The organism is Gordonia sp. NPDC057258, assembly GCF_042668985.1.
Classification (GTDB): Bacteria; Actinomycetota; Actinomycetes; order Mycobacteriales; family Mycobacteriaceae; genus Gordonia; species Gordonia hongkongensis.
This window is the reverse complement of sequence record NZ_JBHUXZ010000032.1, coordinates 1-57,671: the sequence shown is the minus strand read 5'-3', so window position 1 is coordinate 57,671 and position 57,671 is coordinate 1. Positions and strand designations below refer to the sequence as shown.

Sequence of the window (57,671 nt, the reverse complement as noted above, 5' to 3'; positions counted from 1 at the left end):
CCTGCGCGCCTGCACGATCGCGGGCATCCAGGCGGGCTTCCACGTCATCGGCGACGCCGCGACCGGTGTGGTCGTCGGCGCACTCGCCGAACTCGCCGACGAACTCGGCACGCCCGCGCTCGCACGCTGTGCGCACCGGCTCGAACACGCCGAGATGGTCACCGCCGCCGATGCCGAGGTCCTCGCGCGCTGCGGCGTCATCGCCAGCATGCAACCGTTGTTCGACGCCGAATGGGGCGGTCCCGGCGACCTGTACGACGCCCGTCTCGGGGCGAGCCGCGCGGCCACCCTCAACGACTTCGCGATGCTGGCCAAAACCGGTGTCGCCCTGGCGTTCTCGTCAGACGCGCCGGTGACGGCCATCGACCCGTGGTCGACCATCCGGGCCGCTGTGCACCATCATCAGCCGACCAACGCGATCTCGGCGCGCGGCGCGTTCGCCGCGACGACCCGCGGCGGCTGGCGGGCCGGGGGAGTCAACGACGGTGTCACCGGGACCCTGACGCCCGGGGCCCCGGCGAGTTACGCGGTGTGGGAGGTCGACGAGCTCGTCGTCGCCGGGTCCCACGAGAAGGTCCAGCGCTGGTCGACCGATCCGCGGTCGCGGGTGCCCGCGCTGCCGGACGTCTCACCGGGGGCCGCGCTGCCGCGCTGCGTACGCACCGTGCACCGGGGCCGGACCCTGTACGACCGGGACGCCGGGTGAGTCCCCCGCGGGTCTCCCGATCCCGGATCTCACGGTCCTGGCTCGCACGTACCGGGACCGCCGCCGCCGCGGGTGTCGCGATGTGGGCCGCGTTCCCACCCCGCAACTGGTGGTTCCTCGCGGTCCTCGGCCTCGGCCTGTTGTTCGCCGCACTCTTCGTCGGGTCGCCCCGGGTGCGCACCGGCGCGTGGATCGGCTTCGTCTTCGGGCTGGCGTTTTTCGTGCCGCTGTTGCCGTGGATCGGCGTCTACGTCGGTCCGCTCCCGTGGCTCGCCCTGGCCGCGGTGCTCGCCGTCTATCTCGCGCTGTTCGGCGCGATCGCCACCCTGACGATGCGGCTTCCGGTGCCTCCGGTGTGGTTCACGCTGTCGTGGGTGCTCGTCGAAGCGCTCCGTTCCGCCTTTCCGTTCGGCGGGTTTCCTTGGGGGAGAACCGCATTCAGCCAGGTCGACGGACCGCTGCTGCCGCTGGCCTCGGTGCTCGGCGCGCCGGGATTGTCAGCAGGTGTCGCGCTGTTCGGCTCCGCGGTCGCCTGGCTGCTCGTGATCCTCACCCGGGCGTACCGGCGCACGACGGCCGTCTCCGACCCCGAGCACGCCGACGGCCCGGGGCCGTCCACCGAACGTTCCTCGGGCGTGGTGCGCATCGCGACCGCCGCGGTGGCCATCGCGCTGCTCGCACCGATCGCGGCCATTGCGGCGACCCCCGCCAGCCTCGACCGCAACATCGCGACGTCCTCGGCCCGGATCGGTGCCATCCAGGGCAATGTCCCGCGACTGGGTCTGGATTTCAACGCCCAGCGGCGCGCTGTCCTCGACAATCATGTCCGCACCACGATGTCCTACGGCCGGGCGATCGACACCGGGCAGACAGAGCAGCCCGACTTCGTCCTGTGGCCGGAGAACGCCTCGGACATCTCGCCGCTGGACAACGCAGACGCGGCCGCCGGGATCACCGCGGCCTCCGAGGCCGTCGACGCGCCGATCCTGGTCGGCACGCTCATCCGCAACCCCGATGGCCGACCCACCAATTCGGTCCTGGTCTGGGACGGCGCGCAGGGCCCGGTCGACCGCTACGACAAGCACATCGTCCAGCCGTTCGGCGAATACCTCCCGTGGCGGCCGTTCTTCCGCCTGTTCTCGTCGTATGCGGACATGGCCGGAGACTTCCGCCCCGGCACCGGACCCACGGTGGTCGATGTGCCCGGTCGCTCGGGGACGGTGACCGTCGGTGTCGCGACCTGCTGGGAGGTCGCCTTCGATCGGGCCGCTCGGCAATCCGTCCGGGACGGCGCGCAGATGCTGTTCGTGCCCACCAACAACGCGACCTTCGGCCGGACCGAGATGACGTATCAGCAGTTGGCCATGTCGCAGGTCCGGGCCGTCGAACACGGGCGGTCCGTGGTCGTCGCGGCCACCAGTGGGGTGAGCGCCGTCATCGAGCCGGACGGATCCATCAGCCAACAGTCCGGCATATTCACCGCGGACGTGCTGACCGGGCGTCTGCCACTTCATGAGGACATGACTCTCGCGACCCGCCTGGGCCCCTGGCCGGAGGTGGTCGCGATCATCGCCGCGGTGGCGGGGCTTTTGTTTGCGCTGCGCTCGCGTACTAGGTTCTCACTCAGGCCACGCAGGGTCGCCGCACGGGCGACCGGTGACACGAAGGAGCTCGATGGCATCGGGGATTGACGCCACGGCAGGGCAGCGGCGGCCCGACGACGCGCCGCAACGCGTGGTCGGCGCCGACGGCACGGGCGCACTCGTCGTCGTGCCGACGTTCAACGAACGCGACAACCTGCCGCTCATCATCGGACGTCTACAGGACGTGCTGCCGGGAGCGCATGTCCTCGTGGTCGACGACTCGAGCCCGGACGGCACGGGCGACGTCGCCGACGACCTCGCCCGCGCCGACGCGGCGACCCGGGTCCATGTCATGCACCGCGTCGACAAGGATGGCCTGGGCAAGGCGTACCTCGCCGGATTCGCGTGGGGACTCGACCGCGACTATGCGGTCATCGTCGAGATGGACGCGGACGGCAGCCACGCGCCTGAGCAGCTGCACCGCCTGTTCGACGCCGTCAACGACGGCGCGGATCTCGTGATCGGGTCCCGTTATGTCCCGGGCGGCAAGCTGGTGAACTGGCCCAAGCGCCGGGAGTTCCTCTCCCGCGGTGCCAACACCTACGCACGTCTGGCCCTCGGTGCGGGCGTCCACGACATCACCGCCGGGTTCCGCGCCTATCGCCGCATCGTGCTGGAGAAGATCCAACTCGACACCGTCGAGTCCGCGGGTTATTGCTTCCAGATCGACCTGGCGTGGCGCACGGTGCGTGCCGGCTTCGACGTCCGGGAGGTGCCGATCACCTTCACCGAACGTGAGATCGGGGTGTCCAAGATGAGCGGCGGCGTGATGTCCGAGGCGTTCACGATGGTCGCCCGCTGGGGAGTCCAGAGCCGCCTCGAGCGCTGGGGACTCGTCCGGACGCGATGATCCGCTGAGCAGACGGACAGACCCGGCAGGACGTCCTGCCGGGTCTGTTCGGTTCCGGGCGTCGGGCGCCCGCGGGTGTCAGTTGGTGATGCCCTTGCGCCGCTGCTTGAGCAGGTCCAGGCGCTCGTTGAGCAGCACTTCGAGCTCTTCCTCGCTGCGACGCTCGAGCAGCATGTCCCAGTGCGTACGCGGCGGCTTGGTCTTCTTCTCCTCGGGCTCGGCGCCCTCGAGGATGGTGCCTTCCATGCCGTTCTTGCACGGCCACTTCGACGGGACCTCCGCGTCGTCGGCGAACGGCACGTCGAAGATCTCGCCGTTGTCGGTGCGGTACTGGACGATGCGTCGTGGCGCGAGGTCGTGGTCACGATCGGTCTCGTAGCTCACCGCGCCGAGGCGGCTACCCCGAAGTACTCGATCTGCCATGAAGGGTTCCTCTCAACTTCGTCGGATCTCCCGGTCTGCCGGGAGATCTCTGTTGCATTCCAGGTTCGCGCGCAACGCTGCGCGCGACTTTCGGGTCGTCAACAGGAACATTCTACGCGCATTCCTGCGTGGGTTCGCCACCGGCGACGACCCGTGTTGTCCAACCCGCTCGGCGGGCCGCCGCCGGGAGCGCAGCGAGCGGGGCGAGTGTGTGCCGCCGCCGGGAGCGCAGCGAGCGGGGCGAGTGTGTGCCGCCGCCGGGAGCGCAGCGAGCGGGGCCGGTCGTGACAGCGGTACGGTCTCGGTGTGGAACCAGGCACTACGCACGGCGTACAAACGGGCGCATCGCGTCGGCGTCGGCCGTACGCCTGCGCCTGGTGCGGCCGCACGATGGTGGACTCCGAGATGGGGCGTCGGCGGAAGTACTGCAAGCGATCGTGCAGGCAGCGTGCCTACGAGCAGAGAACGCTGCTGGAGGGCACATCCATTCCCGACGACGCGGTGATCCTCTCCTCGGCGGAGGCCGCCGAGTTCGGCGACCGGATGTTCGCGCTGCGGTGCGCCGCGGAGGACCTCGGCACCGCGGTGGCCGAAGGTGCCGGACACGACGTGCTGGCCGACCTCACCGACACGTTGCTCGAACTCGCGCGGGAAGCCGAGAAGCTGCGGTGACCGCGCGCATCTTCGCGCCCTCGCTCGTCGTCACGCTCGTGGCGCTGGTCGTCGCCTACCTCTACCTCGGCTGGACCGGCCTCGCCCTGTGCGCCATCCTCGGCGTGCTCGAGGTGTCCCTGTCGTTCGACAACGCGGTCATCAATGCAACGATCCTCGAACGGATGAGCGCGTTCTGGCAGAAGATGTTCCTCACCGTCGGCGTGCTCATCGCCGTGTTCGGCATGCGTCTCCTGTTCCCGCTGGTCATCGTGTGGATCACCGGAGGTCTCAACCCCGTCGAGGCGCTCGACCTGGCGATGAACCCGCCGCCCGAGGGGCAGACGCATTTCGCCGACGGTCAACCCAGCTACGAGACGATCCTCACCGAGGCCCACCCGCAGATCGCGGCGTTCGGCGGCATGTTCCTCCTGCTCCTGTTCCTCAACTTCGTGCTCACCGAGCGCCCGCAGACCTGGCTCACGTGGCTCGAGAAGCCGCTCGCCACGCTCGGCAAGCTCGACCAGCTCGCGGTCGTACTGGCCGCCCTCGCGCTGGTTCTCACCGCCGAGTTCCTGGCGCCGGACGAGAGCCGCGCGACCGTCCTGATCGCCGGGATCCTGGGCATGGTCACCTACATCACCGTCGACGGGCTCAGCTCGCTGTTCATGGCCGGGCCGGAATCTGACGGGCCGGAATCAGACGGGCCCGACTCACACAGGTCCGGATCGAACGGCTCCGGTCCGCACCCGGTCACCGTGGCCACCGGCAAGGCCGGGTTCTTCCTGTTCCTCTATCTCGAGCTCCTGGACGCGTCGTTCTCCTTCGACGGGGTGATCGGCGCCTTCGCCATCACCTCCGACCCGATCATCATCGCGTTGGGGCTCGGATTCATCGGCGCGATGTTCGTGCGGTCCATCACGATCTACCTTGTCCGCAAGGGCACGCTGGGGGAGTACCGCTACCTCGAACACGGTGCGCACTGGGCCATCGGCGCGCTGGCCGCAATCCTGTTGATCAGCATCGAGATCGAGATCAACGAGGTGATCACGGGGCTCGTCGGCGTGGCGTTCATCGGCGCGTCGCTCGCCAGCAGCATCCGCGCGAACCGGCGCGAAGCGCGTGCCGGGACCGGCGATCGACTGGCCGTCTGAGCTTCTCCCCGGCCGTCCTCGAACGTGCGGTGAACATCTGCGGGACCTTTGGAATCAGCATGGGCCGCCTGCTGTCTTCTGTCGGTCGACAGGTGTAGAAATGACGGCGTCGGTGACGTGTGTCACGCAGGAGCCGAAGCCGAGTGGCTCCGCGACACAGGTCCGGGTTTCAGGTCGAAAACGCAGATTCGGTGGTCTTCATGGACAGCAAACAGCAGCAGATGATCCAGTTCGAGACGGACTGGTACTCCCTGGGCGGGGGCTCCTCCCGGCAGATCGTCGAGGAATTCGGTCTCACCGATCGGGACTTCTTCTCCCAGGTCGACCGCCTCGTCGACACCGACCCGCCGTCGGGATTGACCGCTGCGGAGCTGCGCCGCATGCGCCAGGTCATCCGCCGTCGGCTGTGGATGGCCCGCTGATCCCAGCCCGCACGCGGCTCGGGGGATAATCGACGGGTGCCCTTCTCCGATGACGATCTCGAAGCGTTCTATCGCGATGTCGAGGCACGCACGGCGTTCCGCGAGCAACCTCGACGCCGGCGCCGCGCCGGCATCGACTATCCGGCCTGCCCGACGCCTGACAAACTGCCGTTCGCCTCACCGGCCGACGCTCGTGAGGGCATCGATCGACTCCGTCGCCACCTCGTTGGTACCGCCCCGGAGCTGCGCTACTACGAGTGCTCCTGTCGCGCTTGGCATATCACCAGCTCGGCGCAACTGATCCATCGACGGGTGCCGCCGGCGCCGGCTCGTCGTCGGAAGGGTAAGAAGAAGCGGTGACGATTCCGCCCGCCGGCCCGCACGCACTCGTCGACCTCGCGAGCGACGACCCGTCGACGACCGCCGAGACCTACCAGCGGTTGCTCGGACACGAGGTCGGTACGGGCGCCGACGGCCGGCGAGTGGTGAACCTCGGCAACGTCGCCCTCTCGATGCGGCTGTCGGCCGGCGAGCCCGACACCCACGACGTGTACTTCACGGTCGACGACATCACGGCGTCCCGGCGTCTACTCGGCCGGCGCGGGTATCCGCTCGCGGACACCGTCCTCGGAGCGCTGGGTGAGACCAGTCCGGTCGGGATCGCCGAACGACCCGAATCCGGGGCGGCCGTTGACGGCGATCTGACCGGCCTCGACCATCTGGTCTTCACCTGCGACAACCGCGATGTCGCCGTCGCGCTGTTCGCCGGCACCTTCGGCCTCGATTTCCGTCTCGACCAGCCGATCGGGCAGGACGCCCGTCAGCTGTTCTTCCGGCGCGACGACCTGATCGTCGAGGTCGTCGCCGCGCCCCGCCCGCCGGCCGACCCGGTGCCGTCGTCGCCGGTCTTGCTCTGGGGTGTGGCATGGCGGTCGACCGATGTGGACACGACCCACGCGCGTCTGACGGCCGACGGACTCGATCTCAGCGAGGTCCGCAGCGGACGCAAGAAGGGCACGCGGATCTTCACGGTTCGCCACCGCGAACTCGCCACGCGGACCGTGGTCATCGGCCCCGACGCCGGAGCCGACTCGCTTCAGTAGCCGAAATCCGACAAAAGGTGGGTTTTCGGGAACGCCTGCGCTAATCTGACTACGAATGTTGTCGAATTAGTAGTATCCGAGACCGATGTTGGGGGCACCATGACCGCGGTACACGAAGAACGGACAGCGTCCGAACCCGCAGCGAGTGACTTCGTGGCGGGCGAGCCGCTGCTCAACCACCGCGACGACGAGATCGAACTGATCCCGCCGGACTCGCTGACCGCCAAGCTCACCGGCATGTACACGTTCCTCCCGATCAACGGGGCGGCGTTCGTGATGCAGGTGATGCACCCCGTCATCGGCGATGTCGTCGACAAGTACTCGGTCTTCCGCACCGACCCCGTGGGACGTGCGATCCGCTCCGCCGACTCGGTGCTGCGCTGGACCTACGGCGGTCAGGAGGCTCTCGAGGAGGGCAAGCGTCTCCGCAAGCTGCACCAGCCGCTGCAGATGCGCAACTCCGAGGGCAAGCACATCAGTGCACTCAACCCGGAGGCGTACGCCTGGGTGATCGCCACCGCGCTGCCGACGATCGAGACCGCCGCGCCGCTGGTGCTGGGTCGGCACTTCACTCTCGAGGAGCGCAAAGAACTCCTGCGGGACAACCGCCGCATCGCCAAGATCGTCCAGGTACCGATGAAGAACTACCCCGAAACCCTCGAGGAGTTCGACGAGTACTTCGACGACTTCATCGAGAACAAGCTCGTCCGGCACCCGGTCGCGCTGGAACTGATCGGTCAGATGCGCGCCGCGCCGGTCGTCCCGAAGTCGGTGCCCAAGGCGTTGCGCCCCGCCGTGAAGAAGGCCGCTGCCACCGCGTCGGTGCCTTTCCAGAACTTCAACTACCTGACCACCGTCGGCGTCATGGATCCGCGCGTGCGGGAAATCCTGGGCCTGAGCTGGTCCGACGCCGAACAGCGTCACCTCGAGCGGATTCATCGCAATCTGCGATTCGCCTACCGCACCCTGCCGGAGCGGCTGACGTACTTCCCGCTGGCCTATCACGCCCGGCGTCATCACGACGCGATCCAGGCCATGAAGGTTCGCGAGAAGGCGAGCGCTGCCTACCAGTACCACCCCAAAGAGGGTGCGGCGCACCAGGGCTGAGCGCTCCCGGTCGGTCTGGTCACGTCGTCGGGGGCGTGACCAGACCGACGACATGGTCGGCGATCGCCAACGATGACGTGATGCCCGGCGACTCGATACCGAAGAGGTTGACCAGGCCCGCGATGCCGTGTGACCGCGGACCCTGGATCACGAAGTCGCCGGCACCGGCACCCGGCCCGGCGACCTTGGGCCGGATTCCGGCGTAGGCGGGCACCAGGGCGTTGGTCGGCAACTGCGGCCAGTACGTGCGGATGGCTCGTTCGAATGCGTCGGCGCGCGCCTCGTCGACGGCGTAGTCGAGTACCTCTCCGGCAATCGTCTCGTCGGGGGACGAGTTCAGCCATTCGACGTCGGGGCCGAATCGGGCCTCGCCGGCGAGATCCATCGTGAAGTGCACGCCCAATCCGCCGTCGGCGGGGATCGGGTAGACGAGGTGACGGAACGGCGCCCGGACGCCGGACAACCCGAAGTAATTCCCCTTGGCGAGGAAGCGCGGCGGGATCCGGCCGCCGAAGCCGGCCAGCGCCCGGGCCACCTCCCACGCGCCGATCCCGGCACAGTTGACGAGCGACCGGGCGGAGGCCGATTCGCCGTCCGATGTCTGCACGGTGACGCCGTGTGCGTTGATCTGTCCGCCGATCACTCTGCTGCGCAACGCGATCGCGCCACCGTGTGCCTCCAGGTCACGCACCAGTGCACGCACCACACCGTCGACGTCGACGATCCCGGTCGACGGTGAGAACAGTGCCGCGACGCCTTCGACTGCCGGTTCCCTGTCGCGCAGTTCGTCCACTCCGATCCGCCGGAGGTCGGAAACGCCGTTGGCCAGGCCGTGTCGGAGCAAGACGTCGAGGCGTTCGCTCTGAGTGCCGTCGGTGGCGACGATGAGTTTGCCCGGCTGCGCCCACGAGACGCCGTGCTCGTCGCAGAATCGGGTCAACTGCTCGCGACCGCGGACGCACAGTTCCGCCTTCAGGCTGCCCTCGGGGTAGTAGATGCCGGCGTGGATGACCTCCGAGCTCCGCGAGGTCGTCTGCGCGCCAACCGAATCGGTGGCCTCGAGGACGACGACGTCGCGTCCTCGCCGGGCGAATGCCCGCGCCACCGCCAGCCCGACGATGCCGCCGCCGATCACGAGGCAGTCGACCTCCACACGCTCCGTCGTCGCGTGCTCGGCCCGGTGGGTGCGCGTCACTGCTCGTACCTCCTCGTCGCTTGTCGTCGAGTTCCGTCGGCCACGGTATCCGGGCAAACCCGGCGGCGTGGGGCAGACTGGGGTGATGCGGTATTCGGAGGTTCTCGCGATCGTGCAGGCCGGTGGACGTGGTTCGCGGATGGAGGTGCTGACCGATCGGCGGGCGAAACCCGCGTTGCCGTTCGCGGGCAACTATCAGCTCATCGATTTTCCGCTCTCCAACCTGCACCACAGTCACATCGACGACGTGTGGTTGTGCGTGCAGTACGAGGCCGAGACCATCACCCAGATCGTGGCGGGTGGCCGTCCCTGGGATCTGGACCGTACGAGCGGCGGGTTGCGCGTGGTGATGCCGGAGCAGACCGACGCCCCGGAAACCGAAGACGGCTTCGCGACCGGCAACGCCGACCTGCTGTATCGCATCCGCGGCCGCATCGCCGCCCACGCACCGGCCGAGGTCATCGTCATGAGCGCCGACCACGTCTACGACTTCGACTTCCGCGACGCCATCGAGACCCATCGCCGCCATGGCGCCGAATGCACTGTTGTCACCACGACGTGTCCGCTGGACGAGGCCACCCAGCACGCCACCGTGAAGGCCCGTCGAGACGGGATAGTCCGCGAGTTCCGCTACAAACCCGAACGCGCCACCACGCGCACGATCGCCACCGAGATCTTCGTCTACGACCCGGCCGTGCTCATCGAGGGCCTCGAGTACCTGGAGAGCCGGACGACCGAGGGATCCCCGAAGGACGACACCGGCCTGGGGGACTTCGGCGAACACCTGGTGCCCTGGTTCGTCGACCGCGGCAAGACGGTCGCCCACGCGATGTCTGGCTATTGGATCGACGCCGGCCGTCCTGAGACCTACCTGCAGGCGCACCGCGACCTCATCGACGGGTCCCTCGACGTCTTCCGCGCCGACCGGCCGATCCTCACCAACCAGCCGCAGCGCCCGGCCGCGCGTATCGAGACCGGGGCGGTCGTCGAGGACAGTCTCGTCAGCAGCGGCGCCCACGTGCACGGAACGGTCCGACGCAGCGTTCTCGGACCGGGGGTGGTCGTCGAAAAAGGTGCGGTCGTGGCCGATTCGGTGATCTTCGGTGACGTTGTCATCGGCGCCGGCGCGTCGGTCGCATGGTCTGTCCTCGACGAACGGGTGCGCGTCGGCCCGAACGCGGTGATCGGCGGGCACCCGCGGACACGCCCGGTCCCGACCGAGAAGATCACGTTGGTCGGGATGGATACGCAGATCCTGCGCGGTGCCCGGGTGGCATTGGGAGACCGCGTCGAGCCGGGTCGCCGCATCCGGTGACCCGGGCCGACCTGTTCGCGACCGCGCGGCACTGGCGGGACCACGATCCGGACCCGTCGACCCGAGCCGTGCTGACCGATCTGATCGACGCGGCCGTGACCGGTGACGTCGCCGCCGCCGACGATCTCGCGGCCCTCTTCCACGGACCGCTGACCTTCGGCACCGCCGGCCTGCGCGGCGAGGTCGGTGCGGGCGAGTCGCGGATGAACGTCGCCGTGGTCACCCGCGCCACGGCCGGTGTCGCGCGGTATCTGCTCGACACGGTCGGTCCCGACGCGCGTGTCGTGGTCGGGTGCGACGCCCGGCACGGATCGGCCGAGTTCTTCGACGCGGCAACCGAAGTGCTTGCGGCGCAGGGGCTCACGGTGTTCGCGCTGCCACCCCGGTTGCCGACGCCGGTCACCGCTCATGCGACGCGTGCGCTCGTTTGCGACGCCGGGGTGATGATCACCGCCTCGCACAACCCACCGGCCGACAACGGTTACAAGGTGTATCTCGGCGGCCGTGCCACCGACGATGCGGGCAGGGGAGTGCAGATCATCTCGCCGGCCGACGCCGACATCGCGGCCCGGATCGCGCAGGCGCCGCCCGCCGACGAAGTGTCCCGCGACCCCGCGGCGGTCATCCACCTCGACGACGAGACCGTGCGGACCTATGTCGAGCGCACCGCGCGGCTTCGACCCGGCGGCGGCCCGTCGCCGGTGCGCGTCGTACTGACGCCGATGCACGGGGTCGGGGGTGCGGTCGCCCGAGACGTGTTGCGGGCTGCGGGAATCGGCGACGTCCACGTGGTGGCGGCGCAGTCCGCTCCCGATCCGGACTTCCCGACGGTGCCGTTCCCGAACCCGGAGGAGCCCGGTGCCCTCGACCTCGCGCTCGATCTCGCACGCGACGTCGACGCGGACGTCGTGATCGCCCTCGACCCCGATGCCGACCGCTGCTCAGTGGCGACGGTCGGTCCCGATGGGCAGTGGCGGCAGCTGACCGGCGACGAGATCGGCGCGCTGCTGGGGGAGCAGGCGGCACGGGATGCGACGCGCCCCGGCGACACCCTGGCGTGTTCGATCGTGTCGAGCCGGCTGCTCGGCCGGATCGCCGCGGACCACGGGCTGCGGTTCGCCGCGACGCTCACCGGCTTCAAGTGGATCGCCCGGACTTCCGGCCTGCGTTTCGGTTACGAGGAGGCGATCGGCTACTGCACCGACCCCGACACCGTCCGCGACAAGGACGGCATCGGTGCGATGATCCGGGTCATCTCCCTCGTCGAGGAACTCGGGAGGGATGGCCGCACGCTGACCGACGAACTCGACCGGCTCGCCCGTCGCCACGGCCTGCATGCCACCGCACCGTTGACGATCCGCGTCGAGGACACCGCGCTGATCGACGAGATGATGCAGCGCCTGCGTTCGTCACCGATCGAACGACTGGCCGGCTCGCCGGTGGTGGAGAACCTCGACCTCGCGCACGGATCCGCCGATCTCCCGCCGACCGACGGCGTCCTGGTGCGGACCGCCGCCGACGACCGCGTCGTCGTGCGTCCCTCCGGTACCGAGCCGAAACTCAAGTGCTATCTCGAAGTCGTCCTCGACTGCCCGGACGGCGCCGTACCGCGGGACGAGGCCGCACGCCGTCTCGACGCCCTCGGCGCGGACATCTCGGCGGTGCTCGAGGCCTGAGCGCACTACGATCAATCCGTGCCGCGAACCGACTCCGATCAGCGCCTGCGCGACCTGACCTTGCTGCGTCAGGTCCGCGACCGGATCGACCGCGAGTACGCGCAGCCGCTCGACGTCGAGGCGCTCGCGCGCGGGGTGAACATGTCGGCCGGTCACCTGAGCCGCAAGTTTCGCCAGACCTACGGCGAATCGCCCTACTCGTACTTGATGACTCGCCGCATCGAACGGGCGATGACGCTGCTGCGGCGCGGCGACCTGACCGTCACCGAGGTCTGCTTCGAGGTGGGCTGCTCGTCGTTGGGCACCTTCAGCACCCGGTTCACCGAACTCGTCGGGGTCCCGCCGACGGTCTATCGCGAACAGTCGGCCGACGCGACGGACGGGATACCGGCGTGCCTGGCGAAGAACATCACGAGACCGATCAGGAATCGAGAAGCACAGCGCGGGTGAGACTGCCAAGCCTGATCCCATGAACATCACGATCCAGTACACCTTCCTCCCACACACCGATGGCGACGCCGCCCTGGGCTTCTACCGCGACCTCCTCGGTTTCGAACTCCGCAAGGATGTCGGCTACGAGGGCATGCGGTGGCTGACGGTCGGCCCGCCCGGACAGCCGGGCACGTCGATCGTCCTGCATCCGCCGGCTGCCGATCCCGGTATCTCCGAGGAGGAACGCCAGACGATCCTCGAGTTGATCGCCAAGGGGAGTTACGGCGCGCTGACGCTGGCGACCGACGACCTCGACGGGTTGTTCGACAAGTTGCAGTCCAGCGGCGTCGACATCGTGCAGGAGCCGATGGATCAGCCGTACGGCGTTCGCGACGCCGCCGTTCGTGACCCGGCGGGCAACCTCATCCGTATCGACCAGGCCGGCTGAGTCATGTGCGGACCCGGTCGATACCCGCCCCCGGAAGCACTCGGCGCGGTCGTCGACCGACAACACCCCGCGCCCGCCGCCCTGGTTAGATCGACCGGGAGTCCGCGCACCGACCTCGCGGCAACGGACCTCCGGAATGATACGAGCACCCCGAACGCCGACGACCGCCCGCCCGCGGTCGCCACATTGATGGAGAGACGATGAGCCGAACCGCCACCCGTCCCGCACCGAAGGTCGACGCCGTGCGGGCCGACGGCATTCACCCCGCCGACACGCACGACATCATCCGCGTCCACGGCGCCCGGGAGAACAACCTCAAGGACGTCAGCGTCGATCTGCCGAAGCGTCGGCTGACGGTCTTCACCGGGGTGTCGGGTTCCGGGAAGAGTTCACTGGTCTTCAGCACCATCGCCGCGGAATCCCAGCGCCTCATCAACGAGACGTACAGCGCGTTCGTCCAGGGCTTCATGCCGTCGATGGCTCGTCCGGACGTCGACATCCTGGAGGGTCTGACGACGGCGATCATCGTCGACCAGGAGCGGATGGGTGCCAACGTCCGGTCGACCGTCGGCACAGCCACCGACGCGAACGCGATGCTGCGTATCCTGTTCAGTCGCTTGGGAACCCCGCACATCGGTTCCCCGCAGGCCTTCTCGTTCAACGTCGCCTCGATCAGCGGGGCGGGTGCGGTGACCATCGAGAAGGGCGGGCAGAAGGTCAAGGAGCGTCGGAGCTTCTCCATCACCGGCGGCATGTGCCCGCGATGCGAGGGACGTGGCGACGTCTCCGACTTCGACCTCACCGCACTCTACGACTCGTCAAAGTCGCTCAACGAGGGCGCGCTGACGATCCCCGGCTACTCGATGGACGGCTGGTACGGCCGGATCTACCGCGGCTGCGGCTTCTTCGACCCCGACAAGCCGATCGCGAAGTACACCAAGAAGCAGCTCAACGACCTGCTCTACAAAGAGCCCACCAAGATCAAGGTCGAGGGCATCAACATCACCTTCGAGGGTCTGATCCCGAAGATCCAGAAGTCGATGTTGAGCAAGGATCGTGAGGCGATGCAGCCGCACATCCGTGCCTTCGTCGACCGCGCCATCACCTTCGCGAAGTGCCCGGACTGTGAGGGCACCCGCCTCACCGCCGAGACCCGTTCGTCGAAGATCAAGGGCATCAGCATCGCTGACGCATGTGCGATGCAGATCAGCGATCTCGCCCAGTGGGTCGCCGAACTCGACGATCCGTCCGCGGCCCCGCTGATCGGCGCGCTGCGGGACCACCTCAACGCGTTCGTCGACATCGGACTCGGCTACCTGTCCCTGGAACGCCCGGCCGGCACCCTGTCCGGCGGAGAGGCGCAGCGCACCAAGCTGATCCGTCACCTCGGTTCGTCGCTGACCGACGTGACCTATGTGTTCGACGAGCCGTCGATCGGTCTGCACCCGCACGACATCACCCGGATGAACGATCTGCTGCGCGCATTGCGGGACAAGGGCAACACGGTGCTGGTGGTCGAGCACAAGCCGGAGGTGATCGCGATCGCCGACCGCGTCGTCGACATCGGCCCTGGAGCGGGCACCGACGGCGGCACGATCGTGTTCGAAGGCACCGTCGACGAACTGCGGGCCGCGGACACGCTCACCGGGCGCCATCTGGAGGACCGCGCCGCCGTGAAGGACGAGGTCCGCACGCCCAGTGGTCATCTCGAGGTCCGCGGGGCCGACGCCAACAATCTGCGCGATGTCGACGTCGACATCCCGCTCGGTGTGCTGGTCGTGCTCACCGGCGTCGCGGGCTCGGGCAAGAGTTCGTTGATCAACTCGACGGTCGCCAAGGAGGACGGGGTCGTCTCCATCGACCAGAGCGCCATCAAGGGGTCGCGGCGTTCCAATCCGGCGACCTATACCGGTCTGCTCGAGCCGATCCGCAAGGCGTTCGCCAAGGCCAACGGCGTGAAACCCGCCTTGTTCAGCGCGAACTCGGAGGGTGCCTGCCCCAACTGCAACGGTGCCGGTGTCGTCTACTCCGACATCGCGATGATGGCCGGCGTCGCCGCGCCCTGCGAGGTGTGCGAGGGCAAGCGATTCCAGGCCGAGGTGCTCGACTACACCTTCGGCGGCCGCAACATCAGCGAAGTACTCGAGATGTCGGTCGCCCAGGCGGAGACCTTCTTCGCCGACGGCGATGCCAAACTCCCGGCGGCGCACAAGATCCTGCACCGGATGGTCGACGTCGGGCTCGGTTACATCAAGGTCGGTCAGCCTCTGACCACCCTGTCCGGCGGCGAACGCCAGCGGTTGAAGTTGGCCGGTCACATGGGGGAGAAGGGCGACGTCTACATCCTCGACGAGCCCACCTCGGGCCTCCACCTCGCCGACGTGGAACAGCTCCTCGGGCTGCTCGACCGTCTCGTCGACTCCGGAAAGTCGGTGATCGTCATCGAGCACCATCAAGCCGTGATGGCCCATGCCGACTGGATCATCGACCTCGGCCCGGGCGCCGGCCACGACGGCGGCCGGATCGTCTTCGAGGGCACACCCGCCGACATCGTCGCCGACCGATCGACCCTCACCGGTGAGCACCTCGCCGAGTACGTCGGTGCCTAACCCGAGGGCGCGCAGCCGGGCGCGAGCGAGAGCTGCGCCACTGCTCCCTATCCGAAGGAGCGCCCCAACCGCTCCCTGAGCTGCGAGGAGCGATAGCGACGGCCTTTCAACCGCTCCCTGAGGTGCGAGGAGCGATAGCGACGGCCTCCCAACCGCTCCCTGAGGTGCGAGGAGCGATAGCGACGGCCTTTCAACCGCTCCCTGAGGTGCGAGGAGCGATAGCGATGGCCTCTAACCGCTCCCTGAGGTGCGAGGAGCGATAGCGACGGCCTTTCAACCGCTCCCTGAGGTGCGAGGAGCGATAGCGACGAGCCACGAAGGGTCCAGCGACCGAGGCTTCCAAACCCTAAGTGACGAGCCTTCTTCCGCTCCCTGAGGTGCGAGGAGCGATAGCGACGAGCCTCGAAGGGTCCAGCAACCAGGCCCCCCCAACCGACAGACTTCAACTCGACCTATGGACTTCGATCGAGGTCTACCGGTCGAGTTGAAGTCTGTCGGTCAACAAGGGAGTAGGTTCGCGCGAGGCAGCACAAACGACGCAGCGCAGCTGACCCTTTCACTACGGCACCCCTCGTGACACTTCTCCGCGCGAACCACGAACGTCCCCGACGGTGTCGGACGCCCGTGGCACCATGTCGGTTGATGAACGACGGGCAAGGTGAGAGTGGATCGTCGCGATCCGTCTCAGGGGTAACCCCTGGGTGCACTTCACAGCTGGTCCCTGCGTCCGACGCCGGCGCGCACGCTGCACGTGCCACACGGCGCCGCTGCACAGTTCTGGTCACCCCATCCGTCGTTCATCACCACGACAGCCCACGACGCGACACGGCGCCGTGACCGAACCGTTCCTGCAACCGCATGAGGCAGCGGAAGTCGCTGCGGCCTTCTCGCGCACGTATACCGCCTGGACGTGGCCGGAGATCCTGGCGGCAGTGAGAGCGGTCCTGCCCGCTGAGGTCACCTCCGAAGTCGCCGCCCGCATCATCGAACTCTCGCCTCACGAACCGCGACATCCCGCGACCGTGATGATCCAGGCCCTCGCGCCGTGGACCCACCCGGCACACGTCGCCGCTCAACCCGTCATCGTGCACGAACCACGTTCTGCGGGAACGGTGTCCGACGCTCTGCCCGATCTCTACGATGTCGAGCAGTTCGCGCACTGGCTCGACTTCACCGTGCCCGAGCTCGAATGGTTCGCCGACCGCGGCCAATGGCTACGAACGGCGCGCCCGCCGTTGCGTCACTACCGAATCTGGCGGCGTGAGAAGCGGGACGGTGCCCGGGTCATCGAAGCTCCGAAACCCCGTATGCGCGAGACGCAACGGCGCCTGCTGCGACGGTTGATTGAGCGTATTCCGGCCCATCCCGCGGCGCGCGGTTTCGTACCCGGGTCGTCACCGGCTGCTTTCGCGTGGCCGCACACGGACCGTCCCGTGGTGCTGCGCGTCGACCTCCGTCATTGCTTCGAGACGATCACCGTACCGCGCGTCCGAGCAGTGTTCCGGCAAGCCGGCTACCCGCCGCACATCGCCCGCCTGCTCGCCGAATTGTGTACCACGGCAACGCCTGTGGACGAACTCCGCGGTATCGATCACACGCACGCAGCCCTTCTCCGGGAACGGCATCTGCCGCAAGGTGCGCCGACCTCGCCGCATCTGGCGAACCTCGTGATGCGGCCGCTCGATCGGCGGCTCGACGGGTACGCCCGCCGTCACGGCCTCCGCTACACCCGTTACGGCGACGACCTCGCGATCTCGGGCGACGCGATGAACGCCGACCGCGCGCTGTGGACCGTGCTCCGCATCGTCGAAGACGAGCGGTTCACCGTCCACCCGGAGAAGGTCCGGATCATGCACAGCCATCAGCGCCAACACCTCGCCGGTCTCGTCGTCAACGACCGTCCGCAGGTCGCCAGATCCGACTACGACAATCTTCGGGCCCTGCTCCAGAATGCGAGCCGGCACGGGGCGTCGTCGCAGAATCACGACGAACACCCGGACTTCCGCGCACACGTCTACGGTCTCATCGCGTGGGTGGGTGCGACGGGGGAGACGCGTCGACGCCGGTTGCTGAACATGGCCCGCACGGTCGACTGGGACAGCTGAGAACCTCTGAAGACGGACCAAACGCCCGAACAATCCCGAACCTCACACCGGCTGCGGTTCGCTGTGAGACCACTGTTACCTCGGCCTTCCCCGCAGCGTGCCCAGTCGCAATGTCGGTGGACCAAGGTCCGTGCATGGACAAACAACTGCTCGAACGCAGCCTGGCACTCGTCGACCTTCCCGACTCGGGCCTCACCGTTCGCTTCTACGAGATCCTGTTCGACCGCTATCCGACCGTTCGCGCCATGTTCGGCCGCGACACCAGGGCCCAGGCCGAGATGTTGCGCAGCGCCGTCGCCTCGGTCGTGGAGCATCTCGACGACGCCGAGTGGCTGACGACGACTCTGCACGCGTTGGGGCGGCGACACGCCGGTCTCGGCGTCACCCGACCGATGTACACGGCGGTCGCGGAATGCATGATCGCCGCGATGAGTGAGATCGGCGGCGAGTCCTGGACCCCGGCCATGACGCTGGCCTGGGACCGCGCACTCGGCGCGGTCGCGACGATCATGCTCGACGGCTATCCGGACGACGGCGTGGTCGACATCATGCCGGCAGATCGACGCAAACCCGGAGCTGCCTGACCCGCCCTTCACCCGATCCCGGCGACGCCCGATCACTTCGACTCGCCACGGTCCCATCGACCGACCCCACCGGAGAATGCTCGACCACCCTTCGACTGTCGACAACCGACGAGTCCACGTGCGACCCGCACCGCCCGACTACACGGCCACGGCCCGGCCACCCTGAATCGCACGCCCTCCGCGATACGATCCCGCTCGGAAGTGAGGGCTCGTGACTGCTGCTGTAAACCCGCGACGTGCGCTGGATCGATACCTGGGATCAGCCTGGGCCCGGTGGGCGACACTCGCCGTCTTCCTCATCAGTTCGGCGGTCGCCATCGTCGTGCTGCCGAACCAACCGCCGGCCCCGTATCGCATCGATTTCGACGTCTACCGCATGGGCGGACAGGTCCTGCTCGACGGCGGCGACCTGTACGGCATCCTGCCCCGACTCGCGGAAGGCTCGTACCTCCCGTTCACGTATCCACCGCTTGCCGCAGCGCTGTTCTCGATCTTCACGGTCGTCCCACTCGGCCTCGGTCAGGCCCTGTTCACCGCGATCTCCATCGGCTGCCTGCTGGTGGTGTGCCGCATCGTCCTGTCCTGCCTCGTCGAGCGGCCTGCTCACCAGTTGTGGTGGCTCGCAACGGCCGCCGCGACGGTCGGCCTCTGGCTCGAACCCGTCCGCGACACCCTCAACTTCGGACAAATCAACATCGTGCTGATGACGCTCGTCGTCGTCGACGTACTGCTGGGCCGCGGCAAATGGTGGAACGGGCTGCTCGTCGGACTCGCCATCTCGATCAAGCTCACCCCCGCGGTCTTCCTGTTGTTCTTCCTCGTCCGCCGGGACTGGCGCGCACTCGGCGTGGCCGCGGCGTCGGCGGTCGCCTACGCCGGTCTCGGCCATCTCCTGACACCGAACGACTCGCGCACCTACTGGACATCGACCCTCTTCGACACCGACCGCATCGGGAGTCCGCACTTCGCGAACAACCAGTCGATCAAGGGTGAGCTCGGCAGGCTCGGCACCGAGACCGACGTCGCGTGGTTCCTCGTCTCGCTGATCGTCGGCCTGTTCATCGCCTGGGTCGCGTGGCGTCTGCTGTCGGTTGCACCGGCAGGTCCACAGCCGTCCGGGCCGCGCGACGTCGCGGCGCTAATCGCCGTCGCCTTCGCCGCGCTGTACTGCTCGCCGGTCGCGTGGGACCACAGCTGGGTCTGGGTGGTCCCGCTGCTGATCCTGTTGACCTTCCTCGCGACCAGGCCCGCGGCGTCGGCGATGTGGTGGTGGCTCGTCGGTTCCGGGCTCGTCATCTTCGCCGTCGCGCCGCATCAGCGAAACCCGCAGCGCTACGACGCCGAGTTGTCCTGGGTCTGGTGGCAGCATCTCGTCGGGTCGTCGTACCTGCTCTATGGTCTGGCGGTGCTGGTCGCGCTGGGGGTCTCGGGGCCGCGAGTGCTGACCTCCCGACGGTCGGCCGACACGCTCGCACAACCTGCGTGAACACCCCGTCTGCACACTCCCCTTGAAACAGACGCTAAAATCCGTTCCAATGGTGCATAGTGATGTAACGCACATCGGAACAACGGGGAGTGGCAGGTTCATGACGAGTCGGAAAAAGCAGATCCAGAGCGTGCTGGCGAAGGCGAGCAGCATGTACCCGAGCTCGGAACGCCCGCTGGCCGAGCCACCCGCCGGGTCGGACCTCAAGCCGGTGATGGGCGATCCGGGGATTCCGTACCTCGGCAACACTCTCGAAGCACTGGTCGACCCGCTGAAGACGGCGATGGAGCGCTTCGAGCGCTACGGCCAGGTCTCGTGGTCGGGCGCGCTGGGCATGAACATGGTCACGCTCGTCGGTCCGGATGCAATCGAAGCCGTCTGGATGAACCGAAAGAAGGCGTTCTCCAGCGAGCTCGGCTGGGAACCGATGATCGGCCCGTTCTTCCGCCGGGGCGTCATGCTGATGGATTTCGACGAGCACATGCAGCACCGCCGGATCATGCAGCAGGCGTTCAGCCGGCCGCGCCTGACCGGCTACCTCGACATCATGACCCCGCACATCGAGAAGACCCTCGCCAACTGGGAGGTCGGCAACGGCTTCAAGATGTACTCCCGCACCAAGGACCTCACGCTGTCGCTGGCGACCGAGGTGTTCATGGGTGCTCACGTCAGCGAGTCCGAGGCGCACCGCCTCGAGCACGCCTTCGAGGCAGCCGTGCGTGGCGGCCAGGCGATCGTGCGCAAGGACGTCGGCAACTGGACCTGGGCGCAGGGACTCCGCGGCCGCGAGGCGCTGCAGGAGTACTTCCGCTCCGAGATCCCGCTGCGTCGCGGCAACGACGCCGACGATCTCTTCAGCGTTCTCTGTAATGCCGAGAGCGACGAGGGTGAGACGTTCTCCGACGAGGACATCGTCAACCACATGATCTTCGTGATGATGGCTGCACACGACACCAGCACCATCGCGCTGTCGATGATGACCTACTTCCTCGGCAAGCACCCCGAGTGGCAGCAGCGTCTGCGCGAGGAGTCCCTGGCCCTCGACAAGCCGACGATCGACTACGACGACGTCGACAAGCTCCCCAGCATGGAGCTGGCCTTCAAGGAGACGCTGCGCCTCAACGCCCCGGTCGGGATGCTCTTCCGCATGGCGATCGAGGACACCGAGGTCTGTGGCCACTACATCCCGAAGGGCACGCTGCTCGCCATCCATCCGTGGGCGACGATGCTCCGCAAGGAATGGTGGCCCAACCCGACCCACTTCGATCCCGAGCGCTTCTCCGCCGAACGCCGCGGAGACAAGGTCCACCGCTTCGCGTGGGCACCCTTCGGCGGCGGCGCACACAAATGCATCGGCCTGTATTTCGGTGGTATGGAAGTGAAGTCGATCCTGCACCAGATGTTGCTGCGCTTCGAGTGGGACGTCCCGGCCGGCTACCGCCCGGAACTCACCTACGGCACCGGTCCGACCCCCGCCGACGGCCTCCCGATCAACCTGCGGCACCGCAAGATCTGACGGTTCCTCACACCCGAGGAGCGAGCCGCTCCACCGCTCCCCGGGGTGCGAGCAGCGCAAGTACCAGCCCACCGCTCACGGGGGTGCATGTAGCGCAAGTACTAGCCCACCCCTTCCCGAGGTGCGAGCAGCGCAAGCACCAGGCCACCGCTCCCCGGGGTGCGTGCAGCGCAAGCACCAACCCACCGCTCCCCGGGGTGCGAGTAGCGCAAGTACCAGCCCACCGCTCCCTGAGGTGCGAGGAGCGATAGCCGCCGGGCCGAGCAAGCGACGAAGGAGCGCGTCGAGGTCGACGAGCCACGAAGGGCCCCAGTCGATCTCACGACTGGGGCCTTCGTGGTTCGCGGCTCTTGCAACTCAAGGTCAGGAGTAGACAGGCGCAAGAAAATTCTCGTCCCCTTGAGCACGATCGAAGGGAATTATGCCCTTTGATCACGCTGAGAGGGACGGGTTTTGGCACGCCAGTGGTCCAACTGTGCGCAACCTCAGACCCCAACGGGTGAAGAGCGACGGCGACGACCTCAGCAGAGCCCCTCCCCGCTGATTGAGCCGGCACCGAGCGAAGCCGCCGGGCCGAGCAAGCGACGAAGGAGCGCGTCGAGGTCGAGGAGCCTCCGCCCCCGCTGATTGAGCCGGCACCGAGCGGAGCGAGAAGTCCACCCCCGCTGATTGAGCCGGCACCGAGCGGAGCGAGGAGCCGTGTCGAAATCACCTGGTGACCCGATGTCACCAAGTGATTCCGCACCACAACCCCCTACGACGCCCCGAGAATGCTGATCTCGAAGACGAGGGTGTCGCCGACCTCGATGTTCGCCTGCGGATTACCCTGCGCGTAACCGTCGGCCGACGTCATGGCGACGCCCACCTTCGACCCGACCTTCTGTCCCGCGATGGCCTTGCTGAACCCGGAGATCACGCCGTCGAGCGGGAACGTCACGGGGGAGCCGTTGGCGTAGGCGCTGTCGAAGGTCTCGCCGGTGCGGCCGTTCACGCCGACGTAGCAGACCGACACCGACGCGGTGTCCGGCACGACGGCGCCGTCCCCCTCGACGAGGACCTTGACCTGGGTCTCATCGACGCTGAACGGGTTCTCGACGGTGATGTCCGGGGCCTCGGTCGCGGTGGACGCGACCATCTGCAATCCACCGGTGGTGCCCTTCTCGGTCCACTGCGGTGTGGCGTCGGCGTTCGCCGGTGCGGTCGGGCAGCTCTCCGCTCCCGCTGCCGGGGTCTCGGATGCGCCGGTCGCTGCAGTCGCCATGGGTTCGGTTGTGCCCGAACCGGAATCGGAGTCGGAGCTGCAACCGGCGACAGCCAGGACGAGAGCGGTGCCGAGGGCGAGGGTCACGTTCTTGATGTTCACCCTCGGAACGCTACCCGAGGCGCGGCCCCTCACCGAGAGCCTCGACCGGCCAACAGTCGAGCAGCGCGCTCGAGATCGGCCCGCACGGCTTGCGCGGCCGGCCACCGCGTCGCGGTCAGCAACAGCCGGCCGATCGCGGGCACCGTGAGCACCGCCTCGGCATGCACGTCGGTGCCCCCATCCCGGCCGCCCCCGTCGCGTTCAGCGAACGTCAACGTGAGGACCGCGTCAATGGACCGCCACCACCCGATCTCCTGCCACCGTCGACGAGACTCGCAGGCGGTCACCTCCATCCGCGGTGATACCCCGGGTACGACGGTGACGTCGGTCCAGCTGGTGCCGACGTCACCCGCCCGGTCACCGATCGGCCGCAGGTCGTCGATGCGGCGCAGACTCGACTGCCATTCCGGTCGGTTCGTCGGGTCAGCGAGGTAGTCGAAGGTGACGTCGATCGGGGCGTCGAACGAGACCACCGTGTCGATGACGGTGACGCGGGCCGGGGAGAGCATCAGCGGATGAGCTCCGCGAGCTGCTCGACCTCGGCGACGCTGCCCGGCGACACGAGCATCATCGTCACCCCGCACGACTCCCAGACCTTGATCTGTTCACGCACGTGGTCCAGATCGCCGACGATCGCCGAGTCGTCCACAACGGCGTCGGGGATGATCTGCGCCGCTTCGTCTTTGCGGTTGCTGCGGAAGAGTGCGGTCACCTCGTCGACGACGTCGGAGTACCCCATCCGGCGGTACACCTCGGCATGGAAGTTGGTGTCCTCGCTGCCCATCCCGCCCATGTACAGCGCCAGGAACGGTTTGATCGCGGCGTAGGTACCTTCGCGGTCATCGGTGACGACGATCTGGGCGGTCGCGCACACCTCGAAGTCCTCACGACTGCGTCGTGCACCCGGGCGGGCGAATCCCCCGTCGAGCCACTCGTTGTACGTGTCGGCCATGCGCGGCGTGTAGAACAGCGGCAACCACCCGTCGGCGATCTCCGCGGCGAGCGCGACGTTCTTCGGCCCCTCGGCACCGAGCATCACGGGGATGTCGCTGCGCAGCGGGTGTGTGATCGGCTTGAGCGTCTTGCCCAGCCCCGATGCGCCCTCCCCGTTGAACGGCAGGGGATAGTGCGGTCCGGCGCTGCTGACCGGGGCCTCGCGGGCCCACACCTGGCGCATGATGTCGATGTATTCGCGGGTTCGGGCGAGGGGTTTCGCGAACTTCTGTCCGTACCAGCCCTCGACGACCTGCGGACCCGACACCCCGAGGCCGACGATGTGTCGCCCACCGGACAGGTGGTCCAGGGTCAGCGCGGCCATCGCGCAGGCGGTCGGGGTGCGAGCGGAGAGTTGCAGCACCGACGTCCCGAGCCGGACACGTTCGGTCGACGACCCGAGCCAGGCCAGCGGGGTGTAGGCGTCGGAGCCCCAGGCCTCGGCGGTGAAGATGCTGTCGAAGCCGGAGGCCTCGGCCGCGGCGACGATCTCGGCGTGGTGGGTCGGCGGTTGCGCGCCCCAGTAGCCCAGTTGCAGACCGAGTTTCACTGGCTGACCCCCTCGGACTCCGCTGTGTTCTCTGACTCCGCGGCGGCCTCGGCGGCGATCTGGTCGAACTGCGCGCCCATCGCCGCGGCCACGGCCTGCGCTCCCGACAGCGGGCGCACCATGACCATCAGGTCGTCGATCTTCCCGTCGTCGTCGACGTGGATGAAGTCGCAGCCAGTGATCTTCTTGCCGCCGACCACGGCCTCGAAGACGAGCGCCGAGTCGTGTCCGCCGGCGTCGTTGATCTCTCGGATGTAGCGGAAGTCCTCGAAGACCCGCAGCACGCCCCGCAGGATGGCCGACGTGATGGCCTTGCCCGGATACGGCTTGAATGCGACCGGACTGGTGAAGACCACATCGTCGGCGAGCAGTGCCCTCATCGCCTGCTCGTCACGCGCCTCGACGGCCTCTCGGAACTGCTTCATGCGTCGACCTCCCTGTCGATGATCCTGCGTCGACGCTAGTGGATGCCGGGCCGGTTGCGGACGGAAGGCGAGGAGCCAGCAGGACGACCAGCGCCGCCGCCAGCATCGCGATACCCACCCACCCGATCGCGGTGATGGATTCGGAGAGCACTCCGACGGCCAGTGCGGTCGCGACAGCAGGCTCGATCAGGGTGATGGTGGTGGCGGTCGAACTGTCGATCCGACCGAGTCCACGACTGAACAGCACGTACCCGAGGAACTGCGGAACAAGGACGAGGTAGGCGAGAACACCGAGGGTCTCGGGGTGCGCGACCACCGCCGGTACCCCGACCGCGACGACCGGCAACAGAAACAATCCGCCCAGTCCCATCACCGTCCCGGCCGCAGCGCCGCGCGGCACCGACCTGTTCATGAGCCGACGCATCGCCCACGACAACCCGGCGTAGGTGATACCCGCGAGCAGGCCGAGGCCGACACCGAGCGCCGACGACGAGCTCCCGCCGAGTGCGTCCGCGTGCGACGACTCGCTGCGCGACAGGGCCAACGCCGCACTGCCGACGATGCCGAGCGCGCACGCGATGGTCCACCGCAGGGTCAGCCTCCGCCCGTCGGCCACGCGCTCGATGACCGCCGACACCAGCGGAGCCGACGCCAACGACACGACGGTTCCGAGCGCGACGCCGCCGACCCGCATGGACCCGAAGAAGCAGAGGGGGTAGATCAGCACGCAGATCCCACCGAGAAGAGCGACCCGCCACTGTGCCGTCACCGACGACCACTCGGCCTGAATCCCGCGGGCGTTGACCGCCGCCTGCAACAAGCCGCCGCCACACATGGCCACGGCGCCGACAGTCACGGCACTGAGTTCGGGCGCCATCGCGGCGGCGGTACCCGACGTGCCCCACAGGATGGCGGTCAGGGCGACCGCCAGCATCCCGATGCGTTCGGTCCGACGGGCCTGGCTCATCCGTGGGTGCCGACCGGCGACGCCGGATGGGGGTGCCGCGCATAGAACTCGAGGTGCCGACGTGCCGCGTCGTCCCACGTGAGAGATGCGGCCAGGCCACGGCCCGACACGATGCGGTCGGGGTCGGGCACGAGAGAGGCGTCGAGGGCGTCGGCCAGTTCGGCGACGGTCGAGGCGTAGGAGACGGTCGTACCGAAGACCTCGCGCAGGATGGGGAGGTCGCGCGCGACGACGGGACGCCCCGCGGCGAGGGCTTCCATCGCGGCCAGGCCGAAGCCCTCCTTCACCGATGGGAACGCGAACACCCGGCAGGCGGCGACCAGTGCCGGCAGGTCGTCGTCGGGCACATTCCCGAGCACGATCGGTTCGACGTCGAGTTCAGCTCGCCGACGGTCGAAGTCGGCACGGTAGTCGCGGTAGTCGAACAGGGTCTCGCCGCCCGCGAAGACGAGCTTCAGGCCCGGGTGACGTTCGCGCAGTACGGCATACGCCTCCAGAAGGTCGATGCTGCCCTTGCGCGGTTCGATCCCCCCGACGGCGAGCACGTAGTCGCCCAGCTGATCCGACCAGTGTCGTCGTGCCTCGAGAGACTCCGGGGAGTCCGACGCCGCGCTCGCGAAGCGTTCGTAGGCAACGCCATTCGGGATCACCGTCGGATGCAAGTCCCAGCCCTGTTCGACTTCGTCGGCCACCGCACGCGACACACAGATGCGGGCGTAGGGGTTGACGACGGCCTTCTCGTGGCAGTCGACGAGGATCGGTGTCGTGAACTGGTCGAGATGGTGGATCGTGCGGATGCACGTCCCGACGGCGTTGGCGCTGATGCAGTCCTGGGCGTGCACGATGTCGAAGTCGGCCGGCTCGAAGGCGGCCCGCAGGGTGTCGATGGACCGCACGATGCGTTCGGTGATCGTCTCGTTCTCCCGGTCGGGGAACGGGACGAGCCGCACCCGCACAGCCGGATCCACCGCGCGGAAGAAGCCCTCGTCGCCACCGCGGGCGAGCGACCACACCGTCACCTCGGCGCCGAGACGAGCCATCGCCTCGGCCAGGTTCAACGTATGGACGACGCCGCCACGGGGTTTCGTCGAATAGGTCAGGAGAGCGATGCGTAGACTCGGCGTGCCGCTCATCGCTGGTCCGCCGACATCGTCGACCGGTAGGTGTCCGGCCGGAGTTCGGCGAGATGACTCAGGACGCGACGGGCCCGGTCGACCTCGGCGTCGACATCGACTGTCACCGTGGCCATTCCGCCTTTCGATCGAGTGGTCGCCAGAATGTCACCGCCGGGTCCGACGACCTTGGCCTGACCGAGGAAACGCAGCGATCCCATGACCCCGGTCTGGTTCGACGACACGACGAACACCTGGTTCTCCGCGGCGCGGGCGCAGTCGTAGAGGTCGAACAGGCGGGACTGGCGGTCGGCGGGCAGGCGAGCGGCGCGGTCGGTGACGCTGGCGGGCCACGCGGACAGTGCCGCGATGATTCGCGCGCCGTCGAGGGCGAGCGTGCGCGCCGACTCCGGGAACGTCTTGTCGTAGTCGATCAGCATGCCCAGACGGCCGACCGGGGTGTCGAACGAGCCGAACTGATCGCCCGCCGCGTAGGCGAGGGCCTCGCCGGCGGGTTGATGGACCTTGCGGTGTGTGCCCAGGACACCGTCTCCGGTAACACAGACGGCGGTGTTGAACCGCTGATCATCGACCGCTTCGGTGTACCCGATACACACGGTCATGTCACCGGCGGCGGCCGCGATCGCCGCGAGTTCCGGACCGTCCGGGTACAGCGCCGGGGGCAGTTCGGCCGGGTCGGGTCGTCGAAGATCGCCGAGGTATCCGCCCAGTGAGGCGTCGGGGAAGACGAGAAGGTCGACGCCGTCGCGCGCCGCGGATTCGACGATGCCGACCGCTTTGGCGACACCGCGTTCCACGTCGCGTCCGAAGTGCGCGGCGAGGGCGCCGAGGGTGACCGTCCTCATGGGCGAAGGGTACCGGTCGGATCCGTCGGCCGGCCGGGTCGCTGGGGAATCATGCGACGCCTAGTCCGGTGACCGTCGACGCGACGGCGACAGTCGTCTCGCCGTCGGGCCACCGCAGCCGCACGCCCGGTGAGGCGGTCAGCCGGCCGCAATCGGCGGTCGTCACCGGAGCGGGAGTGGGCACAGTGCGTCGGGTGCCGGCGCGGTCGGTGCTCAGCATCGCGTAGCCCGGGAAGCAGGTGAGCCACGCACCCATCGACGCGTCGCCGGGTCGCGGCACTGCCGTCACGTCCACCTCTGCACCGGTTCCCGACGCTTCGGCGAGCATGCCGAGCGTGCCGGCGATCCCGGCCATGCTGACGTCCTTGGCCGACGCGGGACGCACCGTTGCGAGATGGGATGTCATGGCGCACAGTTCGTCGCTGCTGCGCGAACTCGTCGAGTCCCACTGCCGGTCGTGATATCCGGGTCGCCAGGAGCCGCCGAGATCCGCGTGCAGGGTGACGGTGTCGCCGACCCGGCCACCGCCCGCGGGCAGGGGACTGGGCGTCGTGCCCAGCGCGGTCACCGACAGCGCAGACGGGACCCCGACCTGCGTGTGACCGCCGAGCACGGGTGTGCGCCATGCCTCCGCGGCCGAGCTTATCCCGCGGATGATGCGGGTCAGATGCGATGTCGTGGGCGCGCCGACGGCGTCGAGGAGACCGAGCGGCCGAGCCCCCATCGCGCTGAGGTCGTTGAGGTTGACGAGCACCGAACACCAACCGGCCCACTCCGGATCGCGTTCGATCATCGACGGGACGATGGCGTCGCAGGCGGCGATGACGTCGGTGCCCGGCAGCGGAACGCCGTCGTCGCCACGGAATCCAGCAGCTCCGAGACCGCCCGGTTGGTCTGCGAACGGCGCGAGTGCCTCGGCGAGAACCGCTTTCGTCCCGTCGACTGTGCGCTGAATTCGGTTGAGTGGGTAGCCCATCTCCCGATGCGGCCGCTCATTGATCACCGGGCCTGGCCCGCGGTCCTGCCAGCCGAGCCTCGAGAACATCGGTACGTACCGATCCTGGACGGTCGCGTCGAACCGCAGAGCACCCAGTTGTTCGACGTGCGCGCACGCCGCCCGCACGAGCGCCGGCCCGATCCCGGCTGCGTTGCCCGGATCGCCGACGACGAGCCGCGACCCGAACCACCATCCGATGTCGGTATGCGCGGACCCCGCCCACGGCGTGGGGGCGATTCGCACCCCACCCGCGATCGTCCCGTCGGGCAGTGTCGCGACTAGGACGGTGGTGCGCGGGTCGTCGTCGATGTCATCGACGTCGGTGCGGTCGAAAAGCGCCTGCCGATCGACGAATTCGCGGTGCCGCAGCACGCGATACGCCGCATGTTCCCGCGGGCTGTCCGCGACGGTGATCAGGAACTCCGACCGCGGCGTCGTGCGCGGCAGCCCCGACAGGATCGACAGCTCGCCCCGTGACAGCACGTCAGCCTCCGACCGTCGGCAGGACGCTACAGGCACCGCAAGCCGCGCAACCCGCACGTTGCTCCGACCCGGACATCCCGATGAAGCTCAGATGACCGGCCACCTCGCGGGTGATCTTCTCGACGATCGTGGGGTCGGGCGCCGGAGCGTTGTCGACGTCGACCGCGAGAGTCCCCGCGTGACGCCGGAACGGCACGATGAAGGGGTACACGCCCATGTCGGCGAGTTCTTTGGCGCCGGCGATCATCTCATCGGTGTCCTCGCCGAGGCCGACCAGCAGGTAGGTCGACACCTGGTTACGCCCGAACACCCGGACCGCCTCGGCCCACGCCGCCCGGTACTCCGACATCGGTACCGTCGATTTGCCCGGCATCCAGTGACGCCGCACGTCGCCGTCGAGGGACTCGACGTGGATGCCGATGGCGTCCGCACCGGCGTCGCGGAGTTCGGTCAGCACGGCGAGATCGGCGGGCGGTTCGCACTGGACCTGGATCGGCAGTTCGGGCACCGCCGCTTTGACCGCCCGGACGCACCGGGCGAGATGACGGGCCCCGCGGTCGCGTCCACCACTGGTGCCGGTGGTCATGACAATGTTGGTGACGCCGTCGAGATCGACAGCCGCACGGGCGACTTCGGCGAGTTGCTCGGGCTTCTTCACCGCGATCGTCGAGCCGGACTTCAGTGACTCCTCGATCGAACAGAACCGGCACCGCTGGTCCTCGGCGTAGCGGATACAGGTCTGCAGGACAGTTGTCGCCAGCACGTTGCGTCCGTGCAGGCGGGCGATCTTCTCGTAGCTCACCCCGTCCGCGGTCTGCAGGTCGTAGAACCGGGGGCGCCCGATCGCGCTGACCTCGACACCGATGTCGACGCCGTCGTACAGCACGCGATCACCGTCGAAGACGAACGGGCTCTGCGGGTTCCGCGGGATCGCGGCATGCAACCCGTCGACCATCAGGTGACCGTCGTCGCTGGGTCCCGCACCGCCGGTGCGCTGCACCGGAGGCTCCCCGCGAATACCGAGCAACGCCAGGTCAACTCGTGTGGATACCGTCATGGGTACTCCTTATCCTTTGCTCCCTGAGGTGCGAGGAGCGATAGCGACGAGCCTCGAAGGGCTCGGATGTTCCACTGCTGGTTGAGCCGACCCCGAGCGAAGCGAGGCGTCGTGTCGAAGCCACCAGGTGCCCCGCCCCGCCGGTTGACCGACGCCCGCCCTTCCGCTGGTTGAGCCGACCCCGCCCCCCGCTGGTTGAGCCGACCCCGAGCGAAGCGAGGCGTCGAGTCGAAGCCACCAGGTGACCCGCCCCGCCGGTTGACCGACGCCCGCCCTTCCGCTGGTTGAGCCGACCCCACCCCCCGCTGGTTGAGCCGACCCCGAGCGAAGCGAGGCGTCGAGTCGAAGCCACCAGGTGACCCGACCTCGGCAACCCAACCCTCGAAACCCACAGAACCCCAAACCTACTGCGCAACAACCAATTGCGCGCGTCCACCACGAACCGATCCAACAACATGCTCAGCCACATACCTCGCATCGCGATCGATACCAAGGAACCGCCCCGACCCCCAGGTGTGCATCCACGGCAACCCGACGAAGCTGAGCCCGGGGACTTCGGTGATCCCGCGGGTCTGCATCGGCCGGCCACCGCCGTCGAAGGCGCTGGCCTCGATCCACCGGTAGTCGGGTCGGTAGCCGATGGCCCAGATGATCGAGGTGACGCCTTCGGCCGCGAGATCGAGTTCGGTCGGATCGACCTCGGGCGCCCACACCGGTTCGTACCGCGATGCCTCCGGCGCCTCGATACCCAGTTTCTCGATGTGTCGGTCGATGTCACCGCAGATCGAGTTGTACACGGCGTCGGCCCGGTCGAGGGCGGCCGTCAGCGTTGGCGCGAACCGCAGCGTCGAGTCCTTACCGTCGCTGAGCACGCCGTACAGCTTCATCCCCTCGACGGCAAAGCGCCGGAGGTCGATGTCGCGGCCGCCGTCGCGGCCGGTGACGTAGTGATTCGTCTTCTCCTGCGCGGCACGGCCACCGGGGTACTCCTGGGTCGGTGTGTCGTAGAGACCCATGTCCGACAGCCACGTCATGCAGTCGCGGCCGCGATAGAACCGGGCGACCCGCGGTGCGTTACCGATCGCGAGATGCACCTGCCGACCGGCGAGGTGCAAATCCTCGGCGATCTGCGTGCCCGACTGCCCGGACCCGACGACCAGCACAGCGCCGTCGGGAAGTTGTTCCGGGTTGAAGTACTCCTCGGAGTGCACCTGGTGCACGGCCGGATCCAACGACGATGCGAACGGTGGCACCACCGGCAGGGGATATCCGCCGGTCGCGATGACGGCCTGGTCGCAGGTGAGCGACCGCATACCGTCGGGGCCGTCGAGGGTCAGCTCGAACCGATCACCGGACAGTCGTTGCAGACGAGTGACTTTCGTGTGTTCGACGAGGGGTGGTTCGAAGGTTCGGAGCCAACCGTGCAACCACTCCACGACCTCGTCACGGGTCATGAACCCGTCCGGATCCGGGCCGTCGTAAGAGTATCCAGGGAGCTTGCAATGCCAATTCGGTGTCACCAGCGTGAAGTTGTCCCACCGCTTGTCGGCCCACGCATGAACCGCGGTGTCGGCTTCGACGACGAGGTGTTCAACGCCCGCCTGCCCGAGGTACCAGCTGACCGAGAGGCCGGCCTGTCCGCCGCCGATGACGACGACCGGCACGTGTGCGTTCATGACAGCTCCTCATTGCTGGTTCCACTGCTGGTTGAGCCGGCGCCCCGACCGCTGGTTGAGCCGGGCCGGAGCGAAGCGACGCCGCGAGTCGAAGCCACTTCCGCACCCCCTCCGCTGGTTGAGCCGGGCCGGAGCGAAGCGACGCCCCGAGTCGAAGCCACCTCCGCACCCGGCAACGGCGGGTACATCGACACCACCTCGACCTCAGCGGCATCAGCATGCCGAGAGGCGTCGATAACGATCTCCTCCGCCGACGCCGCTGCCGAGGTACAGGCGAACCCGTACTTGGCACGGACACGCGCACTGGCCTCGTCGAGCGCGGTGGTGGCCCGCGACCGGAAGTCGTCGACGCGGTATGTACCCGGCGCGAGGTGGTCGTGCAGTACGAGGCTGGGGGAGTAGTACTGGCGCAACAGGCCGTCGGGCCAGCGCACCTGAACGGTCATCTCAGGCATGGGCGAGGTCCCGCCATGCGAAGGCCGTCGCGGCATCGGGGTCGGTGTCGGCCTCGACGAGCATCCCGTACACCTCAGGTCGACGGTCCCTCAGATGGAACATCCCGGCCCGCATGGCGGTGAAGCTCTCCGCGATGTCCACCTCGGCGACGGCCAGGCCGCTCCCGAGAAGTGTTGTGTCGAGGATGTTCCCACCGGGGTCGACGATCTTGGCATTGCCGACGTAGCGCAGCGACCCGAAGGTACCGCTCTGATTGGCCGCGACCCAGAACACCTGATTCTCCAGCGCGCGAGCGGTGTCGAAGAGATTGAACCGGTAGGTCCAGCGGTCTTCTTGCAGGTTCTCCGCGGTCGCGGTGCGGGCCGCCGGCCAGGCGGAGAGGCTGGCGATGATCTCGGCGCCCTTGAGCGCCATGATCCGGGCGGCCTCGGGAAACGCCTTGTCGTAACAGATCTGGAGGCCGATCCGGCCGACGGGCGTGTCGAACACGTCGTACCCGGTGCCCGACGAGTACGACATGTTCTCGCCGAGCGGTTGATGGACCTTGCGGTAGCTGCCGTAGATGGTGTTGCCGTCGAGGACGGCGGCCGCGTTGTAGCGGGTCTCACCGTCCTCGCCGAGTTCGCAGAACCCGATCGCCACCACGAGATCTCCCACGATGGACTGGACCCGGGCGATCTCGGGCCCGTCGAGGGAGATCGCCGGCGGTAGCGACCGGGCGCTGTTCTTCTGGGTGTCACCGTGGTTGCCCAGGGACGACAGGTATCCGCCGATCGCCGCCTCCGGGAACACCAGAAAGTCGACGCCCCGCGTCCGTGCTTCGGCGACGTACTGTTCGATCGTCGCGTAGTTCTGCTCGAGATCGCGGGTGAAGTTCGCCGCGACGGTTCCGATGGTGGTCATGTGATTCCCAAGGTCGGTGATGGTTCTGCGGGTGAGTGGTCTCTGCAGGATGAGCAGGCTAGGCGCATGAGCGGCGCCTGGCCCCTCCGCTGGTTGAGCAGGCGAGGAGCGAAGCGACGAGCCGTGTCGAAACCACTCCCGCCCAACATTTCTGGACCGAACTCAGACCATGTAGGTCGAGTTGATGATCGCGCCCTTGCGTGCGTAGTGGATGAGTGCGTCCTGGACGTCGAGCGGGTGTGCCGGGATGACGCCTTCGATCAGGTCCTCTTCACGTCCGCCGTGCAGCGCGAGGCCGAAGCGGCAGCAGAACACGGTGCCGCCTTCAGAGATGAAGGTCTCGAGCGAGTTGTTGATGTTCTGCTCGCCTGGGAATCCGGAGTCGCCGGTCGTAGGGAATCCCCGTGTGGCAAGGCAATTGATGGCACCGGGTCCGTAAAAGTACATGGCCGATTCGAAGCCCTTGCGGAGCGCGCGAGTGGCCTGCAGAACGGCGACGAACGACACCGACGACTCGTGGGCGATACCGTGCACGAGCGTGAAGTACGACTCACCGTCCTCCGCCTGGTAGTCCGGGAAGATCTTGGTACCGCCATAGATGTTGGAGCCCTTGGGAAGTGACGGGTGGGGGATCTCCGCCAGCGACGCGGCGATGTTCTCGGTGATGGTTTCGTCGAAAGAAGGCACAAGAACTCCTGGGATGGCGAGACGAGACGATGTCTGTGAGTGATCGGCCGCATGGCGGCTCGACGTGCGAGGGTGGATCGGGCATCATTGCCCTGAGTGGTTCGACCGGAGATCCGGTCTCATCGAGTAGCTATTGCTTGCTACGACACACAGTTCACTCGCCATCGATTACCGAATGGTTTCCGGCGGAATAAAGAAGACCCGGATTTGCGTAACACGACCCTAGTCGGTCGACCGACTCGACCAGACTTGCCCGACACATGAAAAATCCGACGAACCGGTCGGGTCGGGGGTCTGACCGGTTCGTCGGACGAGACCCAGTGTATCCCTCCTGCCGAAACCGGGTCCATCGAGGTATCCGCAATTCTGTGACCGGTTGGATTGCAGATCCTTCATCGCCGCTTGCTCCCCGAGGCGCGATGAACCACCAACTGCTCCCTGGGCCCCGTAGCGTGCGGAGGGCCGTCACGAAGGGCCCGGAACCAGCCACCACACACCCCCGCGCGCCGCCCTCGCCATCGCCGGCGACTCGTAGCAACCTTGTCTTCATGCTGACTGCGGTTCTGTACGGCCTCGCGACCGCCATCCCGATCGCGGTCGGTGCGGCGATCGGTCTGCGCTGGAACCTGCCGAATCCGATCCTGGCGACGCTCATGGCCTTCGGCGCGGGCACGATGATTGCGGCCGTCACGAACGAACTCTTCGAACCCGCCTTCACGCAGGCCGGCACCGGCGTCGCTGCCCTCGCGCTGTTCTCCGGGACCGCGGTCTACGTCGTGGCCGACCGGCTCGTCGAGACCAAGCTCGGATCCACTGCGATCGGTCCCGCACTGATGATCGGCGTCTTCCTCGACGGCGTGCCGGAGAACACCGCGCTCGGCGTCTCACTGACCGCGGGTGGTTCGCTCGTGCTGGTGGTGGCCATTGCCGTCGGCAACGTCCCGGAAGCGGTGAGCGGCGCGTCGTTGATGCGCCGCGAGCACGACGCTTCGGGCCGCTCGGCGCTCGCGATGTGGACGTTCACCGCCGTCGTCCTGGTTGCGGTCACGGTGGGCGGTTACGCGATGGCCGACAACATCTCACCGACCGCGATCAGCGTCGTCCAGGCGTTCGCCGGCGGAGCGACGCTCGGCGTCCTCGCGAACTCACTGATGCCGGAGGCCTACCGCGAGGGCGGCTGGTGGGTCGGCCTGGCGACCGCGGCGGGTTTCCTGCTCGCGTTCGTCCTTGGGTGAGTGAGCGTCACCAACTAACTGAGCGACGCTCTTCTCCCTGATCCGAAAGTCCGCAAACCGCTGCGCCCTAGTTCGAAAGAACGGCGAGATCGACGGTCGGGCGGGCGACCGGCGGACTTCAACTCGACCGATGGACTTCGATCAAAGTCCAGGAGTCGAGTTGAAGTCTGTTGGTCGCGAACGGGGTAGTGCGCGCGAGACAGGCGCGCTGTCTGAGCTCGATTCGCGCGTGCTGGTATAGCTTCCCCGGCTGGAAGATGAGGCGGTCCCAAAGCAGGTGCGGCCCGTAGCCTCGAGGCAGGTCCTTCGTCGTCCACGATGGCCGGCAGGCCGCAAGTACTGAGGTGCGAGGGAGCGCAAGCCGCCGAGCCGAGCAAGCGACGGAGGAGCGCGTAGAGGTCGACGAGGCACAAAGGGCGCAACACCACAACCCTCAGTGCGTCTGCGCAGCCTCCGGATCGCCCTCGACATGCCCATCCGCCAGCTCTGACAACGCCCGGAACACGCGCTTCGACGCCTCGGCCCACGGCATGAGGATGGGGAAGACGTGGAACATGCCGGGTTCTTCGATGGCGTGCGTCGTCACGTCCGACGCCTCGAGGCGTGCCGCGAAGTCGCGTATGCCGTCGCGGAACATCTCGCTACCGCCCCAGCACACGAACGTCGGTGGGAACCACGATGGGTCGGGCTCGCCGTTGATGGGCGACACCCGTGCGTCGTTCGGCTGGACGCCATGCAGGTACGGCGTGACCGGGATGCTCCAAGGGAGGATGTCGTAGGGCGCGTTGTCGGTGATCGACGGGTGGTCGAGGTCAAGGTCGATCTCTGGGGAGAACAGCGCCAAAGCGCCCGGACGCGGCAGGTCGTGGTCCCGAAGGTAGGCCACCAGCGACGCCGCGAGCCCACCGCCACCGGAGTCGCCGGCGACGATGATGTGTTCCGGGTCGACGCCGCGGCCGAGGAGTCCGCGATAGACGTCGGCGGCGTCGTGAACGCCTGCGGGGAAGGGGAATTCGGGTGCCATCCGATAGTCGGCGATGAACACCTCGTGGCCGGAGATCCGTACAAGTGACGACGCGAACGCCGAGTACATCATCGGCGAGGTACCGATGTACCCGCCGCCGTGGAGGTACAGGATGGTGGCGCCGATCTCCTGCTTGTCGTCGCAATCGTCGACAAATGCGTCGGAACTCGCCTTGGCGCGACACCACAGCCCGGGCACGCCGCCGACGATGTCGTCGGTGAGTTCGACGCCGTCGGTCAGCTCGACGAAGGGCGGCATCACGACGCGGCACACGTCGTCGAGGATCTTCTCCATCGACCGGAACTCCTCGATCGGCAGTCCCATCGAGTAGCCCATGAACGCGCGGATGGTCTGGCGGGTGACGGACTGGCCAAGGTTGTCGAGCAGCCCGGACGGACCCGACCACGGCTTGCGGAACGGTACCCGCGCGAGGCCGTTGATCATGCTCTGCGCGAGTCCGACGACGGTCAGCGCGGTCACCGGCGCCGACGCGGTCTGGACCTCCGGACGATCAGCCATCACCATGCCGCCAAGCGTAACGAGCGTGCCGATGCCCGGCTGGACACGCGACCCACCGGGTGGGGCGGCGGCCGCTGGGCGTGGCAGACTACCCGGGTCCTCTAGTCCCCGAGATCCCCGTGAGGCGGCGATGGAGTTCTCAGCCTTCCCGGCTCCGGTCGAGGCCCCCGGCGCGTCGAGCGGCGCCGAGTCCGTGCAGCTCACGCTGGCCGACGCGTGGGAATCGAACCGCTCGATCCAGAAGTCGGCGGTGGGTCGACTCTTCGCGGCCACCAACTCGGCTCTCTACGTCACCTTGATGGAACGGCACCTCGACTACGGCGCCAAACTGTCGGAGACCGAGCTGACGGTGCGGCTGGACCGCGACCTCGCCGACCTCGACCTCACCGATCAGGCCACCGGCCTCGAGCTGGTCAAACTCTGGGCCCGGCAGGGCTGGCTCCACCGCGTCACCGACACCTCCGACCCGCACGCCCCCAACCTCTGCCATCTCACCAGCGAGGCGCGGTCGGTCCTGGACTTCATGCGGCGTCAGCGTCGTGAGGATTCGATCGCCACCGGCGGCTCCATCACCGGTATCGCCGCCGAACTCCGACGCGTCGCGGGTCAGGTCAGCAACGACCCCGACCAGATCCGTTCGGAGATCGAGGCGCAGATGTCCGACCTCGACGCCGAACTCGCCGACCTCGACGCCGGCCGACGCCCCCCGGTCGACCTGCGCGTCGCCGAGGACGCCGCCCGCACCATCGGCTATCAGATGGAGCAGATCATCTCCGACATCGGCCAGTACGGCACGATGCTCGACCGCATCACCACCGCGCTGCTCGACGACCCGGGCGACTCCGACCTCGCCTACCGCGACCGCCAGCGCCAACTCTTCGACGACTACGAGGCGCTCCTCGACTCGCCCCAGTCCGCGTCGTACCAGGCGTTCTCGCACCTGATCCAGGATCCGGAGCGTCGTGCCCGCCTGAAGACCGACATCGAGACCATCATCGACAGCTTCCCGGGCATGGACGCGGGCCTGCGGTCGGTGATGGACAACTTTTTCGGCCTCGTGACCCAGCAGATGGCCGAGGTCGGCCGCACCCGCCAGCGGTGTGCACGCCGTATCCGACGCTTCGTCGCGTCCGGCACGCTCGAGCAGAGCCGCGGTCTGGCCCGCCAGCTCAACGACGCCCTGGCCACCGCCAACGAACTACTCAAGACGTCGCTCGCGGACCGTCGCATCGGCTACGAGCTACCCCTGGCCGCGCCAACGGTGAGCTCGATCGGCCGACTCGCCTTCGAGATCCGCGAACACGTCCCGCCCGCGCCCGCTCTCCCGGCCGCCCTCGACGCCGACCTCACCTCGTTCGCGTCGCTGTCCGGTCAGGTCGACACCACCGAACTCACCGACACCGTGAATGCCGCGGTCGCCACCGGACCGGTCGCCCTCGCCGACGTCATCGACGGACTCGAGGAGCCGTACCTCGCGCACGTCATCGTCCTGTGGTCGTGGGCCTCGAAACAGCAAGCGGCAGGGGAGAAGGTACCGATGACCACCGTTCGCTTCCGGTCCCTCATCGGCGACGACCACGCCATCGAAGTCCCCGACCTGACCTTCACCGAACCGATTCCGACTGCGGAGGTCGACGCCGAATGACCACCACCGACGAGACCAACCCCGGCTCCGGCGAGACTCCACCCCCGCTCCCTGAGGTGCGAGCGCAGCGAGCCTCGAAGGGTCCCAACACCGACCATGCGACCGACGCCGACTCTCAGCCCCCTGAGTCGCGAGCTGACGACCCCGTGCTCCCTGAGGTGCGAGCGCAGCGAGCCACGAAGGGCGCCCCCGAGTCCGACGCTGCCAGCAGCACCCCCGAAGAATTCGCCGGCTTCGACGACCTGCCCACCGTCGCCAACCGCGCGGCGACCCACACGCCGAACGCGCCTCGTTTCGACGGCGACGTCAGCGAGCTACCCGACCGCGCATGCTGGGCGCTGCAGAACCTGTTGACCCGCCGCTACATCAGCGGTGACCGACAGCCGCAGCTGTGGTCGTGGGTGGCTGAGTACCAGGACGTCCTGCGCGGCCGTCTCTCCGAACTCGACCTCCGGCTGCGCATCGTCGACGAACTGCAGGTCGCCTTCGTCGAGCAGGCCGGTTACGACTCCCGCTGGGGCCGAAAGATTCTCAAGCGCGAGACGATTCACACCTACGACGCCATCCTGGCGTTGCACCTGGCCAAGTACGTGCGCGCCGCTCGCGACGAGCCGGTCCTGATCACCCGCGAAGAGATCCACGAGCTCTTCGCCGGCGTCACCAACACCATCGACCGCGACCTCGCGCTCTTCGACAAACGCATCGAACGCGCCCTCGACAAGATGGAAGAGCTCGAGTTCCTCCGCAAGCAGCGCGACGACGCCGACACCTTCATCGTCAGCCCGGTGATCTCCGCGGTCATGACGGCGTCGGTGATCACCGACCTACAGCGGCAATTCGAGCAGTTCATCGGATCCGGTGACACCGGCGAAGTGCCCCCGGAGGACCTCGCCGACGAACCCGCGGAACGCGACGACGACGCAGCCGACCTCGACAACGCCTACGGCGAGAACGACGAAGGAGACGACTGGTGAGCGGGCAGGTCGACCAGTACCACCTGTCCCGGTTGCAGCTGATCAACTGGGGCGTGTTCGACGGGTATCACTCGATCCCGTTCAGTCCCAACGGTTCTCTGATCACCGGGTCGTCGGGTAGCGGTAAGTCGTCGTTGCTCGACGCCATCTCGCTGGCGTTCCTGCCAGATCATCGACGCAACTTCAACGCCTCGGGCGATGCGACGGCGGCCGGATCGTCCAGCGGCAAGCGCACGGTCGGCAAGTACGTGCGCGGCGCGTGGGGTGAGCGACGCGACGGCACCAACGCCCACCGCGAGATCATGTACCTGCGTGGCACCGGCCCGGCATGGGCGGCCATCGCGGTCACCTACACCTCCAGCTCCGGTGAGGCCATCACCGGCCTGGTGCTGAAATGGCTTGCCGCGGGCAAGATGACCGACGCGCACAGTTCGTACTTCATCTACGACGGCGACGCCGACATCGTCGAGGCCTGCAACGAGTGGGCCGCCAACAACTACAACTCGGCCAAGTTCCGCGACCGCGGCTGGCGCGGCGGCCCCGGCGAGGGCAAATACCTCTCGACGCTGTACTCGCTCATCGGCATCCGCGGCTCCGACGCCGCGCAGCAGCTCCTCGGAAAGGCCAAGTCGCTCAAGAGCGTCGGCGGTCTCGCGCAGTTCGTGCGGGAGTTCATGCTCGACGCCCCGACCAGCATCGTCGGGATCGCCGACGCCCTCGACCAGATAGACCCGCTCGTCGAGGCCCGCGAACTGCTCGACGTCGCGCGCCGCAAGCGCACCATCCTCGGCAACATCGAGGAGGTGCACGAGCGGTACGCGGGGGAGTCGGCCACCTTCTCCGTCCTCGACACCATCGACAACACCACCATCCGCAGCTACGTCAACAACCTGCGGATCCACAACGCGCAACCGGAAGTCGCCGACCTCGACGACCAGATCACCCGTCTCGACGGGGATCTCGCCGCGCTGACCACCAAGCACGACCAGCTCCGCCAGGACCACAGCCTCCTGCTGTCCCGGATCGCCACCTCCACCGGCGACCTCGCCCCGCTGCGCGAACAGCTCGGCGGCGCACAGAAACTCAGCACCGAGGTCACCGCGCGGCGCAACGCGTACGAGGACAAGGTCTCCGCGCTCGGCTTCACCCCGCCCACAAGGGCCGAGGGCTTCTGGCTGCTGCGCGAGGAACTCACCGAGGAGGCCGCCAAGATCGACGGCCAGCTCGACGCCGGTCGCGCCCACTATGCCGAGGCGCTGGCCAGCGAGGTCGCCGCGCGCACCCGCCGCGATGCCGCGATGGAGGAGCTCGGCCGCGTCGAGAACGCCGGCTCCGCACTGCCGCGCACCGAGCACGAGATGCGCCGCGCCATCGCCCACGGACTGCAGATCGACGAGTCCGAGCTGAAGTACGTCGCCGAACTGGTCGAACTCGACCCCGACGAAGAGCGCTGGCGTCTGGCCGTCGAGAAGGTGCTGCGCAACGTCGGCCTGCGTTTGCTCGTGCCCGACAAGCACTTCCGTGCCGCCCTGCGGTTCGTGAACTCGCACGACATGCGTGGTCGGATCCAGCTGCATCAGGCTGACTCTCGCCCGATGCCGGTTCTGGAGCCGGGCACTCTGGCGTCGAAGCTCCGTCCTGTTGATGCGTCGCACCCGTGTGCCGCCGAGGCGATGACGGTCCTGTCGAAGCTGGGCAACCACATGTGCGTGGACAGTCCCGGCGAGTTTTCGCAGCACGCCAAGGCCGTCACCGACCAGGGTCTGCGCAAGGATTCGGCGAAGCTCGCGGTCAAGGACGACCGCCAGCAGCTCCGCCGGTCGCAGTACATCTTCGTCGGCGACGTCGCATCGAAGATCGCTGCGCTCCGCGACGAACTCGAGTACGAGGAACGGGCCTTCGAGGATGCCCGCCAGGACTGCGCCGAGCTCGATCGGGAGCGCAGCGCCAAGGAACGACGCCGCGACGCGTATCGCCGTGTGTGCGAGCAGTTCACGCAGTGGAACGAGATCGACGTCGACTCCGTCGATGACCGCGTCGACCAGCTCACCGATCAGTACGACCTCCTGATCGAGGAGAATCCCGACGTCGAGGCGTTGCAGCGCAAGGCCGAGGACCTGTGGGAGCAGGTCCGCAACGCAATCTCGCAGGCCGCGTTGGTCAAAGACAAGATCGCCCGTCAGGATTCGCGGCGCACGCAGCTCCTCGACCTCATCGACCGGTTGAAGCCCGAAGACGTTCCCGCTCAGGCGGAGAAGACCCTCGACGGTTTCCGCGAGGACCTCTCGGCAACCCTCGACGTGCTCAACCCGGAGCCGTACCGCCAGGAGATCGTCAAGGCCGCGAGCCGCGAGCGCGACCGGATGCGCTCTGATGCCCGACGATCACGCGACGAGCTGGCCCGGATCCTGGACACCTACGACGAGGAGTTCCCTGACGCCATCCCCAACGACAGTGACGACTTCGACGAACGCATCCACGACTATGTCGCCGTCTGCCGCCGCATCGACGAGCGCGAGCTGCCGTCGGCCTACGAGCGGATGCGCCGCCTGATCACCGAGCAGGCCCCCGGCGCGATCCTCGGCCTGCACATGGCCGCCGACGCCGAGGAACGACGCATCGTCGAGCAGATCGAGCGCGTCAACACCGGGCTGGGTGCGGTGGCGTTCAACCGCGGCACCCGCCTGCGGCTGGTCCCGGGCCGCAAGAAGCTCGCCGCGGTCGAGGAGCTGACCGAGAAGGCCCGCCAGATCTCCAACCGCGCAACGGCGGTCAGCTTCGGTGATGAGCAGGCCATCCTCGAGCAGTACTCCGATATCCTGCTGCTGCGCGAACGCCTCGCGGGCAACACCCCGGAGGATCGTCAGTGGACGCGCGACGCTCTCGACGTGCGCAACCGCTTCGACTTCTACTGCGAGGAGCACGACGCCGAGACCGGCGAGACCATCCGCACCTACTCGAACGCCGGCGACAACTCCGGTGGCGAGCAGGAGAAGCTGATGGCCTTCTGTCTCGCCGGTGCGTTGAGCTTCAACCTGGCGAGCCCGCACGGAAACGACAACCGGCCGATATTCGCCCAGCTGATGCTCGACGAGGCGTTCTCCAAGTCCGACCCGCAGTTCGCCCAGCAAGCGCTATCGGCATTCCGCAAGTTCGGGTTCCAGCTGATCATCGTTGCCACGGTCCAGAACACCAGCACGATCCAGCCGTACGTGGACAACGTGGTGATGGTGTCTAAGACTGAGGTCGGTCCTGAGTTGCGGCCGGTTGCAACGGCTACGTCGACGGGGATCAAGGCGTTCTCGGAGTTGAGGCGGTCGGGGAGTCAGTTGTCGGTGTAGGGGAGTCAGTTTAGTGGTTTGGCAGTTGACTGCGGATTGCACGCTGCCACGGGGTCTTCGGTGGGTAGTTTCCACCAGCGCCGCCGCCGGTGGACAGGTGGGCTCTCGGGCGTCCTGCCCGCGGTCGCATTCGACAAAGATCTGACGTGAAAGGCTGCGACACGGTCTCAATGGGGAGCGCGTGTCCTTAGAGGGGCCCTATTGTCTCGGTATGGTTTCCTAATGACGACTCGAGGTACCTTGCGTTGAGCAGTGGCATCGAAAACCCGATCCTGAACGGGCCCTACGACGCTCCCGATCGGCATTACCAGATTGGGCCGTCAGGACCGACCGGCGCGATCATCGATGGTCGACGACCGAGCGAGTCTTTTATTCCGATTGCGGTGACCAGAAAGGGCAAGAGGGGGGCCGACGGATCGGAGCAAGAAGGTTTCGACTTCGATCTGACCGGCGAGCGCCGCGAGAAGAACAGCCTGATCAACGACATTCGACGTGAAGTCGACAAGTGGCGGGCCAGTGGGCACTACGACGGCGTCACCCCCATCACGCGCAAGCTCCTTCAGCACTGGGCTGATCCCAACCGCGAAAATCGGGTGATCTTCGCCCAGCGTGAGGCCGCCGAGACCGCAATCTTCCTGACAGAAGTCGCTGGCAGGCACCCGTCTTACGCCGACTGGCGTAAGCGGCTGGAGCCGGAGAACGAGGCCCACAACGACGGGTTGCCACGAGCAGCCCTCAAGATGGCGACGGGCGCCGGCAAGACGATCGTGATGGCGATGCTGATCGCCTGGCAGACTCTCAACAAGGCGCAGTCGCCGAACGACGCGCGGTTCACCAACCGGTTCCTCATCGTCGCTCCCGGCATCACCATCCGCGACCGCCTCAACGTCCTACTGCCCGAGACCGACGGCAACTACTACGACCTGCGCAACCTCATCCCCTCCGACCTCAAAGGCGGCATGGCGAGCGCGCGGATCGTCATCACGAACTTCCATGCGTTCCAGCTCAAGGACGCCAAGGAGATCAAGGGCGTCGCCCGGAACACTCGCCTCCTTCTGAAGGGAAACAAGACCAGCGATCCCTTCAAGGAGTCGCCGAAGGCGATGGTCAGCCGCGTGCTTCGCGGCCTCGGCGTCACCGAGGCGGGCAAGAAGCAGCAGATCATGGTCTTCAACGACGAGGCGCACCACTGCTACCTCGCAAGGCCCTTGGCATCGGGCAAGGAGACCAGCGAAGAGAAAGACGCCAACGAGAAGGCCGGGCTGTGGTTCAACGGACTTCGCGCAATCGCGAAGTACGTGGGGATCAAGCAGATTTTCGACCTCTCCGCGACCCCCTTCTACCTGTCTGGGTCGGGTTACGCCGAGGGCTACATCTTCCCGTGGGTTGTCAGCGACTTCTCCCTGATGGATGCCATCGAGTCCGGCATCGTCAAAGTGCCAAGAACCCCAGTCGACGACGATGCAGAAACCGAGCACGTCGTATTCCTCAGGCTCTGGGACTTCGTGGGCAAGGAGCTGCCGAAGAGGGCAGCCAAGGATGCGGTCACTGATTGGGCACCACCGAAGGAACTCGAGGCAGCCCTACGCAGCCTGCATCGCTCGTACGAGAAGGCCTTCGCGCACTGGGAGGAAAACCTCCAGCAGTACGGCGAGACCCCGCCGGTCTTCATCGTGGTCTGCCCGAACACTGTGGTCAGCAAGCTCGTCTATACGTGGATAGCGGGAGAAGAAGTGGTCCGCGACGACGAGATCATCGCCCACAAGCCTGGGGAACTTTCTCTGCTCAGCAACGTCGTCGACGGTAGGCCGCTGTCCAAGCCCCGGACGATCCTAATCGACTCCGCGCAGATCGAGTCCGGCGAAGCCATGAAGGCTGACTTCAAGCAGGCGGCTGGTGCCGAGATCGCTCAGTTCAAGGCCGAGTACCGCAAGACCAACCCGGGCGCCGACGTCGAAAAGCTTGCCGACGAGGACCTCCTGCGCGAAGTCATGAACACAGTGGGTAAGCCCGGCAAACTGGGTGCCGACATCCGCTGCGTGGTGAGCGTCTCCATGCTCACAGAGGGCTGGGACGCCAACACAGTGACCCACATCCTGGGAGTTCGAGCGTTCAAGTCTCAGCTCCTCTGTGAGCAAGTCGTTGGCCGAGGCTTGCGTCGACGCTCCTATGAGGTCAGCGACGCGACCGGCAGGTTCGAGCCCGAATACGCCAACGTCTACGGCATCCCGTTCCAATTCGTCACAGGGGAGCCCGCCGGCGGTGAACCAGTCCCGCCAAAGCCGTCGATCCATGTCCATGCGGTCGAAGGACGCGAGCACCTGCGGATCAACTTTCCCAAGCTTGACGGCTACCGGGTCGAGATCCCCGACGAGGACATCTACCCCGACTTCGATCAGGCGCCTGAGTTTCAGATCGGCAAGGACACGGTCCCGTCTTGGGTTGAGCTGGGCGGACTCGTCGGCAAGAAGGAGCTCGAGGAGGGCGACCCGACGATCTACCGAACGCAGGAGGTCGCCTTTCGTCTAGCCAAACGCATCCTTGATCAGCACTTCACTCGCGCAGGTGACAAGCGACCGTGGCTCTTCCCGAAACTGGTCGGCATCTGCTTGGAATGGATCGACAGGAAGGTCGTCGTCCATGACGGATACTCGCTGGGGTTCCTCGTGACCATTACCCAGGCTCAGATCCTTGCCGCCGAGCAAGTCTGGAACGCTATCCTCCGGCTGCCCGGCAATCGCCGCGAGCGCTTACGGCCGATGATCAACCGGTTCGACCCGCAAGGGTCGACCGGTGACGTCGACTTCGTGACGAGGAAGCGGACGGTACCGGTCGAGAAGTCCGAGGTCTCACATGTGACGCTCGATGGGAACGGTCCCGAGGGGAACGCCTGGGAGAAACGGATGGCCGCGATCCTCGAGGATGACTCGAACGTCGCAGCGTTCGTCAAGAACGACCAGCTGGGTCTCACCATCCCGTACGTCCACAAGGGCCGCAGTCACTCCTACATCCCCGACTTCTTGGTTCGCCTGAAGCGCGCGGACGATGACGTCGAGCGGACCCTGATCATCGAGATCTCTGGCAGTCAGAAGAGTCCCGGTCCGACGAACCAGAAGGCGGAGACCGCCAGGAACTCCTGGTGCGTGGCGGTCAACAACCACGGCGGATGGGGCCGCTGGGCTTACATCGAGATGACGGACCCCGACCAGTTCAAGACAAGGCTGGCAGACGCGATCCAGAGTCTTTACGGCGACAAACCAATCATCGGCGACCCCGACCTTCTCGACTTCACCGAAACGAACGCTGACACCAACACTGCAAGGAGCGCTCGTGGCGCGTAACACCTCGAAGGGCCCGACGCCGATCGACTCGATCAAGCACGGCGAGACCCGCAAGAACATCCCTACGGCGGACGCACAGGACTTCGTGACCCCAGAGATCGAGGCGGTCCGGAAGGTCCGCTATCAGCGCGACGAGACTCTTGACCCGCAGTTGGTCTGGCGAGGCAAGTACCCGGATGTTGCAGACGCGGCTGACAACGCCAACTCCGACCTGGTTACGGATGCTCCGCCGATCTACATCCAGGAGAAAATCGACCCGCGTGTGCTGGTCGAGAACCTCCGCCGCACTGCGGCTCGTCCCGAAGACGAACCGGAACTGGCTCTCTTCGACACCTTCGACACCTTCGACGGTCTCGACGAACTCGAGCAGGTCGATTTCTACCAGCACGACGCCAACTGGTCGAACCGCATGATCCTCGGCGACAGTCTGCAGGTGATGGCCTCGCTCGCAGACCGCGAGCTTCTCCGCGGCAACGTGCAGATGGTGTTTATTGACCCCCCGTACGGAATCAAGTTCGGATCTAACTGGCAAGTCTCCGCGCGTAACCGCACAGTCCGCGATGGAAACCTCGAGGACTCAGCGCGAGAGGCAGAGCAGATCAAAGCCTTCCGGGACACGTGGGAGTTGGGCATCCACTCCTATCTCTCGCATCTCCGCGATCGCCTCCTGGCTGCCCGAGATCTCTTGACGGAGTCCGGATCTTGCTTCGTGCAGATCGGCGATGCCAATGTCCACCTCGTCCGGTCGCTGATGGATGAAGTGTTCGGTGCCGAGAACTTCATAAGTCAGATCCCGTTCCGTACGACTACCAGTGCGACGGCCGACCTGCTTCCCGGCGTCGCCGACTACTTGATCTGGTTCGGCAAGTCGAAGGAACGTGTGAAGTTTAGGCAGTTGTACGCCCCCAAAGTGGCTGGCGAAACCGGGGCCACTGATTACGTCTATGTGGAAGAGGCAAACGGATCGCGTCGTCGGCTGACGGCAGCGGAACAAAACGCTCCGAGTACTGTGAAGGGCCGCCTTTTCTCGCTCGACAACACGACGAGCCAACGGCCACCCGGGGACTTCCCAGTGGAGGTCGACGGCCGTACGTTCCGACCGGGTGCAGGCTATTGGAAGTCCGGGCCTGAGGGGATGGCTCGCTTGGCAGTCGCTGGCCGCCTCTACCCACGCACCAACTCTCTACGTTACGTGCGATACCTCGACGATTTCCCCGCTTATCCGCGAACAAACGTTTGGGACGACACCATCCAGGGCCACGGGACGGACAAGGTCTACGTGGTTCAGACCTTCACGCGAGTGATCGAACGTTGCATGCTGATGTGCACAGATCCCGGCGATCTGGTCATAGATCCGACATGTGGTTCTGGCACAGCCGCATTCGTGGCGGAGCAGTGGGGTCGGCGCTGGATTACAATCGATACTTCGCGAGTGGCGCTTGCGCTTGCTCGCCAACGGATCATGGCTTCCCGCTTCCCGTGGTACCTGCTCGCGGACTCGGTGGAGGGCCGAAAGAAGGAGCGAGAACTCACTGCGCAGGTCAGCGCGCCAGGGGAATTTCGCAATGACGTTAGCCTCGGTTTCGTGTATGACCGCGTGCCTCACATCATGTTGAAGGCGATTGCCAACAACCCAGACATCAAGCCAGGAATGACGCGGGATCAGATCGACAATGCCATTAAGCGGCATGCCGAGTTTGAGTTGTTGTATGACAAGCCATTCGAGGATCCGAAGAGGGTTCGCGTTGCCGGCCCCTTCACCGTCGAGTCGCTTAGCCCTCACCGAGCGATCTCATTCGGCGACACCCCTGAGTCGCTCTCCGAGACGGATGCAGCCAAAGATGCTGACGGTCCCAACTTCGAGCAGTCGATCCTCGAGAACCTGGCCAAGGCCGGCATCCAGAACGGCAAGCGTGCCGAGAAATTGAAGTTTGAGGCATTCGAGACCTATGCGGGCCAGTACATCCAGGCCATCGGCCAGCAGGTTCCTAACGGAGAACACGCAGCCCCAAGCCGCATCGGCGTCGCGATTGGGCCCCAGTACGGGACCGTCAGTGCGAAGTACGTGAAGGATGCTGCGAGAGAAGCCATTCGTGCCGAGGACATCGATCTGCTGTGTGTGCTGGGCTTCGCGTTCGATCCGCAGGCGACGAACGCGACTGAGGATGACGGATTCATTATTGAAGCGTCGGACGAGGGTTTCGCTCAGATCGGAGGCGCACGCACCGTCGGTCGTCTACCCGTCTTGATGGTCCGCATGAATGCGGACCTCCTCATGGGCGAGGACCTGAAGAAGACCGGATCCGGCAACCTCTTCACTGTCTTCGGCGAACCCGACATTGACCTGCGCTCCACGGACGAGGGGTACATCGTCGATCTCAAGGGGGTCGATATCTACGACCCCACGACGGGGGAGATCCGGAGCAACGACACAGGCCAGATCGCGCTCTGGATGATCGACACCGACTACAACGAGGAGTCGTTCTTTGTTCGGCACTGCTACTTCACGGGCGGCAACGATCCATATAAGCGACTCAAGACGGCTCTGAAGGCAGACATCGACGCTGACGCCTGGGAGTCCTTGTACAAGACGGTCTCGCGGCCCTTCGCCAAGCCCTCCACGGGGAAGATCGCAGTCAAGGTCATCAACGACTACGGCGACGAGGTCATGAAAGTGTTCGAGGTGTAGTGCCGGACCTTTGTCGATCGGTCCTGATGTGGTCATGAGCGTAAGTGAGGGAAGTTGTGGCAGAAGGTCTGACGACCACATACACGGCCGATCAGGTGACCGCGATCGATACGATCGACGAGCCCCTGCAGATCATCGCCTGCGCTGGTTCAGGCAAGACCCAGGTGATCTCTCAAAGGATCGCGAAGATCTTGGGACGGCCGGGGGTCGAACCGCGCAACGTCGTCGCCTTCACGTTCACAGAGAAGGCTGCGGCGGAACTCAAGGAGCGAGTTCTGGGGATCCTTCAGGAGGAGCGAGGCGAAGTCACCGGCCTCGCTGAGATGTACATCGGCACCATGCACGGGTACACGCTCGACCTCCTGCAGCGGCTAGTGCCCGACACGTTCAAGTACTCCGTGCTGACCGAGATCACGGCACGACTTCTCGTTGACAAGTACAGTAAGCAGTCGGGTCTGACCACATGCCCCACGATCGGTACGAAGCAGAGTCATCTCAAGCGCTGGCAGAACTCCCGACTTTACCTGCAGGTCCTCGGCACGCTTCGAGAGGACGAGATCGACGAGTCTCTCGTCCCAACCGGGGTTCTGGACTCTCTTGACTCGTATGTCCAGCTGATCTACGGGCAGGCCAACTTCGACTTCACTGCGATGATCGCGCTCGCGGTCGAACTCTTGGAGATCGACCCTGACGAGGACGAGAACGCCGAGGTCATCCAGCGGCACATCCGAGACGACATCAAGTACCTGGTTGTCGACGAGTACCAAGACGTAAACCCTCTGCAGGAGCGCCTGATCCGAGGACTCGTCCAGTACGGCGCGAACCTGTGCGTCGTGGGAGACGATGATCAGACGATCTACCAGTGGCGAGGCAGCGAAGTTGCGAACATCATCGACTTCGCCGATCGGCACGGCGACGTCAAGCAGGTCGTGCTGAACGACAACTTCCGCTCGTCCAAGGGCGTCGTCGAACTGGGACGATCAGTAGCGGAGCTGATCCCAAACGATGCCCGTCTTCCGAAGAAGATGGTCGCTGCCGGCCACCAGAACTGGGAGCGAGGCGACCTCCTGGCCCTCGACTTTGCCACTCCTGAGGACGAGGCAGCCTGGATTTGCGACCGGATCGAGCACCTTCAGGGCGTGCCCTTCACGGACAAGCCGGCAGCGGAGCCGCGCGGCTTGTCGTACTCCGACTGCGCCGTGCTGTTGCGCTCGGTCGCCAAGGACGCGGGGCCGATCGTTGAGGAGATGAAGAAGCGTCAGATCCCCTACGTGATTAAGGGGTTGAACCGCCTCTTCGACGCGGACGAGATCAAGGCGTGCGTCGGCATCTTCCGGTACATGGTGAACGAGATCGACACGAGCCTGCTCCGAGAGCTATGGGCAAAGGCCGATTTGCTGCCAAACCCCGCCAAGTGGGCCTCGGCTGTGGCGATCCTGGACGCCGGCAAGGACTTCAAGAAAGGCGAGCGTTGGGGGGTCTACAACATTCAACGCCTCTACCTCGACTTCCTCGCTGCCCTCGAGATCCGAGAAGAGACAATCCCCGGACCGAAGGGTCGGGGGGAACTCGTGTTCTACGAGCTGGGGAAGTTCAGCCAGGCCATCTCCGACTTCGAACAGATCCACTTCTCGAGCGAGCCGAGCGAGAAATACAAGACGTTCGCTGGCTGGCTCGAGCACCAGGCGCCCGACTACTACGCCGAGTCGGACGGTGACGTTGGCTACGCGACCCCCGACGCCGTCACCATCGCCACAGTCCACCAGTCGAAGGGCATGCAGTGGCCGGCCGTCTTCCTGCCTTGCATGCGCGCCAACAGGTTTCCAGCCCAGCGCATCGGCGGACTGTCGATGTTCCACGTCATCCCGGCGGAGGCGATCAAGGATCCCGACAGGTACAAGGGGACGAAGGACGACGAACGGCGCCTGTTCTACGTCGCGGTGACCAGGGCACAGAAGTTTCTGAACGTCACCTTCTCGCCCGGGGTTGGCCGCAACCACAAGCGACAGTCCGAGTTCTTTATCCACTGCACCGGTAACCAGTGGGTGTCGACCAGCGCTAGCCCGATCACGGGTGAGCGCCTCGAGCCTCGAGCCATCCACGAGATCCCTCAAGTAACTCTGTCGTTCTCGGAGTTGAAGTACCTGTTCGAGTGCCCGTACGAGTTCAAGCTCCGCTTCCTCTACGGCTTCAACGCACCGCTACACGAGGCGCTCGGGTATGGAAAAGGCCTTCACGATGCGCTGTCGGAAGTGCACAAGAAGGCGACTGCAGGCGAGATCATGACAGCAGATGACGCAAGGGATTTGGTTGATAGGCATCTACATACTCCGTTTGCCTACCCTGAGTTGCGGCGCAACCTCGAGCGATCTGCGGCCGAGGCGATTGAACGCTACTTCAAATTGCACGGAAGCGCGATCGGGAATACTGTGCACTCCGAGAAGCAGATCCAAGTGCACATCGCCCCCGGGATCACGGTCGATGGCCGCATCGACTTGATTCGGAAGCTCGATACCGACGAGTTGGCGATTGTCGACTTCAAGTCGACCGAGCGAGCCCAGGACGAGGATGTCACACGGGATCAGTTGCACGTATACGCGCTCGGGTACGAGGAGCTAACAGGCGAGAACGCTGACGTCGTGGAAGTGCTGAACCTTGATGCTGGTGGTAAAAGCCATCGAGACCAAGTGGACGACCACATGCTCGATGACGTACGTGAACGGATACGAACGGCGGGTGAGAAGCTTCGTAAGAATGAGTTGCCGCGGCTCTCGACCTTTGCGCCCAAGTGCCTGACGTGCGACGTAGTTGAACTGTGTCGACCCCGGCCAGGAAGCGCGCCGTAGCAACACTCCGTTAGCTGGCGGGCAAGCTGTCTATCCCGAGTCCGAGGCCTTGTCGCGATCCGCGCTTTAGCATTGGGCATGGCGTGCGTAGGTAGCGCGCTGCGGTGAGTCTCAGTCGGCTTCTCCGTGTCACGGTCTACGCCGGGCGCCGCTGCTTCCTACGGCATTCGTTAGTCCGATAGTGATGTCGTTTCGTCACCACGACGGTTAACTCGTTCGCCTGTCGGTCCAGCCAAGTAGTGTCAGGCTGGCAGTCCACAACGTAGTTAGAAGGAGCGAATGGCTCAGGCGTCTTTGGGTGGCGGGTCGAGTGCAGTTGCTGCGTCGTCGCACGCTGCCTGCCCAAGGTTTCGAGGTACTGATCCACTGGTCACGGGTCGCACTCGCCGTGCTCTCGCTCGAGAGATCGGTTTCGCCGACGATTCAGGCCGGATTCCAGAGGCACGGTGGATGCGCGCGATGACCTTCGAGAGGCTTGTGCGTGATCGACGATTTGCGAGTGAAGTGGCGACGACAGCTGTGGGCCGCCTAGGCCTCGCCCGTCCCAGTGCAGTCATTACGGTGAATGCCGACGTCAGCAACACGAAGACCGCGCAGTTGCTCGACGAAGCGCACATCCGAGCGAGCGGAGAGAATGCGGTAACCCTCATCCATGCCTTGGCGCTGCCGTTTCCGGGCTTCGAAGGCGCTGACGCATCCGAGGTCAAACCTGACTTCGCAATCGTTGCGCCGCAGCCAGGTTCCGATCGGTCCTGGTTGATCATGGGCGACGCGAAGGATTACGAACGGGTTCGAAGCAAGATTGAGGACAGCCGGCTCCTTAAGGGGTTCCTTCAAGTTGCACTTGGTGCCGAGGCCGCCGCTCAGTGGTCGCGACTTCCAACCGACATGGCAGTCCACACCCACGGGGTGCTAGCAGTGCCACGAAACGCGTTCCTCCAGCCGGAGGCGGTTGTTGAGCTTCTCGAGGACCACCGAGAAGAGGTCCGAATGCGGGTCGCCGAACGTATCGCTGAGTCGAGCCGATCGGCCTACAAGAAGGCGACGGACGTAAGTGATTACGTTGAGCACTTGAGAGCGAAGTTCGATCCGTCGACCTGTACTACCTGCACTTTATTTGCCTACTGTCGCCATGAACTTCGAACATCATCCAACCGATCCGATCTGTTGGTCGAACTAGGGATCCCGAAGGATCATCACGCACTGTTAGTGCCGCTACTTGGCAACTCGGAGGCGCAGACGACGGCGCCCGCTTCTGTTCACGCAAATGTGAAGGCGACAATCACGGGTCGTGCCGAAGTGACGGGTCAGCGCCGTACGGATCCGATTGGCCTCCCTGGCAATGTGTACGTTGCAATCGCAAAGTCAGATAGTGCTGCGCTCGGCGTCTACGGCGTCTCCATTGCCCGGCAAACTTCTGAGGCGTCGACTGCCTGGTCGAAGACAGTCTTCGACGACCCCCAATCGCCGGAGACGCGACGACGCCTAATGCGAACAATAGGGCGTCAGATCGACCTTGCGATGGCTACGCAGCAGAAAGAGAACCCAAACGCCCCTAGCCCTATACATCTTGTGGTGCCCGACCAACCGACCGCTGACGTCCTCGTCTCGATCGCAGACAACCTCGCCGGGGTCGAGTTGAGCCGACTACGTTGGACCCGAGACGTGGAGGCCGGTCGTGAGCCGCTCACCTTCAACGGCGAGCCCGCAGTGATACCCGCGGCCCTCACCGACGACGAACGCATTGCTGTGTCGTTTCTACTCGAGGAAGACCGTTCACGCGCAGTCACACTGAGGTCGCCCGTCGTGGATCTACGATCGGTCCTCGCGGGGCATGTGGTCACCGGCGGCCCCGCCGTTGCATCTCTTCGTCTTGACTATCTGCTCTCTTGGGCAGAGACGTTAATCGACGGGACGGTTTATTCCCGAGACGTCGAGGACAAGATTGAGGCGTCTGCACACACACCAGGAGCGCGGCTCACCAGTGGTCAATCCGACACGATCCACGCCGCTCAAACAGGTTTCGGGCGGCAATCGAGTCGAGAGCGCGCGAGAAAGAACCTTCAAAGTTATCGACGTCTTGTAGGGCAGGAACTTGACTACAAACAGGATGTATTCGACCGCACGTTCACGGTGTTGGACGAATTCGATGACTCCTCGCTGCTTGAGACCTATCGCGCGATCGAGGGCGATGCTCAAGCGGTGTGGCGACGGCGCCTAGAACTCCGCGCATCCGACCTCGTACGCTTCGGCCGAACCTATCGCCACTGGAGAAACTCCTTGGTTCCAGTAATCGAAAGTGATGGGATTTGCCGAGCTCAGTTACTCTCGCTATCGAATAAGCAGTTTGCTCGCGACCTGGCCCGAGATCCCGGGAACCGGCAGGTGGCCTTCGCTCGAGTAGTAGGGATTCACCCACTGACCCTAGAAATCGCATCGCGCAGAATCGGCGACGGCGCGCGAATTGTTCTCCTACACAACGGGGATCATGCTTGTGTCGAGCAGCGCGGCGTTTCCGTTGACCATCAGAAGGGAAGCTTCAAGATCGGTGGCCTCGCGATCGGGCCGATCGCTGAGACGCCGGCTGCGAGCCGATTTACGTGGACCCCGGCAAACTCGCCGAGTGTCGATATTGATGACGAGCTTGTGGTCGCGGACTTTTCTTGGTTTTGCGACAACAAGCGGAATACCCACCTCAACATCACCCGGCCGACTCCTGACACCAACATGGCGCCCACGCCCGCATGCACGAACAGCAGTTATAGCGAATCCCCCCAGGTGCATCAATGGTGTTGCAAGCCCCACGATATCAATGAGGCGGAATGGTCAGACAAATTGGCGCGGCGCCGCGCAAACGGTGAGCTCAATCCCGAAACCTGGCCCCCAGTCATCGACGGTGATGCCTTTGAGGTGTCGCCCCGCCGCGCTACGACTGGAGATGCGGTCCAGAGCTCTGTCAGCGCGGTTCCTGACACTCTTACAATCGATGATTTGGACTAGTCTGTGACAGTTGCGTTCTCGATACCGAGTTCCGGTGATGGCGGCAGTACCCGCGTTCATCATGCTCAAGCTGCAGCAGGTAATGCTGCCATCACGAAAGAGGCGGTCGGCGTTCTGCGCGACAGCCTTACTGGAAGCCTTGATGTGAAACGCGTGCTTCTGAAGGCTGCTGCCGGCGCGGGGAAGTCGTTCGCACTTCAGGAGCTGGTGAGTGACGCAGTTGACCATCCGAGTTGCCAGAGAGTGGCTGTGGTCGCGTTCACCAATAAGCAGATTCATCCTTTGGCAATCGCGCTGGGAAATCGGCTGGGAAAGCGGAAAGTTTGTTTGTTTGTCTCTGCAAAGCGATGGGAAGAAATCCCCGACGAGGCCCACCGATGCGTTGAAGTGGCGACGTCTACTACTAGTATCCCTGCATCCTGCGAAGTCATTGTTTCGACAAGCCATAAGCTCGGCGCGATCAACGAATTGACTCGCCAGATATCGACATTCGGCCCTGCTCACTGTGGTTCGTCAGCGTTTGATGTCCTTTTCGTCGACGAGGCCTGGCAACTTCCGCACTACCTTTTCGACAAGGTGGCCAAAGCTGCACCCCTCACGGTCGGGGTCGGCGACGTCGGACAGTTGCCTCCGCTCGAAGTCGGCGACAACCCCTGGCGTGGAGACCCAGGCCATAACCCGTATAGGGCCTGGCCAACTGACTATGTCGATGACCAAGAAACGTGGGCTAGGGAGCTCCCATCAGTTTGGCGGCCAGCCGCCGGACAACTCGACCTCTGGCGGGCCTTTTACCCGGAATGGGACACTCTCAATTGTGTGGCAGCACCCGGTGATCGGGTGTTGCATGCAGATGGCTTAACAGGGGATGCGCTGTCGATCTGGACGCAAGTGGGTACTGGCGTCCCGACACTCCTTGAGGTTAATGGCCTGCCGGTGGCAGAAGCTGCAGATATTGACCTCCCGCTGGTCGGCGTGATCGAGCGTCTCCTAGAGGAGCTCCTGTCATCCAAGTTCTCGCTCGAGCGAAGGGAATACGATTCGGCTGGCACTCCAACTCGGCGCGTGACCAAGGCGCGGCCGGGGAAGAGCGAGGGCGATCCACTCGTGGTCGTCCTAGCGACACGGAACCAGGCTGTCGACGACGCCGAAGACATGGTCGATCGGCTGCGGCAAAAGTTCGGGTTGTCGGAAACTGAGTTGGTCGCCTCTACGGTCGACTCGTGGCAAGGACAGACCAACGGAATAACTGTCGCTATCCACCCGCTCAACGGAGCTACTGATCTGAACGAGTTCAACTCCGCGTTCGGCAGGCTCGCGGTCACGTGCACCCGTGCGACACACGGGCTCCTGATGCTGGCCAGACCCGGGTTGATGCAGTTGCTCGACGAAGCTCCCGCACGACCGGGGACTCCTTTTGGCGAACCGGGAAACCGAAATCTGCCGAGACAAACGCATCAGCGGATTCTGTCGACATTTGCGGTAGGCAGGATTACTGTTCGACACAATGCCCTTCGGTAGGATCGCGGGGACGCTGTAGCGCGCTTAGTCATCGCAGGGATCGTCCCCATTGTCGCCGTGAAGATTTCGCCCATCGGCCACGTCTAAATGAGCGGCACTGACGCCTTTCTACCCGTCGAGAGCCGGGCTGAGGGCGGCTAGCTTGTGTACGTGCTCGGTCGTGTGCCTAGGAGTGCCCCGGTCTCACGGGGGTCGAGCACGAAAGCCGAAGGACGTGACTGGTCCACGGGGTGATTAACCGGAGCAGCAGCCCGATCCGCACACCGACCCGCACTGTCAACTCTCGGGTTTCCGCCAACCGGGGCCGGCGCGCATCGCCCGTGTCCTTATTCTGACTTCGTCCACTTCGGGAATGTGCTTTTGGCCCTCGACGGCCTGGTCCATCTGCGTTGGCTGGACCGCTCTACTGGGCGCATGATCAGTCGCATCACCACCAACAGCCCCGGTGATCTCGTGCATGTCGAACTCAAAAAGATGGGCAAGATTCCCGCCGGCGGTGGCTGGCGCGAAATCGGCAACCGCCACCGCCGCCCCGCCCCGCCCCGCACTCTGAGGCCAGCCACGTACTTAGCCTCTAGGGCCAGTACAAACTAGCGCTCGTCATTGTGGACGCATTTGAGCTCGCGACGCTGATCGTCGACCTCGCTGCATAGCTTGGTGCGGTGAAGGTGGGCAAACCTGCGGCTATAGCTGTTCCGGTCCCATCGGTCGGAGGGGTTGTCGGGATCGGCCGGCGGAGTGTTCTCGTCCGACGCGTACCTGGCGTTCATGGTAGGTTGCCTGCGCTTCCGTGTTCTTGCTGAGTGGGGTGCCAGTCTTACCGGTCTAGTCATTCGAGGGTCGAAGACGCCGAGTTATGGTCGAAAGGGAATGTCCGTAAAGCGTCAACGGGTGTGCTCGGCGCGCGCCGGAGGGTTAGCAAAGGGCCTCTGAATCAGTCTCCGGCGACGGTCTCGATCGTTCCCGTCAGCAGCGACTCCGTGAGGTAGTCCTCGAATGAGAAACTACTGCCCTGAGTCTCGTTCAGTTCGGCAAGTTGTGGACTAACCTGTTCCTCCAACTCAGCGCGTGTGAGGTGGCGTGTCCCCCGTGAACCGGTCCGGGTGGTTCTAGAGTCCTGATTGCCCTGTTGAGGGCGGAGAAGGGACGATAGGGATCATGGCGGGACGGAAGCGTCACTCGGCTGAGGACATCGTGCGCAAGTTGCGCCGAGCCGATGAACTGGCGGCCGAGGGCAAGAACGGCGAGGAGATCGCCGCCGACCTCGAGGTGTCGGCGGCCACCTTGTACAACTGGCGCCGCCAGTACGGCGGTATGGACGCTGATGCCGCCAAGGAACTCAAGGAGCTACGCGAGCAGAACGGCCGGCTCAAGCGCCTGCTCGCCGACGCCGAGTTGGAGAAAGACGCGCTGCGGGAGATCGCCAAGGGAAAATTCTGAGCCCGACCGCCAAACGCGCCGCGATCGACATGCTCAAAGACGTAAAGAACATGTCAGAACGTATGGCGTGCAGGGTTGTTGGGCTTTCACGGTCTACCTACCGGCGTCTGCCGTTGGCTCAGACACCGGCCGACCCGGA

The 57,671-nt window shown here is 65.8% G+C and carries 44 protein-coding genes (1 of these 44 running past the window's edge); 28 read left to right on the top strand and 16 right to left on the bottom strand.

What is annotated here, in order from left to right; genetic code table 11:
- The 3 genes from ACFUEJ_RS19180 to ACFUEJ_RS19170 all read left to right on the top strand — a co-directional run.
- Positions 1–706: the final stretch of an amidohydrolase gene (locus ACFUEJ_RS19180; RefSeq protein WP_388031232.1), read on the top strand. The gene continues 929 nt to the left of window position 1, outside the view; only the last 706 of its 1,635 coding nucleotides appear in the window; its start codon lies beyond the left edge, outside the window; the stop codon is at positions 704–706.
- An 80-nt stretch (positions 707–786) separates the two neighbouring features.
- Positions 787–2,397: an apolipoprotein N-acyltransferase gene (gene lnt / locus ACFUEJ_RS19175; protein ID WP_388031238.1), complete on the top strand. Its 1,611-nt coding sequence runs from the start codon at positions 787–789 to the stop codon at positions 2,395–2,397.
- Positions 2,381–3,199 carry a polyprenol monophosphomannose synthase gene (locus tag ACFUEJ_RS19170; RefSeq protein WP_058250447.1) on the top strand — a complete coding sequence of 273 codons (819 nt, stop codon included), beginning with the start codon at positions 2,381–2,383 and terminating at the stop codon, positions 3,197–3,199. The genes lnt and ACFUEJ_RS19170 overlap by 17 nt, the downstream gene beginning before the upstream one ends.
- A 78-nt stretch (positions 3,200–3,277) precedes the next feature.
- Here ACFUEJ_RS19170 and ACFUEJ_RS19165 read toward each other — a convergent pair whose 3' ends face one another.
- Positions 3,278–3,622, bottom strand: a complete 345-nt coding sequence (locus tag ACFUEJ_RS19165; protein WP_058250448.1) for an RNA polymerase-binding protein RbpA — start codon at positions 3,620–3,622, stop codon at positions 3,278–3,280.
- A gap of 390 nt (positions 3,623–4,012) precedes the next feature.
- Between ACFUEJ_RS19165 and ACFUEJ_RS19160 the strand changes: the two genes are divergently transcribed.
- From ACFUEJ_RS19160 to ACFUEJ_RS19135, 6 genes are all read left to right on the top strand, one after another.
- Positions 4,013–4,294, top strand: a complete 282-nt coding sequence (locus ACFUEJ_RS19160; RefSeq protein ID WP_388031235.1) for a hypothetical protein — start codon at positions 4,013–4,015, stop codon at positions 4,292–4,294.
- Positions 4,291–5,427 (top strand): DUF475 domain-containing protein, encoded by a 1,137-nt coding sequence (locus tag ACFUEJ_RS19155; protein ID WP_388031228.1) that lies wholly within the window; start codon positions 4,291–4,293, stop codon positions 5,425–5,427. The genes ACFUEJ_RS19160 and ACFUEJ_RS19155 overlap by 4 nt, the downstream gene beginning before the upstream one ends.
- Positions 5,428–5,627: 200 nt before the next feature.
- A complete protein-coding gene (locus ACFUEJ_RS19150) occupies positions 5,628–5,849 on the top strand; it encodes a DUF3263 domain-containing protein (RefSeq protein ID WP_065632045.1) in 222 nt (73 codons plus the stop codon).
- Positions 5,850–5,885: 36 nt separating this feature from the next.
- Complete coding sequence (locus ACFUEJ_RS19145) at positions 5,886–6,209, top strand: hypothetical protein (RefSeq protein ID WP_058250451.1); 324 nt, start codon at positions 5,886–5,888, stop codon at positions 6,207–6,209.
- Complete coding sequence (locus tag ACFUEJ_RS19140) at positions 6,206–6,952, top strand: VOC family protein (RefSeq protein WP_058250452.1); 747 nt, start codon at positions 6,206–6,208, stop codon at positions 6,950–6,952. Before ACFUEJ_RS19145 ends, ACFUEJ_RS19140 begins: the two co-directional genes overlap by 4 nt.
- A gap of 99 nt (positions 6,953–7,051) precedes the next feature.
- Positions 7,052–8,059, top strand: coding sequence for an oxygenase MpaB family protein (locus ACFUEJ_RS19135; protein WP_058250453.1), 1,008 nt, complete (start codon positions 7,052–7,054; stop codon positions 8,057–8,059).
- 19 nt (positions 8,060–8,078) lie between these two features.
- On the opposite strand, the gene ACFUEJ_RS19130 is transcribed toward ACFUEJ_RS19135, so the two are convergent.
- A complete protein-coding gene (locus ACFUEJ_RS19130) occupies positions 8,079–9,311 on the bottom strand; it encodes an NAD(P)/FAD-dependent oxidoreductase (RefSeq protein ID WP_388031224.1) in 1,233 nt (410 codons plus the stop codon).
- Positions 9,312–9,339: 28 nt separating this feature from the next.
- Between ACFUEJ_RS19130 and ACFUEJ_RS19125 the strand changes: the two genes are divergently transcribed.
- From ACFUEJ_RS19125 to ACFUEJ_RS19085, 9 genes are all read left to right on the top strand, one after another.
- Positions 9,340–10,569 carry a glucose-1-phosphate adenylyltransferase family protein gene (locus tag ACFUEJ_RS19125; RefSeq protein ID WP_388031221.1) on the top strand — a complete coding sequence of 410 codons (1,230 nt, stop codon included), beginning with the start codon at positions 9,340–9,342 and terminating at the stop codon, positions 10,567–10,569.
- The gene (locus ACFUEJ_RS19120) at positions 10,566–12,245 is read left to right on the top strand and encodes a phospho-sugar mutase (RefSeq protein WP_388031218.1); all 1,680 of its coding nucleotides are present in this window, start codon (positions 10,566–10,568) and stop codon (positions 12,243–12,245) included. The genes ACFUEJ_RS19125 and ACFUEJ_RS19120 overlap by 4 nt, the downstream gene beginning before the upstream one ends.
- 18 nt (positions 12,246–12,263) lie before the next feature.
- Positions 12,264–12,695, top strand: coding sequence for a helix-turn-helix transcriptional regulator (locus ACFUEJ_RS19115; RefSeq protein WP_058250457.1), 432 nt, complete (start codon positions 12,264–12,266; stop codon positions 12,693–12,695).
- Positions 12,696–12,714: 19 nt separating this feature from the next.
- Positions 12,715–13,125, top strand: a complete 411-nt coding sequence (locus ACFUEJ_RS19110; protein WP_058250458.1) for a VOC family protein — start codon at positions 12,715–12,717, stop codon at positions 13,123–13,125.
- A 200-nt stretch (positions 13,126–13,325) separates the two neighbouring features.
- Positions 13,326–15,734: an ATP-binding cassette domain-containing protein gene (locus ACFUEJ_RS19105; protein WP_388031215.1), complete on the top strand. Its 2,409-nt coding sequence runs from the start codon at positions 13,326–13,328 to the stop codon at positions 15,732–15,734.
- An 833-nt stretch (positions 15,735–16,567) separates the two neighbouring features.
- Entirely contained in the window at positions 16,568–17,839 is a 1,272-nt protein-coding gene (locus ACFUEJ_RS19100) for a reverse transcriptase family protein (RefSeq protein WP_388031212.1), read from the top strand.
- Between the two features lie 134 nt (positions 17,840–17,973).
- Positions 17,974–18,423, top strand: coding sequence for a globin domain-containing protein (locus ACFUEJ_RS19095; RefSeq protein WP_058250592.1), 450 nt, complete (start codon positions 17,974–17,976; stop codon positions 18,421–18,423).
- 211 nt (positions 18,424–18,634) lie between these two features.
- Positions 18,635–19,909 carry a glycosyltransferase 87 family protein gene (locus tag ACFUEJ_RS19090; RefSeq protein WP_388031208.1) on the top strand — a complete coding sequence of 425 codons (1,275 nt, stop codon included), beginning with the start codon at positions 18,635–18,637 and terminating at the stop codon, positions 19,907–19,909.
- A 100-nt stretch (positions 19,910–20,009) separates the two neighbouring features.
- On the top strand, positions 20,010–21,425 hold the full coding sequence (locus tag ACFUEJ_RS19085; RefSeq protein ID WP_388031205.1) for a cytochrome P450: 1,416 nt from the start codon (positions 20,010–20,012) through the stop codon (positions 21,423–21,425).
- Between the two features lie 754 nt (positions 21,426–22,179).
- On the opposite strand, the gene ACFUEJ_RS19080 is transcribed toward ACFUEJ_RS19085, so the two are convergent.
- From ACFUEJ_RS19080 to ACFUEJ_RS19020, 13 genes are all read right to left on the bottom strand, one after another.
- Positions 22,180–22,788 carry an FKBP-type peptidyl-prolyl cis-trans isomerase gene (locus tag ACFUEJ_RS19080; RefSeq protein WP_388031203.1) on the bottom strand — a complete coding sequence of 203 codons (609 nt, stop codon included), beginning with the start codon at positions 22,786–22,788 and terminating at the stop codon, positions 22,180–22,182.
- Positions 22,789–22,817: 29 nt separating this feature from the next.
- Positions 22,818–23,297 carry an SRPBCC family protein gene (locus tag ACFUEJ_RS19075; protein WP_388031201.1) on the bottom strand — a complete coding sequence of 160 codons (480 nt, stop codon included), beginning with the start codon at positions 23,295–23,297 and terminating at the stop codon, positions 22,818–22,820.
- The gene (locus ACFUEJ_RS19070) at positions 23,297–24,331 is read right to left on the bottom strand and encodes an LLM class F420-dependent oxidoreductase (protein ID WP_388031199.1); all 1,035 of its coding nucleotides are present in this window, start codon (positions 24,329–24,331) and stop codon (positions 23,297–23,299) included. The genes ACFUEJ_RS19075 and ACFUEJ_RS19070 overlap by 1 nt, the downstream gene beginning before the upstream one ends.
- A complete protein-coding gene (locus tag ACFUEJ_RS19065; RefSeq protein WP_388031196.1) occupies positions 24,328–24,756 on the bottom strand; it encodes a nuclear transport factor 2 family protein in 429 nt (142 codons plus the stop codon). The genes ACFUEJ_RS19070 and ACFUEJ_RS19065 overlap by 4 nt, the downstream gene beginning before the upstream one ends.
- Positions 24,722–25,723, bottom strand: a complete 1,002-nt coding sequence (locus tag ACFUEJ_RS19060; RefSeq protein ID WP_338857649.1) for an EamA family transporter — start codon at positions 25,721–25,723, stop codon at positions 24,722–24,724. The genes ACFUEJ_RS19065 and ACFUEJ_RS19060 overlap by 35 nt, the downstream gene beginning before the upstream one ends.
- Positions 25,720–26,856 carry an MSMEG_0565 family glycosyltransferase gene (locus ACFUEJ_RS19055; RefSeq protein WP_338857650.1) on the bottom strand — a complete coding sequence of 379 codons (1,137 nt, stop codon included), beginning with the start codon at positions 26,854–26,856 and terminating at the stop codon, positions 25,720–25,722. Before ACFUEJ_RS19055 ends, ACFUEJ_RS19060 begins: the two co-directional genes overlap by 4 nt.
- Positions 26,853–27,701: a carbon-nitrogen hydrolase family protein gene (locus ACFUEJ_RS19050; protein WP_058250470.1), complete on the bottom strand. Its 849-nt coding sequence runs from the start codon at positions 27,699–27,701 to the stop codon at positions 26,853–26,855. The genes ACFUEJ_RS19055 and ACFUEJ_RS19050 overlap by 4 nt, the downstream gene beginning before the upstream one ends.
- Positions 27,702–27,750: 49 nt before the next feature.
- Positions 27,751–29,181: an MSMEG_0567/sll0787 family protein gene (locus ACFUEJ_RS19045; RefSeq protein ID WP_338857651.1), complete on the bottom strand. Its 1,431-nt coding sequence runs from the start codon at positions 29,179–29,181 to the stop codon at positions 27,751–27,753.
- A gap of 1 nt (position 29,182) precedes the next feature.
- Positions 29,183–30,238, bottom strand: a complete 1,056-nt coding sequence (locus ACFUEJ_RS19040) for an MSMEG_0568 family radical SAM protein (RefSeq protein WP_388031191.1) — start codon at positions 30,236–30,238, stop codon at positions 29,183–29,185.
- Between the two features lie 404 nt (positions 30,239–30,642).
- Positions 30,643–31,914 (bottom strand): MSMEG_0569 family flavin-dependent oxidoreductase, encoded by a 1,272-nt coding sequence (locus ACFUEJ_RS19035; protein ID WP_388031188.1) that lies wholly within the window; start codon positions 31,912–31,914, stop codon positions 30,643–30,645.
- Entirely contained in the window at positions 31,911–32,369 is a 459-nt protein-coding gene (locus tag ACFUEJ_RS19030) for an MSMEG_0570 family nitrogen starvation response protein (RefSeq protein WP_388031185.1), read from the bottom strand. The genes ACFUEJ_RS19035 and ACFUEJ_RS19030 overlap by 4 nt, the downstream gene beginning before the upstream one ends.
- On the bottom strand, positions 32,362–33,273 hold the full coding sequence (locus ACFUEJ_RS19025) for a carbon-nitrogen hydrolase family protein (RefSeq protein ID WP_388031182.1): 912 nt from the start codon (positions 33,271–33,273) through the stop codon (positions 32,362–32,364). The genes ACFUEJ_RS19030 and ACFUEJ_RS19025 overlap by 8 nt, the downstream gene beginning before the upstream one ends.
- Positions 33,274–33,435: 162 nt before the next feature.
- Positions 33,436–33,960, bottom strand: coding sequence for an MSMEG_0572/Sll0783 family nitrogen starvation response protein (locus ACFUEJ_RS19020; RefSeq protein WP_388031179.1), 525 nt, complete (start codon positions 33,958–33,960; stop codon positions 33,436–33,438).
- A gap of 548 nt (positions 33,961–34,508) precedes the next feature.
- On the opposite strand from ACFUEJ_RS19020, the gene ACFUEJ_RS19015 reads away from it, so the two are divergent.
- A complete protein-coding gene (locus tag ACFUEJ_RS19015; RefSeq protein WP_388031177.1) occupies positions 34,509–35,195 on the top strand; it encodes a ZIP family metal transporter in 687 nt (228 codons plus the stop codon).
- 433 nt (positions 35,196–35,628) lie between these two features.
- Here ACFUEJ_RS19015 and ACFUEJ_RS19010 read toward each other — a convergent pair whose 3' ends face one another.
- Positions 35,629–36,744, bottom strand: a complete 1,116-nt coding sequence (locus tag ACFUEJ_RS19010) for an alpha/beta hydrolase (RefSeq protein ID WP_065631923.1) — start codon at positions 36,742–36,744, stop codon at positions 35,629–35,631.
- A 124-nt stretch (positions 36,745–36,868) separates the two neighbouring features.
- On the opposite strand from ACFUEJ_RS19010, the gene ACFUEJ_RS19005 reads away from it, so the two are divergent.
- The 9 genes from ACFUEJ_RS19005 to ACFUEJ_RS18965 all read left to right on the top strand — a co-directional run bounded on the left by ACFUEJ_RS19005 (position 36,869) and on the right by ACFUEJ_RS18965 (position 57,532).
- Positions 36,869–38,383, top strand: coding sequence for a DUF3375 domain-containing protein (locus ACFUEJ_RS19005; protein WP_388031174.1), 1,515 nt, complete (start codon positions 36,869–36,871; stop codon positions 38,381–38,383).
- A complete protein-coding gene (locus tag ACFUEJ_RS19000; RefSeq protein ID WP_388031171.1) occupies positions 38,380–39,357 on the top strand; it encodes a DUF4194 domain-containing protein in 978 nt (325 codons plus the stop codon). The genes ACFUEJ_RS19005 and ACFUEJ_RS19000 overlap by 4 nt, the downstream gene beginning before the upstream one ends.
- Positions 39,354–42,698 (top strand): ATP-binding protein, encoded by a 3,345-nt coding sequence (locus tag ACFUEJ_RS18995; RefSeq protein ID WP_388031169.1) that lies wholly within the window; start codon positions 39,354–39,356, stop codon positions 42,696–42,698. The genes ACFUEJ_RS19000 and ACFUEJ_RS18995 overlap by 4 nt, the downstream gene beginning before the upstream one ends.
- A gap of 245 nt (positions 42,699–42,943) precedes the next feature.
- The gene (locus ACFUEJ_RS18990) at positions 42,944–46,039 is read left to right on the top strand and encodes a BPTD_3080 family restriction endonuclease (protein WP_388031166.1); all 3,096 of its coding nucleotides are present in this window, start codon (positions 42,944–42,946) and stop codon (positions 46,037–46,039) included.
- The gene (locus ACFUEJ_RS18985; protein WP_388031163.1) at positions 46,029–48,728 is read left to right on the top strand and encodes a site-specific DNA-methyltransferase; all 2,700 of its coding nucleotides are present in this window, start codon (positions 46,029–46,031) and stop codon (positions 48,726–48,728) included. Before ACFUEJ_RS18990 ends, ACFUEJ_RS18985 begins: the two co-directional genes overlap by 11 nt.
- A gap of 44 nt (positions 48,729–48,772) precedes the next feature.
- A complete protein-coding gene (locus tag ACFUEJ_RS18980) occupies positions 48,773–51,574 on the top strand; it encodes an ATP-dependent helicase (protein ID WP_388031160.1) in 2,802 nt (933 codons plus the stop codon).
- Positions 51,575–52,033: 459 nt separating this feature from the next.
- The gene (locus ACFUEJ_RS18975) at positions 52,034–54,574 is read left to right on the top strand and encodes a hypothetical protein (RefSeq protein ID WP_259936468.1); all 2,541 of its coding nucleotides are present in this window, start codon (positions 52,034–52,036) and stop codon (positions 54,572–54,574) included.
- A gap of 3 nt (positions 54,575–54,577) precedes the next feature.
- Positions 54,578–56,092 (top strand): AAA family ATPase, encoded by a 1,515-nt coding sequence (locus ACFUEJ_RS18970; RefSeq protein ID WP_388031156.1) that lies wholly within the window; start codon positions 54,578–54,580, stop codon positions 56,090–56,092.
- Positions 56,093–57,250: 1,158 nt separating this feature from the next.
- Positions 57,251–57,532, top strand: a complete 282-nt coding sequence (locus ACFUEJ_RS18965) for a transposase (RefSeq protein ID WP_004023647.1) — start codon at positions 57,251–57,253, stop codon at positions 57,530–57,532.
- Positions 57,533–57,671 lie beyond the last annotated feature (139 nt).

Bases quoted from the DNA above. Each gene is read 5' to 3' on its own strand.
- lnt (WP_388031238.1), top strand. From the start codon at position 787: ATGTGGGCCGCGTTCCCACCCCGCAACTGGTGGTTCCTCGCGGTCCTC.
- ACFUEJ_RS19170 (WP_058250447.1), top strand. From the start codon at position 2,381: ATGGCATCGGGGATTGACGCCACGGCAGGGCAGCGGCGGCCCGACGAC.
- ACFUEJ_RS19165 (WP_058250448.1), bottom strand. From the start codon at position 3,622: ATGGCAGATCGAGTACTTCGGGGTAGCCGCCTCGGCGCGGTGAGCTAC.
- ACFUEJ_RS19160 (WP_388031235.1), top strand. From the start codon at position 4,013: ATGGTGGACTCCGAGATGGGGCGTCGGCGGAAGTACTGCAAGCGATCG.
- ACFUEJ_RS19150 (WP_065632045.1), top strand. From the start codon at position 5,628: ATGGACAGCAAACAGCAGCAGATGATCCAGTTCGAGACGGACTGGTAC.
- ACFUEJ_RS19135 (WP_058250453.1), top strand. From the start codon at position 7,052: ATGACCGCGGTACACGAAGAACGGACAGCGTCCGAACCCGCAGCGAGT.
- ACFUEJ_RS19125 (WP_388031221.1), top strand. From the start codon at position 9,340: ATGCGGTATTCGGAGGTTCTCGCGATCGTGCAGGCCGGTGGACGTGGT.
- ACFUEJ_RS19110 (WP_058250458.1), top strand. From the start codon at position 12,715: ATGAACATCACGATCCAGTACACCTTCCTCCCACACACCGATGGCGAC.
- ACFUEJ_RS19105 (WP_388031215.1), top strand. From the start codon at position 13,326: ATGAGCCGAACCGCCACCCGTCCCGCACCGAAGGTCGACGCCGTGCGG.
- ACFUEJ_RS19095 (WP_058250592.1), top strand. From the start codon at position 17,974: ATGGACAAACAACTGCTCGAACGCAGCCTGGCACTCGTCGACCTTCCC.
- ACFUEJ_RS19085 (WP_388031205.1), top strand. From the start codon at position 20,010: ATGACGAGTCGGAAAAAGCAGATCCAGAGCGTGCTGGCGAAGGCGAGC.
- ACFUEJ_RS19075 (WP_388031201.1), bottom strand. From the start codon at position 23,297: ATGCTCTCCCCGGCCCGCGTCACCGTCATCGACACGGTGGTCTCGTTC.
- ACFUEJ_RS19065 (WP_388031196.1), bottom strand. From the start codon at position 24,756: ATGAAGCAGTTCCGAGAGGCCGTCGAGGCGCGTGACGAGCAGGCGATG.
- ACFUEJ_RS19060 (WP_338857649.1), bottom strand. From the start codon at position 25,723: ATGAGCCAGGCCCGTCGGACCGAACGCATCGGGATGCTGGCGGTCGCC.
- ACFUEJ_RS19055 (WP_338857650.1), bottom strand. From the start codon at position 26,856: ATGAGCGGCACGCCGAGTCTACGCATCGCTCTCCTGACCTATTCGACG.
- ACFUEJ_RS19050 (WP_058250470.1), bottom strand. From the start codon at position 27,701: ATGAGGACGGTCACCCTCGGCGCCCTCGCCGCGCACTTCGGACGCGAC.
- ACFUEJ_RS19040 (WP_388031191.1), bottom strand. From the start codon at position 30,238: ATGACGGTATCCACACGAGTTGACCTGGCGTTGCTCGGTATTCGCGGG.
- ACFUEJ_RS19035 (WP_388031188.1), bottom strand. From the start codon at position 31,914: ATGAACGCACACGTGCCGGTCGTCGTCATCGGCGGCGGACAGGCCGGC.
- ACFUEJ_RS19030 (WP_388031185.1), bottom strand. From the start codon at position 32,369: ATGCCTGAGATGACCGTTCAGGTGCGCTGGCCCGACGGCCTGTTGCGC.
- ACFUEJ_RS19025 (WP_388031182.1), bottom strand. From the start codon at position 33,273: ATGACCACCATCGGAACCGTCGCGGCGAACTTCACCCGCGATCTCGAG.
- ACFUEJ_RS19015 (WP_388031177.1), top strand. From the start codon at position 34,509: ATGCTGACTGCGGTTCTGTACGGCCTCGCGACCGCCATCCCGATCGCG.
- ACFUEJ_RS19010 (WP_065631923.1), bottom strand. From the start codon at position 36,744: ATGGTGATGGCTGATCGTCCGGAGGTCCAGACCGCGTCGGCGCCGGTG.
- ACFUEJ_RS19005 (WP_388031174.1), top strand. From the start codon at position 36,869: ATGGAGTTCTCAGCCTTCCCGGCTCCGGTCGAGGCCCCCGGCGCGTCG.
- ACFUEJ_RS19000 (WP_388031171.1), top strand. From the start codon at position 38,380: ATGACCACCACCGACGAGACCAACCCCGGCTCCGGCGAGACTCCACCC.
- ACFUEJ_RS18975 (WP_259936468.1), top strand. From the start codon at position 52,034: ATGACCTTCGAGAGGCTTGTGCGTGATCGACGATTTGCGAGTGAAGTG.
- ACFUEJ_RS18965 (WP_004023647.1), top strand. From the start codon at position 57,251: ATGGCGGGACGGAAGCGTCACTCGGCTGAGGACATCGTGCGCAAGTTG.